The sequence below is a fragment of the Halomonas eurihalina genome, assembly GCF_008274785.1.
Taxonomy (GTDB): domain Bacteria; phylum Pseudomonadota; class Gammaproteobacteria; order Pseudomonadales; family Halomonadaceae; genus Halomonas; species Halomonas eurihalina.
In genome coordinates, this window is sequence record NZ_VTPU01000001.1 from 111086 (window position 1) to 168756 (window position 57671).

The 57671-nt window shown below is 63.9% G+C and carries 52 protein-coding genes (1 of these 52 cut by a window edge); 12 read left to right on the forward strand and 40 right to left on the reverse strand.

The window, feature by feature from the left end:
* The 14 genes from FZZ93_RS00590 to leuC form a co-directional block, all read right to left on the reverse strand.
* Positions 1-500, reverse strand: the 5' portion of a protein-coding gene (locus FZZ93_RS00590; protein ID WP_149320391.1) for an O-succinylhomoserine sulfhydrylase. It extends 697 nt beyond the left edge of the window; only the first 500 of its 1197 coding nucleotides appear in the window; its start codon is at positions 498-500; the stop codon falls past the left edge of the window.
* Between the two features lie 10 nt (positions 501-510).
* Positions 511-2028: an amidophosphoribosyltransferase gene (purF, locus tag FZZ93_RS00595; protein ID WP_149320392.1), complete on the reverse strand. Its 1518-nt coding sequence runs from the start codon at positions 2026-2028 to the stop codon at positions 511-513.
* A gap of 61 nt (positions 2029-2089) precedes the next feature.
* Entirely contained in the window at positions 2090-2680 is a 591-nt protein-coding gene (locus FZZ93_RS00600; RefSeq protein ID WP_149320826.1) for a CvpA family protein, read from the reverse strand.
* A 5-nt stretch (positions 2681-2685) separates the two neighbouring features.
* A complete protein-coding gene (locus FZZ93_RS00605) occupies positions 2686-3396 on the reverse strand; it encodes an SPOR domain-containing protein (RefSeq protein ID WP_149320393.1) in 711 nt (236 codons plus the stop codon).
* Entirely contained in the window at positions 3393-4700 is a 1308-nt protein-coding gene (gene folC, locus FZZ93_RS00610; protein WP_149320394.1) for a bifunctional tetrahydrofolate synthase/dihydrofolate synthase, read from the reverse strand. Before folC ends, FZZ93_RS00605 begins: the two co-directional genes overlap by 4 nt.
* A 10-nt stretch (positions 4701-4710) precedes the next feature.
* Positions 4711-5751 (reverse strand): acetyl-CoA carboxylase, carboxyltransferase subunit beta, encoded by a 1041-nt coding sequence (accD, locus tag FZZ93_RS00615; protein ID WP_149320395.1) that lies wholly within the window; start codon positions 5749-5751, stop codon positions 4711-4713.
* Between the two features lie 205 nt (positions 5752-5956).
* Complete coding sequence (gene trpA / locus FZZ93_RS00620; protein WP_149320396.1) at positions 5957-6760, reverse strand: tryptophan synthase subunit alpha; 804 nt, start codon at positions 6758-6760, stop codon at positions 5957-5959.
* Between the two features lie 9 nt (positions 6761-6769).
* Entirely contained in the window at positions 6770-7984 is a 1215-nt protein-coding gene (gene trpB / locus FZZ93_RS00625) for a tryptophan synthase subunit beta (protein ID WP_149320397.1), read from the reverse strand.
* Positions 7985-8035: 51 nt separating this feature from the next.
* Entirely contained in the window at positions 8036-8677 is a 642-nt protein-coding gene (locus FZZ93_RS00630) for a phosphoribosylanthranilate isomerase (protein ID WP_149320398.1), read from the reverse strand.
* Positions 8670-9602: a tRNA pseudouridine(38-40) synthase TruA gene (truA, locus tag FZZ93_RS00635; protein WP_149320399.1), complete on the reverse strand. Its 933-nt coding sequence runs from the start codon at positions 9600-9602 to the stop codon at positions 8670-8672. The genes FZZ93_RS00630 and truA overlap by 8 nt, the downstream gene beginning before the upstream one ends.
* 202 nt (positions 9603-9804) lie before the next feature.
* Positions 9805-10917 carry an aspartate-semialdehyde dehydrogenase gene (asd, locus tag FZZ93_RS00640; protein ID WP_149320400.1) on the reverse strand — a complete coding sequence of 371 codons (1113 nt, stop codon included), beginning with the start codon at positions 10915-10917 and terminating at the stop codon, positions 9805-9807.
* 92 nt (positions 10918-11009) lie between these two features.
* A complete protein-coding gene (gene leuB, locus FZZ93_RS00645) occupies positions 11010-12089 on the reverse strand; it encodes a 3-isopropylmalate dehydrogenase (RefSeq protein ID WP_149320401.1) in 1080 nt (359 codons plus the stop codon).
* Positions 12090-12293: 204 nt separating this feature from the next.
* Positions 12294-12938 carry a 3-isopropylmalate dehydratase small subunit gene (leuD, locus tag FZZ93_RS00650; RefSeq protein WP_149320402.1) on the reverse strand — a complete coding sequence of 215 codons (645 nt, stop codon included), beginning with the start codon at positions 12936-12938 and terminating at the stop codon, positions 12294-12296.
* Between the two features lie 3 nt (positions 12939-12941).
* Positions 12942-14381, reverse strand: coding sequence for a 3-isopropylmalate dehydratase large subunit (gene leuC, locus FZZ93_RS00655; RefSeq protein ID WP_149320403.1), 1440 nt, complete (start codon positions 14379-14381; stop codon positions 12942-12944).
* 316 nt (positions 14382-14697) lie between these two features.
* Between leuC and FZZ93_RS00660 the strand changes: the two genes are divergently transcribed.
* Together FZZ93_RS00660 and FZZ93_RS00665 are read left to right on the forward strand one after the other, a co-directional pair.
* On the forward strand, positions 14698-15594 hold the full coding sequence (locus FZZ93_RS00660; protein ID WP_149320404.1) for a LysR family transcriptional regulator: 897 nt from the start codon (positions 14698-14700) through the stop codon (positions 15592-15594).
* Positions 15595-15675: 81 nt separating this feature from the next.
* Positions 15676-17016 (forward strand): hypothetical protein, encoded by a 1341-nt coding sequence (locus tag FZZ93_RS00665; RefSeq protein WP_149320405.1) that lies wholly within the window; start codon positions 15676-15678, stop codon positions 17014-17016.
* 5 nt (positions 17017-17021) lie between these two features.
* Here FZZ93_RS00665 and FZZ93_RS00670 read toward each other — a convergent pair whose 3' ends face one another.
* The gene (locus tag FZZ93_RS00670) at positions 17022-17543 is read right to left on the reverse strand and encodes a zinc ribbon-containing protein (RefSeq protein WP_149320827.1); all 522 of its coding nucleotides are present in this window, start codon (positions 17541-17543) and stop codon (positions 17022-17024) included.
* A gap of 218 nt (positions 17544-17761) precedes the next feature.
* Between FZZ93_RS00670 and leuS the strand changes: the two genes are divergently transcribed.
* From leuS to FZZ93_RS00700, 6 genes are all read left to right on the forward strand, one after another.
* On the forward strand, positions 17762-20344 hold the full coding sequence (gene leuS, locus FZZ93_RS00675; RefSeq protein ID WP_149320406.1) for a leucine--tRNA ligase: 2583 nt from the start codon (positions 17762-17764) through the stop codon (positions 20342-20344).
* Between the two features lie 21 nt (positions 20345-20365).
* Positions 20366-20857, forward strand: coding sequence for an LPS-assembly lipoprotein LptE (locus FZZ93_RS00680; protein WP_149320407.1), 492 nt, complete (start codon positions 20366-20368; stop codon positions 20855-20857).
* A gap of 10 nt (positions 20858-20867) precedes the next feature.
* The gene (gene holA / locus FZZ93_RS00685; protein ID WP_149320408.1) at positions 20868-21932 is read left to right on the forward strand and encodes a DNA polymerase III subunit delta; all 1065 of its coding nucleotides are present in this window, start codon (positions 20868-20870) and stop codon (positions 21930-21932) included.
* Between the two features lie 131 nt (positions 21933-22063).
* Complete coding sequence (locus FZZ93_RS00690) at positions 22064-22453, forward strand: PA2779 family protein (RefSeq protein ID WP_149320409.1); 390 nt, start codon at positions 22064-22066, stop codon at positions 22451-22453.
* Between the two features lie 67 nt (positions 22454-22520).
* On the forward strand, positions 22521-23441 hold the full coding sequence (locus tag FZZ93_RS00695; protein WP_246146051.1) for a PA2778 family cysteine peptidase: 921 nt from the start codon (positions 22521-22523) through the stop codon (positions 23439-23441).
* A gap of 61 nt (positions 23442-23502) precedes the next feature.
* The gene (locus FZZ93_RS00700; RefSeq protein WP_309675889.1) at positions 23503-23880 is read left to right on the forward strand and encodes a DUF488 domain-containing protein; all 378 of its coding nucleotides are present in this window, start codon (positions 23503-23505) and stop codon (positions 23878-23880) included.
* Between the two features lie 12 nt (positions 23881-23892).
* On the opposite strand, the gene nqrM is transcribed toward FZZ93_RS00700, so the two are convergent.
* From nqrM to FZZ93_RS00740, 8 genes are all read right to left on the reverse strand, one after another.
* Positions 23893-24147, reverse strand: a complete 255-nt coding sequence (nqrM, locus tag FZZ93_RS00705) for a (Na+)-NQR maturation NqrM (protein WP_149320411.1) — start codon at positions 24145-24147, stop codon at positions 23893-23895.
* 173 nt (positions 24148-24320) lie between these two features.
* Positions 24321-25553: an NADH:ubiquinone reductase (Na(+)-transporting) subunit F gene (gene nqrF, locus FZZ93_RS00710; RefSeq protein WP_149320412.1), complete on the reverse strand. Its 1233-nt coding sequence runs from the start codon at positions 25551-25553 to the stop codon at positions 24321-24323.
* Between the two features lie 69 nt (positions 25554-25622).
* Positions 25623-26240, reverse strand: coding sequence for an NADH:ubiquinone reductase (Na(+)-transporting) subunit E (nqrE, locus tag FZZ93_RS00715; protein ID WP_149320413.1), 618 nt, complete (start codon positions 26238-26240; stop codon positions 25623-25625).
* A 1-nt stretch (position 26241) separates the two neighbouring features.
* Positions 26242-26910 (reverse strand): NADH:ubiquinone reductase (Na(+)-transporting) subunit D, encoded by a 669-nt coding sequence (locus tag FZZ93_RS00720; protein WP_149320414.1) that lies wholly within the window; start codon positions 26908-26910, stop codon positions 26242-26244.
* A gap of 2 nt (positions 26911-26912) precedes the next feature.
* Positions 26913-27725, reverse strand: a complete 813-nt coding sequence (locus tag FZZ93_RS00725; RefSeq protein ID WP_149320415.1) for a Na(+)-translocating NADH-quinone reductase subunit C — start codon at positions 27723-27725, stop codon at positions 26913-26915.
* A complete protein-coding gene (locus FZZ93_RS00730; RefSeq protein WP_149320416.1) occupies positions 27725-28951 on the reverse strand; it encodes an NADH:ubiquinone reductase (Na(+)-transporting) subunit B in 1227 nt (408 codons plus the stop codon). Before FZZ93_RS00730 ends, FZZ93_RS00725 begins: the two co-directional genes overlap by 1 nt.
* A complete protein-coding gene (locus FZZ93_RS00735; RefSeq protein ID WP_149320417.1) occupies positions 28951-30300 on the reverse strand; it encodes a Na(+)-translocating NADH-quinone reductase subunit A in 1350 nt (449 codons plus the stop codon). Before FZZ93_RS00735 ends, FZZ93_RS00730 begins: the two co-directional genes overlap by 1 nt.
* Before the next feature lie 302 nt (positions 30301-30602).
* On the reverse strand, positions 30603-32060 hold the full coding sequence (locus FZZ93_RS00740) for a glyceraldehyde-3-phosphate dehydrogenase (RefSeq protein ID WP_149320418.1): 1458 nt from the start codon (positions 32058-32060) through the stop codon (positions 30603-30605).
* Positions 32061-32252: 192 nt separating this feature from the next.
* Here FZZ93_RS00740 and mfd point away from each other — a divergent pair, with 192 nt between their 5' ends.
* Entirely contained in the window at positions 32253-35699 is a 3447-nt protein-coding gene (mfd, locus tag FZZ93_RS00745; protein ID WP_149320419.1) for a transcription-repair coupling factor, read from the forward strand.
* A 125-nt stretch (positions 35700-35824) separates the two neighbouring features.
* Positions 35825-36883, forward strand: coding sequence for a L,D-transpeptidase family protein (locus FZZ93_RS00750; protein WP_246146052.1), 1059 nt, complete (start codon positions 35825-35827; stop codon positions 36881-36883).
* 96 nt (positions 36884-36979) lie between these two features.
* Here the strand turns inward: FZZ93_RS00750 and FZZ93_RS00755 are convergent, their stop codons facing one another.
* The 6 genes from FZZ93_RS00755 to FZZ93_RS00780 form a co-directional block, all read right to left on the reverse strand.
* Complete coding sequence (locus tag FZZ93_RS00755; protein WP_149320421.1) at positions 36980-37243, reverse strand: Lpp/OprI family alanine-zipper lipoprotein; 264 nt, start codon at positions 37241-37243, stop codon at positions 36980-36982.
* A 198-nt stretch (positions 37244-37441) separates the two neighbouring features.
* A complete protein-coding gene (locus FZZ93_RS00760) occupies positions 37442-38086 on the reverse strand; it encodes a L,D-transpeptidase family protein (protein ID WP_149320422.1) in 645 nt (214 codons plus the stop codon).
* A 171-nt stretch (positions 38087-38257) separates the two neighbouring features.
* The gene (locus tag FZZ93_RS00765) at positions 38258-38731 is read right to left on the reverse strand and encodes a DUF6586 family protein (RefSeq protein WP_149320423.1); all 474 of its coding nucleotides are present in this window, start codon (positions 38729-38731) and stop codon (positions 38258-38260) included.
* Positions 38728-41364 (reverse strand): type I DNA topoisomerase, encoded by a 2637-nt coding sequence (gene topA / locus FZZ93_RS00770; protein ID WP_149320424.1) that lies wholly within the window; start codon positions 41362-41364, stop codon positions 38728-38730. The genes FZZ93_RS00765 and topA overlap by 4 nt, the downstream gene beginning before the upstream one ends.
* Before the next feature lie 236 nt (positions 41365-41600).
* Entirely contained in the window at positions 41601-43847 is a 2247-nt protein-coding gene (locus tag FZZ93_RS00775; protein ID WP_149320425.1) for a DUF3141 domain-containing protein, read from the reverse strand.
* A 108-nt stretch (positions 43848-43955) separates the two neighbouring features.
* Positions 43956-44855, reverse strand: coding sequence for an ATP-binding protein (locus FZZ93_RS00780; protein ID WP_149320426.1), 900 nt, complete (start codon positions 44853-44855; stop codon positions 43956-43958).
* 94 nt (positions 44856-44949) lie between these two features.
* On the opposite strand from FZZ93_RS00780, the gene FZZ93_RS00785 reads away from it, so the two are divergent.
* Together FZZ93_RS00785 and lipA are read left to right on the forward strand one after the other, a co-directional pair.
* Complete coding sequence (locus FZZ93_RS00785; protein WP_149320427.1) at positions 44950-45939, forward strand: LysR family transcriptional regulator; 990 nt, start codon at positions 44950-44952, stop codon at positions 45937-45939.
* A 153-nt stretch (positions 45940-46092) separates the two neighbouring features.
* The gene (lipA, locus tag FZZ93_RS00790; protein ID WP_013331960.1) at positions 46093-47151 is read left to right on the forward strand and encodes a lipoyl synthase; all 1059 of its coding nucleotides are present in this window, start codon (positions 46093-46095) and stop codon (positions 47149-47151) included.
* A gap of 95 nt (positions 47152-47246) precedes the next feature.
* Here the strand turns inward: lipA and lipB are convergent, their stop codons facing one another.
* From lipB to FZZ93_RS00845, 11 genes are all read right to left on the reverse strand, one after another.
* Positions 47247-47885: a lipoyl(octanoyl) transferase LipB gene (gene lipB, locus FZZ93_RS00795; RefSeq protein ID WP_149320428.1), complete on the reverse strand. Its 639-nt coding sequence runs from the start codon at positions 47883-47885 to the stop codon at positions 47247-47249.
* A complete protein-coding gene (locus FZZ93_RS00800) occupies positions 47882-48196 on the reverse strand; it encodes an HP0495 family protein (RefSeq protein WP_149320429.1) in 315 nt (104 codons plus the stop codon). The genes lipB and FZZ93_RS00800 overlap by 4 nt, the downstream gene beginning before the upstream one ends.
* Positions 48197-48294: 98 nt before the next feature.
* Positions 48295-49518 carry a D-alanyl-D-alanine carboxypeptidase family protein gene (locus FZZ93_RS00805; RefSeq protein WP_407650223.1) on the reverse strand — a complete coding sequence of 408 codons (1224 nt, stop codon included), beginning with the start codon at positions 49516-49518 and terminating at the stop codon, positions 48295-48297.
* 53 nt (positions 49519-49571) lie between these two features.
* Entirely contained in the window at positions 49572-50480 is a 909-nt protein-coding gene (locus FZZ93_RS00810; protein WP_149320431.1) for a septal ring lytic transglycosylase RlpA family protein, read from the reverse strand.
* The gene (mltB, locus tag FZZ93_RS00815) at positions 50477-51532 is read right to left on the reverse strand and encodes a lytic murein transglycosylase B (RefSeq protein ID WP_149320432.1); all 1056 of its coding nucleotides are present in this window, start codon (positions 51530-51532) and stop codon (positions 50477-50479) included. The genes FZZ93_RS00810 and mltB overlap by 4 nt, the downstream gene beginning before the upstream one ends.
* Positions 51533-51575: 43 nt before the next feature.
* Positions 51576-52736, reverse strand: a complete 1161-nt coding sequence (rodA, locus tag FZZ93_RS00820) for a rod shape-determining protein RodA (protein ID WP_149320433.1) — start codon at positions 52734-52736, stop codon at positions 51576-51578.
* Position 52737: 1 nt separating this feature from the next.
* The gene (gene mrdA, locus FZZ93_RS00825) at positions 52738-54630 is read right to left on the reverse strand and encodes a penicillin-binding protein 2 (protein WP_149320434.1); all 1893 of its coding nucleotides are present in this window, start codon (positions 54628-54630) and stop codon (positions 52738-52740) included.
* A gap of 34 nt (positions 54631-54664) precedes the next feature.
* Positions 54665-55132 carry a 23S rRNA (pseudouridine(1915)-N(3))-methyltransferase RlmH gene (gene rlmH, locus FZZ93_RS00830; RefSeq protein ID WP_149320435.1) on the reverse strand — a complete coding sequence of 156 codons (468 nt, stop codon included), beginning with the start codon at positions 55130-55132 and terminating at the stop codon, positions 54665-54667.
* Positions 55129-55500 carry a ribosome silencing factor gene (rsfS, locus tag FZZ93_RS00835; RefSeq protein WP_149320436.1) on the reverse strand — a complete coding sequence of 124 codons (372 nt, stop codon included), beginning with the start codon at positions 55498-55500 and terminating at the stop codon, positions 55129-55131. Before rsfS ends, rlmH begins: the two co-directional genes overlap by 4 nt.
* A 128-nt stretch (positions 55501-55628) precedes the next feature.
* A complete protein-coding gene (nadD, locus tag FZZ93_RS00840; protein ID WP_149320437.1) occupies positions 55629-56309 on the reverse strand; it encodes a nicotinate-nucleotide adenylyltransferase in 681 nt (226 codons plus the stop codon).
* Positions 56290-57591, reverse strand: a complete 1302-nt coding sequence (locus FZZ93_RS00845; protein ID WP_149320438.1) for a glutamate-5-semialdehyde dehydrogenase — start codon at positions 57589-57591, stop codon at positions 56290-56292. Before FZZ93_RS00845 ends, nadD begins: the two co-directional genes overlap by 20 nt.
* Between the last annotated feature and the right edge of the window lie 80 nt (positions 57592-57671).

Here is a 57671-nt window from a genome sequence, read left to right on the forward strand (position 1 = left end):
TCGGACAAGGGGTTGGAGGGCGTCTCGGCGAACAACAGCTTGGTGGCCGGTGTCAGTGCCGCTTCCCACGCCTCGAGGTTCGACAGCTCGACATAGCGAGTGGTAATACCCAGCTTGCCCAGGTACTTGTCGAACAGGCTGACCGTGGAGCCGAACAGCGAACGCGAAGCCACGATCTCGTCACCGGCGGACAGCAGCGCCAGGGCCGTGGACAGAATCGCCGCCATGCCCGAGGCCGTGGCCACGCAGCGTTCGCCCCCTTCCAGCGCGGCCAGGCGCCGTTCGAAGGTGTGCACCGTGGGATTGGTGAAGCGGGAATAGATATTGCCCGGCTCCTCGCCGCCGAACTTGCGTGCCGCCTCGGCGGCACTGCCGTAGACGAAGCTGGACGTCGGAAAGATCGGCTCGCTGTGTTCCTGCTCGGCGGTGCGCCGGTGGCCAGCGCGTATCGCCAGAGTGGACAGCCCCCAGTCATCGCCGAACTGGTCGTCATCGTGCATGGCGCTTCCCTCAGTCGATGTCATCTTCCTGATTATGCATGCCGACCAACGCATGGTCACCGGCACTCGACAGCTTGGCCTCGTCGTTGCGCATCGCTTCGAGTTCGGCCAGGTAGGCGTCGTCGATATCGCCGGTGATGTAGCGACCGTCGAAGACCGAACAATCGAACTCGTCCAGGGCCGGGTTCACTTCACGACACGCTTCCTTCAGGTCCTCCAGATTCTGATAGACCATGCGGTCCGCACCGATCAACTCGCCGACCTCGGCCTCACTGCGGCCGTGGGCGATCAATTCGCTGGCCGCCGGCATGTCGATGCCATAGACATTGGGGTAACGAACCGGCGGTGCCGCCGAGGCGAAATAGACCTTGCGGGCGCCAGCCTCCCGAGCCATCTGAATGATTTGCCGGCACGTCGTGCCCCGCACGATGGAGTCATCCACCAGCAGCACGTTCTTGCCCTTGAATTCGATATCGATGGCGTTGAGTTTCTGGCGTACCGACTTCTTGCGCTGGGTCTGGCCAGGCATGATGAAGGTCCGGCCGATGTAGCGATTCTTCATGAAGCCTTCGCGGAAGGTCACGCCAAGGTGCTGAGCCAGCTCCAGCGCCGAGGTCCGCGAGGTATCCGGGATCGGGATCACCACATCGATGTCATGATCCGGCCATTCATTCTGGATGCGATCCCCCAGCTTGCGCCCCATCTGCATGCGCGTGCCGTAGACATAGGCGCCGTCGAGCAAGGTATCGGGACGCGCCAGATAAACATGCTCGAAGATGCATGGCGCCAGTCGCGGCTGATCCGCGCAACTCTGGGTGTGGATATTACCCTCCATATCGACGAACAACGCCTCGCCGGGCGCCAGATCGCGATGCAGGTCGAAGCCGCCGACATCCAGCGCTACCGATTCGGAAGCAATCATCACCTCCTGGCCTTCTCCCTCGTCACGGGTCCCGAAGACCACCGGACGGATACCGTTGGGGTCGCGGAAAGCCACCATGCCGACGCCATTGATGATCGCCACGGCGGCATAGCCTCCCCGACAGCGGCGATGCACCCGCCGCACGGCATCAAAGATATCGCCCGGGGCCAGATGCAACCCCTGCTTACCCAGCTCATGGGCGAAGACATTGAGCAATACCTCGGAATCGGAGCTGGTATTGATGTGGCGCAGATCGGAGGAAAACAGCTCCTGCTTGAGCTGGTCGGAATTGGTCAGATTGCCGTTGTGGGCCAGAGTGATGCCGAAGGGCGAATTGACATAGAACGGCTGGGATTCCGCCTCGCTGGAGGAACCGGCGGTAGGATAACGCACATGGCCAATTCCCAGGTTGCCCTTGAGACGCGCCATGTGGCGGGTATGGAAGACATCCCGGACCAGGCCGTTGCTCTTGCGCAGCAGGAAACGTCCCTCGTTCCAGGTCATCATGCCGGCGGCATCCTGGCCGCGGTGCTGCAGTACCGTCAGGGCATCATAGATCCCCTGGTTCACCGCCTGCTTGGCCATCAGGCCCACGATCCCGCACATTACTGCTTACCTCGCTTGCCGTAAGGGAAAGGGATGACGCAACGCCATCCCAGTATTCACACTATTCTGGATTCGTGTCTGGATTCGTGCTGCCGCGTAGCGTTTCCGGTGTCGTTTCTGCACTCTGGTCACTTGGGGCGAACGTCTCCAGGGACGATGCCGACGCCGGCAGACGGTCTTCCCAGGCCAGCAGCTGGCCCATCGACCAATCCCGAAGGCGCTCCAGCTCGGGACGCAACTCTGCCTGCTGCCAGGCTTGCAATTGCGACAGTGGGGTTAGTCCAATCAGGATAGTCGCCAGCACCAGTACCGCCGCTCCCTTGACCAGCCCGAAGGCCGCACCGGCAACCCGATTGAACAGCCCCATGCCGACCCACTCCACTACCGCATGCATCAGGCGAATAATCAGCCCACAGGCCAGGATGACGACGAACACCACCAGCACGAACGCCAGCACCAGGCGTCCATCGGGGCTCTCGATCAGGCCGGCGAACAAATCAGCCACCGGCTCGGAAAACCAGCGCGCTGCCAGCAGCGCGACAATCCAGGACGCCAGGCCCAGGGCTTCGCGGATCAGCCCCCGGAACAGTCCCGTCAGGGTGGTGACGGCCAGCACGGCGATACACAGCCAATCGAGCCAGGTCAGCGCCATTTCGTTCACTTGGTCCTCACCAACAGGCCTTGCAGGTTGAGCCCCGCCTTAAGCTTGCCCATGACGCCTTCCGCCACTTCCGAACTGGCATAGGGGCCGACATAAACCGTGGTCAGGTCATTCTCGCGCGAGCGGCGATAGGCGGGGTAGCCTTGCTCCTCCAGGCGTGCCTGCAAGCGTTCGGCATTGGCGGACTCGCCGAAGCTGCCGACCTGGATGGCCCAGTCACCGCCCTGCGTGGCCGCGGCCTGGCGCTCGTCGGCGGCCCGGGCCAGTTCGGCAATCGGATCGTCCCTCTGCTCCGTCGCCGAGTCCTGGTCACCGGTCGTCGCTGCATCGCTGTCCGACGTCTCCCGGGAGCTCGATGCGGCCTCATCCTCGCTCGACGTCTGGGGCTCTTCGTTCACTGCCGCTTGCTGATTCTCGGCGTCGCCGCCGGTCGTCACGCTTTCCACAGGCTCGCGGTTCACTTCGGTCTCGGTTTCAGCACCCGCAGACGTCGAGTCCTGCTCGGCGGCACGCTCATCGAGGCTTTCCGGCGGCGTCGGCTCCTCGAGGTCACGCCGCTCGACCTCGATCGGCTGCTCGATGGTCAGCGTCGGCTCGGGACGCTCCTCGCGCGGTGCCGGATCGTCGAACAGCAAAGGCACGAAGATCACCGCCAGGGCAATGAGAATCAAGGCTCCGCTGATCCGCTCGCGCATACCGTATTTCATGTCGTTCCCTCGATGGGCCAATCATCCGATTCAGTCTGTGCCCGTGACGCCCAGGACGCCAGCACATCACCGACAGTAAAGAAGGAGCCACAGACCAGCACACGATCTCCGGGGGCGAGATGCGCCTCGAGCCAGGCTGCACCGCGCGCCGGCGAGGCTTCTCGATGCACGACGTCCTGGCCGAGCGCTTCCAGACGCGCCGCCAGCTCATCGGCGCTGCGCGCCCGCTCGCCCTCCAGCGTCACCGGCAGCCAGGCATCGATGGACGGCGCCAGCGCATCGATCACCCCATCGGCATCCTTGTCGCCCAGCATGCCGAGCAATGCCAGAGTTCGCCCCTCGACGGGACGTTCGGCGAGCCGACCGGCCACATAGGCCGCCGCCTGGGGGTTGTGTCCCACATCCAGGCACCAGTTGCCGCGCCACTGCATGCGACCGGGCAGGACGACACTCGCCAGGGCTCGCCGGCAGGCCGCTTCGTCGAGCTCGACACCGGCCAGCTGCAACGCCACCAAGGCCGTCGCCGCATTGTCCAGCGGCAGCCCAGGGTCGGGTAGTCCGGCGAACACTTTGCCGGCTGCATCCCACCAGCGCCACGACGTCCCATCGCGCTCGCCCCCATAGGCCTCGCCCAGGGCATGCACCGGCGCCGACAGCGACTCGGCAGTGGCCCGCACGCTGGCCGGCAAGTCGCGCGAGCCGAGCACGGCGGGCCGGCCGGCACGCATGATGCCGGCCTTCTCGCGACCGATATTCTCGAGATCATCGCCCAGAAAAGCCGCGTGGTCCCGGGCAATGGTCGTCACCACCGCCACGTCGGCGTCGAGGATGTTGACCGCATCGAGACGGCCGCCAAGGCCAACCTCGAGAATCGCCACCTCGGGAGCAAAGGCCCGAATGGCATGCAGCGCCCCCAGGGTGCCAACCTCGAAGTAGGTCAGACTGATCGGCTCGCCATCGAGCCGCGCGGCTTCCACCGCCTCGAAACCAGCGATCAAGGTGACATCATCGGCTTTGCGCCCGTCCAGGCACAGCCGCTCGTTGTAACGCAATAAATGAGGAGAGGTATAAGTGGCCGCGGACAGACCGTGCTGCCGAGCCAGGGCGTCGAGCATGGCCACGCTGGAGCCCTTGCCATTGGTGCCGGCCACGGTGATCACACGCCCCGCCAGCGGGCCATCGAGCAGCCCCATACGACGGGCAACCTCGGCCACCCGTTCGAGGCCGAGGTCGATACCCACCGGGTGAGCCGCCTCCAGTCGCCTCAACCAGGCATCGAGCGGGGTGAGGGAAGCATCGTGCATGGCTCCAAACTCAACGCTGGTCGCCGGGACGTGGCGACTCGTCGGTATTCTCGCTATCCGTCCGGACGCCGTTCTCGGTGGACGCTTCGGACTCCGCCGTCTCCGCTGCCGCGGGTTCTTCGGGCTGCGGTTCGGCCTGCTCCGCTGCATCGACAAGATCCGGCTCGTCGTTTTCGACCACCGCGGGGCCGCTGGCCGGCTGGTGGGTCAGCTTGCGCAGCACGCCACCCAGCCGCTCGCGGATCTGCTGACGATGGACGATCATGTCCACCGCACCGTGCTCGAGTAGAAACTCGCTGCGCTGGAAGCCCTCGGGCAATTGCTCGCGAACCGTCTGCTCGATGACCCGGGGGCCGGCGAAACCGATCAGGGCATTGGGCTCGGCGATATTGAGATCGCCGAGCATGGCCAGCGACGCCGAGACACCGCCGAATACCGGGTCGGTCAGCACCGAGATGTAGGGCACGCCGGCCTGCTTGAGCTTCTCCAGGGCGGCAGAGGTCTTGGCCATCTGCATCAGCGAGAACAGCGCCTCCTGCATGCGCGCCCCGCCCGAGGCGGAGAAACAGACCAGCGGAATGCCCTCGTCCAGCGCCTGGGTCGCGGCACGCACGAACTTCTCACCCACCACGGCACCCATCGAGCCGCCCATGAAGGTGAACTCGAAGGCCACGGCCACCACCGGCAACCCCTCCAGGGAGCCCCGCATGGCAACCAGGCCGTCCTTCTCGCCAGTGGCCTTCTGGGCCGCACTGAGGCGGTCCTTGTACTTCTTGGAGTCGCGGAACTTGAGACGATCGACAGGCTCGAGATCAGCAGCGATCTCCTCACGCCCTTCCTTGTCGAGGAACCAGTCCAGTCGCTTGCGTGCCGTCAGCCTCAGGTGGTGATCGCACTTGGGGCAGACGTTATGGTGCTTCTCGAGTTCCGGCAGGTAGAGTACCGACTCGCACTTCGGGCACTTTCGCCACAGGCCATCGGGGACGCTCGTACGCCGCTCCTTGCGCTGAATGCGCCCCACCGAAGGCACGATCTTGTCTAGCCAGCTCATGTCAGAATCGCTTCCCTTTGTGCTGTCGCCCCCATGTAACGAGGGCCAAAATCAAAACAGTCGGCTCAAGCCCGGCTGGTGCCTGCTCCGAGGCTCGCGAGCCCGGGCCGAAAAGGCGGAATCGAGTGAAAAAGCGCTGCCCAGGACGAAACGAGAGCATCTTGCACGCGATTTCAACGCCGAATGGCCGACCTCAAACTGGTGCTCAGGCGTCCAGGGCCCGGCGCATCTCGCCCAGGACCGCCTCAAGGGCGGCAGGAATCACCTCGGGCCGGTCAGCATTCTCGGCGATACGGCTGACCAGGGCACTGCCGACGATCACGCCATCGGCCACACGCCCGACGGCCGCCGCCGAGGCTCCATCACGAATACCGAAGCCCACGCACAAGGGCAAGTCGGTCATCTCGCGAAGCGGTGCCAGATGGGCCGCGATATCGTCGGCATCGGCGGCGGCACCACCGGTCACGCCCTTGAGCGAAACATAGTAGAGATATCCCTCGCCGTGGGCGCATATTGTAGCGGCCCTGGCACGGGAAGTGGTAGGGGCCACCAGGAAGATCGAGGCCAGCCCTCGCGACTCGAGCACGGGGCCCAGCAGGTCTGCCTCTTCCGGCGGCATGTCGACGAGCAGCACGCCGTCGACTCCGGCCGCGCTGGCCTGATCGGCGAACTCTTCGAAGCCGAGTCGCTCCAGGGGGTTGAGATAGCCCATCAGTACCACCGGCGTATCGGGGTCGTCACGGCGAAATTCGCTGACCATCTCGAACAGGTGCCCCAGGCGTACGCCGTGGCGCAATGCGCGCTCGCAGGCCTTCTGGATCACCGGGCCATCGGCCATCGGGTCGGAAAACGGCACCCCCAGCTCGATGACATCGGCCCCGGCGCGCACCAGGGCATGCATGAAGCCCACCGTGTACGCCGGCGCGGGGTCACCAGCGGTAATATAGGGGATCAGCGCGCGGCGGCCCTGAGCCTTGAGATCGGCGAAACGTTGATCGATACGGTTCATCAGGCTTCCTCAGAATTCGATGCCGTCGAGCTTGGCGACGGTCATGATGTCCTTGTCGCCACGTCCGGAAAGGTTGACCACGATGTGCTGGTCGGGCCGCATGGTCGGCGCCAGCCGCTTGGCATGAGCCAGGGCGTGGGAGGATTCCAGGGCCGGCATGATGCCCTCCACCAGGGTCAACTCGCGGAAGGCCTCGAGCACCGCCGCGTCATCGGCCGCGACATACTCGACCCGTCCCGCGTCCTTCCAGAGGGCATGCTCCGGCCCGACACCTGGATAATCGAGCCCCGCCGAGACCGAATGGGTATCGGACACCTGCCCGCCTTCATCCGACATCAGGTAGGTGCGATTACCGTGCAGCACACCACGCGGCGCACCGGAAGCCAGCGGCGCCGCGTGGCGCCCGGTCGCCAGGCCGTCTCCTCCGGCTTCCACGCCGATCATGGCGACGTCGTCATCCTCGGCGAAGGGATAGAACAGGCCCATGGCATTGGAGCCTCCGCCCACGCAGGCGATCAGCGCATCGGGCAGGCGACCGAACTCCTCCAGGGACTGACGACGCGCCTCGCGACCGACCACGGCATTGAAGTCGCGCACCAGCATCGGATAAGGATGCGGCCCCGCCACGGTGCCAATGATGTAGAAAGTGTCGTCGACGTTGGTGACCCAGTCGCGCAGCGCCTCGTTCATGGCATCCTTGAGCGTCCGGGTGCCGGACTCCACCGGGACGACCTTGGCCCCCAGCAGGTGCATGCGATAGACGTTGAGTTTCTGGCGCTCGACGTCCTCAGCGCCCATGTAGATCTCGCACGACAAGCCCAGGCGAGCGGCCACGGTGGCCGTGGCCACGCCGTGCTGCCCTGCACCGGTCTCGGCGATGACCCTTGGCTTGCCGCTCTTCTTGGCGAGCAGCGCCTGGCCGATGGTGTTGTTCACCTTGTGGGCGCCGGTGTGGTTGAGATCCTCGCGCTTGAGCCAGACCTGCGCTCCTCCGAGTTGCTTCGACCATCGCTCGGCATGATAGAGCGGTGACGGACGCCCCACGTAGTGGGCCAGGTCATGGTCGAATTCCGCCTGGAAATCCGGGTCATCGCGAAGACGCAGGTATGTCTTCTCCAGATCCTCCAGGGCGAAGCTCAGGGTCTCCGAAACGAACCGGCCACCATAGGGGCCGAAGTGGCCGCGCTCGTCCGGCAGTCGGGTCAGGTCACTGAACTTGCTCACGAAAGACACCTCACAGGATCGGTGTAGAATTGTAGAAAGCGCGAAAAGCGGTCAGGCGTCGGCGAGTCGCACCGCGTCCAGAAAGGCCGTCATGGCAGCGACGTCCTTGCGTCCGGGCGCGGCCTCGATACCACCGGAAACATCCACCGCGAAGGGCGCCACCGTCGCGATGGCCTCGGCCACATTGGCCGGCGTGAGGCCTCCGGCGAGGATAACAGGTTTTGCCAGGGTTGCGGGGATTCGCGACCAGTCGAACGTCTCGCCGGTGCCGCCGGGCACGCCGGGACGGTAGGCATCGAGCAGCAAGGCCCGAGCCCCCGCGTAGTCCTCGGCGGCGCCGTCCAGATCCAGCCCGTCACGCATGCGCAGCGCCTTGATCCAGGGCCGGCCGGAGGCCGCGCACCGGCTCGGCGACTCATCACCATGGAACTGCAACAGGTCGAGATGCTCGGCCGCCCTTTCCACCCACTCCGGCTCGGGATCGACGAACAGCCCCACGCGCGTCACGAAGGCCGGCACTCGAGCCACAAGCGCTGCCAAGCGGTCTAGCTCGATGGCCCGCTTGCTGCCGGGCCAGAGCACGAATCCCAGCGCATCGGCCCCCAAGGCCACGGCGGCATCCACATCCTCGGGCCGGGTCAGCCCACAGAACTTGACGCGGGTTCGCCCGGTAGACATGGCATGATCAAGCATCATCACCCTCCTCGACGCATACCTCGGCCCTGGATCGGCCACGTCGAAGCTCGGGCCGAGAACTCTCCGGCAAGGGCCGCTCGCCAGTCCACTCGCCCAGAAACGCCAACAGGTTTGGCCCCAGCGGCTCGCTGGGCAATCCCCAGGCGGGATCGTAAAGGGAGTCGACAAAATGCAGGCCACTGGCCGGCGCCGTCACGTCTCCCCGGGTGCGATCCTTGAGTGCCAACAGCCGGGCCAGGTAATCGGTGCCCTGCTCGCCTCGCCCTACCGTCATCAGGGCGCCGGCGATGTTGCGAATCATGTGGTGCAGAAAAGCATTGCCCTGCACATCCACCACCACCAACGGGCCGTGCCGATGCACTTCGATGAAATGCAGGTGCCGCCAGGGTGACGTCGACTGGCAGCCGGCGGCGCGAAAGCTCGAGAAATCATGCTCGCCCACCAGCACCTGTGCCGCCTCATGCATTGCCTCGGCATCCAGCGGGTCGCGACACCAGGTGACGTTGGCCCGCTCCAGCACGGGGCGGCTGGACTGGTTGAGCAGCACATAGCGATAGCGTCGTGCCAGCGCCTTGAACCGGGCGTGAAAGTCCTCGCCGACCGGCATGACCCAACGCACGGCAATATCGCGTGGCAGGTTGGCATTGGCACCGAACACCCAGGCCTTTTCGGAGCGCGGCGCGGGCGGATCGAAATGCACGATCTGGCGAGTCGCGTGGACCCCGGAATCGGTGCGTCCGCTGGCATGCACCCGGACCGGCGCGCCGGCCACCCGCGACAACGCCTTCTCCAGCGACGCCTGCACCGAGGCCGAGTGCTTGAGCCACTGCCAGCCACAATACTGGCTGCCGTCATACTCCACGGCCATGGCCAGGCGGCCGCTCAGTGGATGGTGTTCGTCGAGGCGTTGAAAGAGACTCATGGCGCTGTCAGGTTGGTGGCTAGCGAAGCGTACCGGCAAAGGCCGGCAGTGGCATGAATAATGCCGAAGCATTATCCCCGCCAAGCGGGAGGAACGCCACCCGCGCCGGAGAACGGATGACACAAAGCACAGGGGCGCCCCTTGCGAGGCGCCCCTGTGCTTGCATGACGATGTACGCCCCAAAGCGACACCGCCCGACGACTCACTGCTCGCGCAGGATCCTGAGCATCCGCTTGAGCGGCTCGGCGGCCCCCCACAGCAGCTGGTCGCCGACGCTGAAGGCGGACAGGTACTCGCCGCCCATGGCCAGCTTGCGCAGGCGGCCCACCGGCACGGTCAGAGTGCCAGTAACGGCGGCCGGCGTCAGGCTCTCGTTGGTAGCATCCTTGTCGTTGGGGACCAACTTGACCCAATCGTTATGGGTCGCGATGCGCTCCTCGATCTCGTCGAGCGGCACATTCTGCTTGAGCTTGATGGTGAAGGCCTGGCTATGGGAACGCATGGCACCGATGCGCACGCAGAGCCCGTCGATGGGCACCGGGTTCTCCTGCCGACCGAGGATCTTGTTGGTCTCCACCGAGCCCTTCCACTCTTCTCGACTCTGGCCATTGTCAAGCTTGGAGTCGATCCAGGGCAGCAGGCTGCCGGCCAGCGGGGCGCCGAAGTTATCGACCGGGAAGTCGCCGCCGCGCATGGCCGCGGTGACCTTGCGGTCGATATCGAGAATGGCGCTGCCGGGATCGGCCAGCTCATTGGACACGCTATCGCGTAGCGCCCCCATCTGGCTCAGCAGCTCACGCATGTGCTTGGCGCCGGAACCGGAAGCCGCCTGATAGGTCATGGAGGTCATCCACTCGACCATATCGGCCTCGAACAAGCCGCCCAGGCCCATCATCATCAGGCTGACGGTACAGTTGCCGCCGACGAAGGTCTTGGCGCCACGCGCCAACTGATCGTCGATGACCTTGCGGTTGACCGGATCCAGCACGATGGTGGCCTCATCGGCCATGCGCAGAGTGCTGGCGGCATCGATCCAGTAGCCCTTCCAGCCACCACCGCGCAGGTCATCAAAGACCTTCTTGGTGTAGTCACCGCCCTGGCAGGTAACGATCACATCCAGGGCCTTCAGCGCCTCCAGGTCAAAGGCATCCTTCAGCGGAGGCACGTCCACGCCGACGTCGGGACCAGGCTGACCAGCCTGAGAGGTAGTGAAGAAGATCGGCTCGATGCCATTGAAGTCTCCCTCTTCCACCATGCGTTGCATGAGCACGGAGCCCACCATGCCACGCCATCCGACGAAACCGACTTTCAACATGTGAAGTCCTCCAGAAAAAGTGAACTTATTAGTGTACAGCAAGCAACGCCAAGCATCGACGCGGTGCCCGCGTCATGCCCGACGCCGGGTATTTACAGCGCCTCGAAGGCCGCCAGCACGGCATCGCCCATCTCGCTGGTCGATACCGAACGCTCGCCTTCGGCGGCGATATCGGCGGTTCTCAGCCCGTCGTCCAGCACCTTGCCGACGGCGGCCTCGATGCGTTCGGCCAGGGCCGGCTCGCCCAGCGAGTAGCGCAGCATCATGGCCACCGAGAGGATGGTCGCCAGCGGATTGGCCAGCCCCTGGCCGGCGATGTCCGGCGCACTGCCATGGCAGGGCTCGTACATGCCCTGCCCGCTCTCGTTGAGCGACGCCGAGGGCAGCATGCCGATCGACCCTGTCAGCATGGCCGCGGCATCGGAGAGGATGTCGCCGAACATGTTGCCGGTGACCACCACGTCGAACTGCTTCGGCGCGCGGACCAGTTGCATGGCGGCGTTGTCGACGTACATGTGCGACAGCGCGACGTCCGGGTATTCCGGCGCCAGACGTTCCATGACCTCGCGCCACAACATGGTCACTTCAAGCACGTTGGCCTTGTCCACCGAGCAGAGCTTCTTGCCGCGCTTCTGCGCCATCTCGAAGGCCACGCGGCCGATGCGCTCGATCTCGGCCTCGGAGTAGACATAGGTGTTGTAGCCCACTCGCTGGCCATCGCGCTCTTCGATGCCGCGCGGCTGGCCGAAGTAGATACCACCGGTCAGCTCGCGCACGATCATGATGTCGAGGCCAGCGACCAGCTCGGGCTTGAGGCTCGAGGCCTCGGCCAGTTGCGGATAGAGCAGCGCCGGCCGCAGATTGCCGAACAGGCCGAGCTCCTTGCGCAGCCCCAGCAGCCCCTTCTCGGGACGCTTGCTGATGTCTTCCAGCTTGTCCCACTTGGGGCCACCCACAGCCCCGAGCAGCACGGCATCGGCGGCACGCGCCTTGGCCAGGGTGCCCTCCGGCAGCGGCGACCCCTCGGCATCATAGGCGGCACCGCCGACCGGCGCTTCCGCCACCTCGACATCCAATCCCTGCGCTTGGCAGGCGGCCAGCACCCGGCTGGCCTGGGCGGTGATCTCCGGGCCGATGCCATCGCCCGGGAGAACCAGAATCTTGCGTGTCATCGTGTTTTCCTTGTTGAGTGGGCGGAGCTGATTCGGCGACAGGCCGTCGAGGAGGCGCTGTAAACCCATCCGTGGGCGCTACCGACGCCATCCCTGGCGCCGGACCTCCTCTCCGGCCTGCTCCCGACGCTCCGCTGCCATATGCGTTGAGAAGCCGACCTTGATCGGCACCAGCCGTTAAGGCGAAGTGTCTCTCTCGCCGATTCAGGCTTCTCGGAACAACCAGGGACGCGCCGCCCGGTGCTTCTGCTCGAACGCATGGATGGCGTCTTCGTCCTGCAGGGTGATGCCGATGTCATCGAGCCCTTCGAGCAGGCAATGCTTGCGAAACTCATCCACTTCGAACTCGAGCAGCTCTCCCGACGGCGTGATCACACGCTGTGTCTCGAGGTCCACGTCGAGCCGATAGCCCTCGTTCGCCGCCACTTCCTCGAACAACCGGTCGACTTCGGCCTCGGAAAGCTTGACCAGCAGGATGCCGTTCTTGAAGGCGTTGTTGTAGAAGATATCGGCGAAGCTGGGCGCGATTACGACGCGAAAGCCATAGTCGGCCAGCGCCCAGGGCGCATGCTCGCGGGAGCTGCCGCAGCCGAAATTCTGGCGCGCCAGCAGGATGCTCGCCCCCTGGTAACGCGGCTGATTGAGCACGAAGTCTGGATTTATCGGACGCGCAGAGACATCCTGATCGGGCTGGCCCTCGTCGAGATAGCGCAGCTCGTCGAACAGGTTGACGCCGAAGCCGCTACGCTTGATCGACTTCAGAAACTGTTTGGGAATGATCAGGTCGGTGTCGACATTGGCGCGATCCATTGGCGCGACCAGGCCGTCGAGACGTTCGAATTTCTGCATGGCTCAAGCCTCCTGCGCAGCGGCGTCGAATTGGCGGACATCGACGAAGTGACCGGCGATGGCGGCGGCGGCGGCCATGGCCGGGCTCACCAGGTGCGTCCGGCCGCCATAGCCCTGGCGACCCTCGAAGTTGCGGTTCGACGTCGAGGCGCAATGCTCGCCGGCTCCCAGCTTGTCGGCATTCATGGCCAGGCACATGGAGCAGCCCGGCTCGCGCCACTCGAAGCCGGCATCGATGAAGATCTGATCGAGACCTTCCTCCTCGGCCTGGCGCTTCACCAAGCCGGAGCCGGGCACCACCATGGCCAGGGCGATCGAATCGGCGACCTTGCGGCCCTTGGCAACCTTGGCGGCCGCGCGCAGATCCTCGATTCGCGAATTAGTGCAGGAGCCGATGAAGACCTTGTCGAGCCGGATATCGGTGATCTTCTGCTTCGGCGCCAGCCCCATGTACTCCAGCGCCCGAGTGATGCCGGTACGCGCCGTGTCGTCGTCGGCCTCGGCCGGATCGGGCACCTCGCCGCCGATACCGGCGACCATCTCCGGGCTGGTGCCCCAGGACACCTGAGGCTCGATCTCGGCGGCGTCGAGGGTTACGACCTTGTCGAACACCGCGTCATCGTCGGAGACCAAGTTGCGCCAGTCGGCCACCGCCGCGTCCCACTGCTCGCCCCGGGGCGCATAGTGACGATCGCGGAGATAGTCGATGGTGGTGTCATCCACGGCGATGAGCCCGACCCGGGCACCGGCCTCGATGGCCATGTTGCAGACCGTCATGCGCCCTTCCATGGAAAGCCCACGAATGGCGCTGCCGGAGAATTCGATGGCACACCCCGTACCGCCGGCGGTGCCGATGCGGCCGATGATGGCCAGCACTACGTCCTTGGCGGTGACACCTTCGCCAAGCTCGCCTTCCACGCGAACCTGCATGTTTTTCATCTTCTGCGCCAGCAGGCACTGGGTGGCCAGTACGTGTTCCACCTCGGAGGTACCGATGCCGTGGGAAAGCGCGGCGAAGGCACCGTGCGTCGCCGTGTGGGAATCCCCGCAGACGACGGTCATGCCCGGCAGGGTCGCGCCCTGCTCGGGGCCCACCACGTGGACGATGCCCTGGCGCGGATCATTGATGCGAAATTCCTCGATGCCGAAGGACTCGCAGTTGTCATCCAGGGTTTGCACCTGGATCAGCGACACTGGATCCTTGATCCCAGCGTTGCCCTCGGCACGCTCCAGCAAAGTGGTCGGCACGTTGTGGTCCGGGGTCGCCAGGTTGGCATCCAGCCGCCACGGCCGACGCCCCGCCAACCGCAGCCCTTCGAAGGCCTGGGGCGAAGTCACCTCGTGCAGCAGATGGCGGTCGATGTAGATCAGTGCGGTACCATCGTCGCGCTCCTTCACCAGGTGCTGCGACCACAGTTTGTCGTAGAGTGTCTGGCCTGCCATCTCGTTCTCCCGGGCCTGCGGCCCTGTGCGTGTCCGGTCGGTCTCGAAAAGTACGGCGCCAACATCGCAGCTTTTCCGATGACAGGCCTTTGAGGAGGCGCTGTGAATACGTCCCTGTACGCTACCGACTCCTTCCTTGGAATCGGACCTCTTCATCGGCCTGTCCCCGGCGCTGTTCAGCTATGCAGCGCACCTTTGGGGTCTAGTCTGGCCCTTCGCCCCTTTTCCCGCAGTCTCCCGCGGCGCGCACATAAAAGCAATTCATGTTATTTATTTATTGAATTCCTTTCTGGAATACAAATCCAGGAGAGACATCATGGACACCCAAAGCTTGCAGGCCTTCCTGGCCGTGGCCGACAACGGCAGCTTCTCCAGGGCCGCCGAGCAGTTGCATCTGACACAACCGGCGGTCAGCAAGCGCATCGCCGTGCTCGAGGGGCAGATCGATGCTCGGCTGTTCGATCGCATCGGCCGGCGCGTCGCGCTGACCGAGGCCGGCCGCCTGTTGCTGCCCCGGGCGCGGCGCATCCTGGTGATGGTCGATGACAGCCGGCGGGCGCTCGGCAACCTCAGCGGCGATATCGCCGGCCGCCTGACGCTGGCCACCAGCCACCATCTCGGGTTGCACCGACTGCCGCCGCTACTCGAGCGCTACACCCGCTGCCATCCCGAGGTGCGCCTGGATCTGCACTTCCTGGATTCCGAACAAGCTTACCAGGGCGTTCTCGACGGCGAACTGGAGATCGCCGCAGCGACCCTGGCACCGCACCCGGATTCCCAACTGGAAACCGTACCGGTCTGGGTCGACCGGCTCTGCTTCGTCTGCGCCAAGGGCCACCCGCTGGCCAGGCGTCGATGCCTGGCCTTGCACGAACTGTGCGATCACGCCGCCGTGCTGCCTGGACCGCTGACCTTCACCCGCACGCTGATCGAGTCGCGCTTCGCCACTGCCGGCCTCGATCTGCCGGAGGCGATCTCCACCAACTATCTGGAGACCCTCAAGATGATGGCCAGCATCGGCCTGGGCTGGAGCCTGCTGCCCGAGAGCATGGTGGCCGGCGAACTGCACGAACTCGACGTGGACCATCCACCCATTCACCGCCCCCTGGGTTACCTGGTCCACCGCAGCCGCACGCTTTCCAATGCCGCCCGGGCGATGCTCGACATGCTCGATGCCGCACGCACCCCAGAAGCGCTCGCCTGGCGGGAATGATCAATGAGGCCTCGCCGTGTCTGACTTGTCGCCCTCGACGAGCTTGCTTAGGATGCTATGAATTTTCCTAGAATATTGCGCATGCAGCCTACGCGAGACGATGGACCCGATGAGGCCACCCGGCGCCGACGCGCCCTGGCCGGACTGACGATACTGGCCGGCGTGGCTATCCAGATCACCCAGTTCACCGGCTACTCACCGTTCAGCCCGCATCTAGTCGGTTATGCCCTCTGGCTGGGTACCGCCCTGCTGTGGCGCGACATCCCGACCCGCAATCGGCGCCAGGCCGGCTGGCTGGCCGCCATCGGGCTCAGCCTGTTGCTGGTGGCCCGCTTCGGCTTCGACGCGGATATCGATTGGTGGGCGATACTCGACGGCAACACCTATGTGGTGGCCATGCTGGTGGGGGTCAGCTTCATCGGCCTGATCGGCAATCTCCGCGGCCAGTCACAGCCACCCACCGGGCATGCCGTGACCGGCCGCCGCGGGCTTATCGGCACCTGGCTCGGCGTGCACCTGCTCGGGACGATCCTCAACCTGTCGACGGTATTCATGGTCGGCGACCGGCTGGAGCGACGCGGCCCGCTGAGCACGCCACAGTTTCTGGCCCTCAACCGAGGGTTGTCCAGTGCGGCGCTTTGGTCGCCCTTCTTCGCCTCGATGGGTGTGGTAATGACCCTGGCACCGGCGATGAATTACGCCACCGTCGTCGCCCACGGCCTGCCACTGGCGCTGTGTGCGGGATTGCTGACCCTGCTCGAACTGCCGCGCCGCTTCGACATGAGCGAGACCGCCGGCTTCTCGATGTCGCCGCGCAGCCTGCTGATGCCGGTGGCCATGGCCGGCCTGGTGATGATCTTTCACTATCTGCTGACACCGGAGCTGTCCATCGTCAGCATTATCACTTTCCTGATGCCGTCCGTGGCCCTGGCCACCAATCTCTCCCGAGGGCCACGCTGGACCCTGAGCCGAGTGCGTCAGCATACCGTGACCCGTCTGCCGGCCATGCGCGGCGAGATTTCGCTGTTCCTGTGCGCCGGCCTGCTGACTCAGGGGCTTTCGACCCTGGTCGACGCCGCCACCGGCAGCGAGTGGACGCTGTTCGCGCACTTCGGTGTGCCCCAGGCGGCACTGAGCTTCCTGGCCATCGTCGCCAGTTCCCTGATCGGCCTGCACCCGATCATTGGCGTCTCGGTGCTGGCCTCGGTGCTCGACCTGGCCGCCAGGGACCAGACGCTGTTCGCCCTGGTCGCCCTGAGCGCCTGGGCGGTGGGCACCAGTGTCGGCCCGTTGTCGGGCATCAACCTCTCGCTGCAAGGTCGTTACGGTGTCTCCGGCACCCACATGATGCGCCATAACCTGGGCTATGCCCTGGTCATGACCCTTCTTGTAGTGGGAACCCTGTGGCTGCTCGAAAGCTGAAAGGCTCAGGCCACCGGTGCCCGCACAAAGTAGCGATGCCCGCATTGATGGCAAGGCTCAATGCGCGCCACGCCGGCAAGCTCGACGATGGTGTCGCAGTGCGTGCAGGCCATGCGCCCGGGCGCGGCCATCTCACCGGCGGTGTAATCGGCCCGCGAGGCTTCCAGATCGTCTTCCAAGCGCTCGCGCTCGATGAGGCTGCGATCGGCGATGGAAAACAGCGACTCGGTCACCTTGCGCGACAACACAGACAGATCGATACCCAGCCAACTGGCCACGCCTTCGCCGCCGGCATTCAGGTAGCGACGCATTTCCTTGAGGTCACGCTCGACCCAGGCACGCAGCAACGACAGTTCATCGCGCGTGAACTCCTCGACCTCGGCCTCGAACTCGACGGCTTCGTCGAGCTCATGCTGCAGAGCATCGCGATTCAGTTCGCCGACACCTTCCTTGAGACGGTCGAGCATGCGCTCATAGGCCGCCTTCAGTCGATGATCCCGAGATTGCGGATCCTGTTGCTCGCTCATCAGCTTCTCCTCGTTCTGGCGCCTGACATTGGCCGGCCCGTAGCCGGAACCCGTCATGCTGGGGTATCCTTGCGAGCCTACGCTTTTTCCATTTAGACGGCACGCCGTCGGCGAATCAAGCACCTTTCGCCTCATCGGGGCGACACCTTGCGCCGACCCGCTGACACGCGCAGCACTATCCGCGTTGCCCTCGACCAGCAAGGTATCCGAATACAGCGATGGACGCACAATACAAGCCCTTTGATATCGAACGCGACGCCCAGCGGTTCTGGGACGAAAACCAGAGCTTCAAGGCGATAGAGGATGCCGATCGCGAGAAGTTCTACTGCCTGTCGATGTTCCCCTATCCCAGCGGCAAGCTACACATGGGGCATGTGCGCAATTACACCATCGGTGATGTGGTCTCCCGCTATCAGCGCATGCAGGGCAAGAATGTGATGCAGCCCATGGGCTGGGACGCCTTCGGCATGCCAGCGGAGAACGCGGCCATCCAGAACCAAGTCCCCCCGGCCAGTTGGACTCACCAGAACATCGAGACCATGCGCGCTCAGCTCAAGTCGCTGGGCTTCGCCTACGACTGGAGCCGTGAGTTCGCCACCTGCGACAGCGACTACTACCGCTGGGAGCAGTGGTTCTTCACCAAGCTGGTAGAAAAGGGTCTGGTCTACAAGAAAATGTCCACGGTCAACTGGGACCCGGTCGACCAGACCGTGCTGGCCAACGAGCAGGTCATCGAAGGACGCGGCTGGCGCAGCGGCGCACTGGTGGAGCGCAAGGAAATTCCCCTGTGGTTCCTCAAGATCACCGACTACGCCGAAGAGCTGCTGGCCGATCTCGATCGGATCGACTGGCCCGAGCAGGTCAAGACCATGCAGCGCAACTGGATCGGCAAGTCGCGCGGTGTCGAGCTGACCTTCGATACGCACGCCGCCGACGGCTCGCCGTTGGAACCGCTCTCGGTCTACACCACGCGCCCCGACACCCTGATGGGCGTGACCTACCTGGCCGTGGCCGCCGACCATCCGCTGGCCAGGTCCGCCGCCCGGAACGACGCCGCTCTGGCCGAGTTCCTCGAGGAGTGTGCCCACGGCGGTACCTCCGAGGCCGAGCTGGCCACCAAGGAAAAGAAGGGCATGCCCACCGGGTATTCGGCCCTCCACCCGCTCACCGGTCGCGAGCTGCCGGTCTATGTCGCCAACTTCGTGCTGATGGAGTTCGGTACCGGGGCGGTGATGGCAGTGCCGGCCCACGACCAGCGTGACTGGGAGTTCGCCACCAAGTACGGCGTGCCCATCGAACCGGTGATCGCCGACGCCAACGGCGAAACCCCGGATCTATCGGCCGGCGCCTATACCGAGCACGGCGCCCTGATCAACTCCGGTGAATTCGATGGCCTCGACTTCGAAGCAGCCTTCGATGCCATCGCCGCCAGGCTCGCCGAGCAAGGTCGCGGCGAGGTCAAGACCAACTACCGCCTGCGCGACTGGGGCGTGGCACGTCAGCGCTACTGGGGCGCACCGATCCCGGTCAAGTACGGCCCCGAAGGCCAGACCGTGCCGCTCTCCGACGACGAGCTGCCGGTGTCGCTGCCGCTCGAGGTCACCGTCGATGCTTCCGGCTCGCCACTGAAGAAGATGCCCGAATTCAGCGATCTGGGTGATGGCTGGACGCGCGAGACCGATACCTTCGACACCTTCATGGAGTCCTCCTGGTACTTCGCGCGCTTCTGCTGTGCCGACAACCACACGGCCATGCTCGACGACCGCGCCGACTACTGGCTGCCGGTGGATCTGTACATCGGCGGCATCGAGCACGCCATCCTGCATCTTCTCTACGCACGTTTCTTCACCAAGCTGATGCGCGACTTCGGCCTGGTGAAGGCCGACGAGCCCTTCCAGCGCCTGCTGACCCAGGGCATGGTGATCGCCGAGACCTATTACCGCCCCACCGCCAACGGCGGCAAGCAGTGGTTCAACCCCGCCGATGTCGAGGTCAGCCGCGACGACAAGGGGCGCCCGGTCAGCGCGACGCTGGTGGCAGACGGCCAACCGGTGGAGATGGGCGGCATCGAAAAGATGTCCAAGTCGAAGAACAACGGCGTTGATCCCCAGGCGATGATCGATCGTTTCGGCGCCGATACCGTGCGACTGTTCATGATGTTCGCCGCGCCGCCCGAACAGTCCCTGGAGTGGTCGGACTCCGGCGTCGAAGGTGCCCATCGCTTCCTCAAGCGCCTGTGGCGCCTGGTCGCCGAGCACCTCGAAGCCGGCACGCCCGCGGCACTCGATACCGAGTCGCTCGACGACGCCCAGCGCGAGCTGCGCCGCAAGACCCACGAGACCATTCAGAAGGCCAGCGACGACATCGGCCGGCGCACCACCTTCAACACCGCCATCGCCGCGGTGATGGAGCTGACCAACGCGCTCGGCAAGTTCAGTGACACAAGCCCGCTCGGCCTGGCCGTGGCCCGGGAGGCGATCGAAGCCTGCGTGTTGCTGCTGGCCCCCATCACGCCGCATGCCTGCCACACTCTCTGGGCCGAGCTCGGCCATGACGAGCCGGCCATCGTTGCCCACTGGCCGGTGCTGGACGAATCGGCGCTCGCCCGGGACACCATCGAGCTGGTAGCTCAGGTCAACGGCAAGTTGCGTGCTCGCCTCGAAGTGCCTACCGATGCCGACAAGGCCGCCATCGAGGCCCAGGCCATGGCCACCGAGAACGTCCAGCGCCATATCGAAGGCAAGACGATTCGCAAGGTCATCGTGGTGCCCGGCAAGCTGATCAACATCGTCGTCGGCTGATCCACTGCCCAAGGAGTTCCCATGCAGCGTCGAACCCTGCTCCGCCTGACCCTGGCCGCTGGTGCCTCCTTGGCACTGGCGGGGTGCGGCTTCCAACTGAAAGGGATGGATGCCGCCGCCCTTCCCTTCGCCTCGCTGGCCGTGGATGGCACGAATGACGACCTTTCCCGGCTTGCGGTCAAACGCCTGCGAGCAGCGAACGTCAGTGTCGACGAGTCGGCCCCCCAGGTATTGAACCTGGGACCGGAGTCCTTCGGCGAACAGCGCTTGAGCGTGCTGAAGTCCGGCCATCAGGCATACGACATGACGCTCGATGTGCCCTTTTCGGTCCAGCGGCGCGACGATGGCGCCTATCTGCTTGATCAGCAGCGCCTCGAGGTCCAGGAGCGCCTCACCTTGAGCAGCAACAACCTACTCGCCAGCGATGATCGGCGTACCGAGGTGCAGCGTCGTCTGCGTCGCAAGGCGGTCGACCAGTTGCTGGAGCGGCTGCGGGCTCTCGACGGCCAATGAGGAGACAAGCGTGAAGGTCTTCGCCGACAAGCTCGAGGACGCCCTGGCCAAGTCCCTGCCTCCGGTAGTGATCGTCGCCGGCGATGAACCGCTGCAGCACATGGAGGCATGCGATGCCGTGCGCCGTGCAGCGCGCAACGCCGGTATCGAAGAGCGCGAAGTGCTCCATGTGGAAGCCAACTTCCCCTGGGGGCGTCTGCTCGAGAGTGCCGCCAGCCTTTCCCTGTTCGCCTCCCGCAAGCTCATCGAGCTGCGCCTGAACGGCAAGCCTGGCCAGGAGGGCGCCAAAGCCCTCAAGGAATACGCCGAGAGCATGAGCGGCAGTGATAACATCCTGCTGATCGCCTCCGCCAAGCTGGACTATCGCGAACAGAAAAGCGCCTGGTTCAAGGCACTGGACAAGGCCGGGCTCTTCGTTCCGGTATGGCCCGTGGATGCCTCCCGACTGCACTTCTGGCTGCGCGACCGCGCCTCCCGCCATGGCCTGACGCTGGATCTCGATGCCGCCCGCCTGCTCGGCGAACGCACCGAGGGCAATCTGCTGGCCGCCGATCAGGAACTGCAGAAGCTGGCCCTGCTGCTGCCGCCCGGGGCGCGCATCTCTCCCCAACAGGTGGCCGGCGGCGTGGAGGACAGCGCCCGCTATGATGTCTTCACCCTGCTGGATGCCTGCCTCAAGGGCGAACGCGCCCGGGTGTCGCGCATCCTCGGCGGCCTGCGCGGCGAGGGCGTCGAACCGCCCATCGTGCTGTGGGCCCTGACTCGTGAGCTGCGGCTGCTGCTGTCGATCCACCAGCATCTGGATCAAGGCCAGAGCCTCGAGCATGCCTGCAAAGCCCAGAAACCGCCGATCTTCGACAAGCGCCGTCCCGCTTACCAACAAGCCATCCAGCGCCTGCCCATGAAACGGCTGCACAAGCTGCTGTTGTTTGCCCAGCGGCTAGACCTGACCATCAAGGGTGCCGGCACCATCCCCCTGTGGGACGGCCTGCACGACCTGGCGTTGACGCTGGCGGGCGGTCGCGGGCCGCTGGCTGAGCTACCCTCCTCCTATCGAATCGGTGGACGAGGATAGCGGCGATCCGTGAAATCTCAGACACTTATCCGCTATAATGAGGCATCATCGCTATCGTCGTGACGCAAGGACGCCACACGCGGAGCCGACACGAGCCGTCATACGCCAACTACCCATAAGGATACTTCTCCATGAAACGACTCAGCCGTCTCCTCAGCCCGCTTCTGATCGCTGCCCTGGTCATCGGCAGCCTGCCAGCCGTCGCCGCCGCGCCGAACAGCGAACTGGTCGGCACCGCCGCCGTGCTCGATGCCAGCACCATCCAGCAGGACCGCGAGCACATTCGCGATGTCCTCGCCCGTGAAGACGTACAGCGCCAACTGCAGCTGCAGGGCGTCGATGCCGATGAAGTGCAGGCCCGTGTGGCGGCGCTGTCCGACGCCGAGGTCAGCGAGATGGCCGACCGGCTCGACCAGATGCCCGCCGGGGCCAGCGTCGTCGGCGCCCTGTTCGCCGTCTTCGTGATCCTGCTGGTAACCGATATCCTCGGCCTCACCAGCGTCTACCCCTTCACCCGCTGATCGGGAGACGCTTCGAATGATTCGCCTGCTTCGGCAGCCAGGAAACGCCCGCCTTGCGGGCGTTTTCATGTTGGCACTCTTCATGCTGAGCCTCGCGGGCTGTGCCTCGACACCAAGCCTGTCGCCCGAGGCCGCCCGCACGCTCCCCCAGCAAACCCTGCTCGACGACGTGCCCTTCCACGGGCAGCGCGACTACCAGTGCGGCCCCGCCTCCCTGGCCATGGCACTTGGCGCCAGCGGTGTATCAATAGACGTGGACACCTTGATACCCCAGGTCTTCCTGCCCGATCGTGAAGGCAGCGTGCAGCCCGAGATGCTGGCTACGGTCCGCCGCCATGGGCGCATTGCCTTTCCGCTCGAAGGGAGCTTCGAGGCATTGCTGGCCGAGCTCGACGCCGGCCATCCGGTGGTGGTGATGCAGAATCTGTCGCTGCCCCTGTGGCCGGTCTGGCACTACGCCGTCGCCATTGGCTACGACCGACCAGCCGAGGAAATGATCCTGCATAGCGGGACAACCCCGAAGCAACGGGTAGCGTTCAATCGTTTCGACGCTACCTGGGCACGCAGTGACCGCTGGGCCTTCGTCGCCCTTCCCCCTGGCGATCTCCCGGCCGGCGGTGATGTCGACAGCGCCATTCAAGCCATCACCGACTTCGAGTCCGTGCAGGGCGCCGAGGCGGCGCTTCCCGCCTGGAATGCCCTGGCAGAACGCCATCCCCGCTCCGCCATGACACGCTTCGCCCAGGGCAATGCCCGGTATGCGACCGGCGACGAAGACGGTGCCATCATCGCCTTTCGCGCCGCAACCCACGCGGACACCGAGCTGGCACCCGCCTGGCTCAATCTCGGCCTGCTGTTCAAGGCCCAAGGCAACATCGAACGGGCGCGCCACGCCCTCGAGCAGGCGGCAACGCTCCCCGGGCCTTGGCAGTCACGTGCCCAGGAGGAGCTGGCATCACTCGAACAAGGAGAGGAGAGCCCAAGGTGAGCTATGAGATCGTGCTCAAGCGCGTCAGCCAATCGAACCCGACGATGGCACGCGCCTGCTGGTGGATCGGCTCTGGCCACGCGGCAAACGACGTGAATCGCTGGCCCTGACCGACTGGTACCGGGATGCCTCACCGTCCCTGACCCTGCGCCGTCAGTATCATGAAGGCGAGATCAGCAACGGCGTATTCGCCGCCCGTTATCGCGGCGAACTACGCAGCGCTCCCGAGAATCTCCTGCCGCTGATGCGCTATGCCCGAGCCGGACGATTGACACTGCTTTCGGCGTCCCGCGACCTGGACGCCTCTCATCTACCGGTACTCAAGGAGGCCCTGCTGGCGGCCCTGCACGAAGAGGATATGGCGGACAGCGAGCCCGCCTCGTCGCCATGCTTTGCGCGTGAGCGACCGTCCGACGACCCGCCAGGCTCCTCCGACTAGGATGAGGCGCGATCAGCGCCGCGTGGCGTCGTAGCCAAGATCGGCGCCACTATTCTCGTCACTGCTGCGGCGAGCACGGCCACGCTTGCGGTTCTCTTCCTCGCAGACCTCATCCTTGCCGCCGCAGACCTCGCAGCCTTCCTTGAGGCCAAGGTTGTTGAGCCCGCCACAAGATCCCTGGATGGGACGACGCCCCAGGATAACGCCCACGGCCATCGCCGCCATGATGACCAGCATCAAGGCTAGTACGACCAGAAAGGTACTCATATGAACTCTCCACAATAAAAGGAATGGGGCCCGCATTCTTTATGACCATGACATCCGGTCATGAGATCCCCATCGGACTCCTTGTCGGGTATGCCGACAGCGGCACTATCGGCATACCCGACGAGAAGACCCAACAGGGCCGGCCCGAAGGCCGGCCCTGAGCGTCTTCGGTGTCAGCCACCGAAGTCATCCAGCATGATGTTTTCCGGTTCGACACCAAGATCCACCAGCATCTTGATGACCGAAGCGTTCATCATGGGCGGTCCACACATGTAGTACTCGCAGTCCTCAGGTGCCGGGTGGTTCTTGAGGTACTCTTCGTAGAGCACATTGTGGATGAAGCCGGTCGCACCTTCCCAGTTATCCTCGGGCAGGGGATCGGACAGCGCCAGGTGCCACTCGAAGTTGTCATGCTCCTCGGCCAGCTTGTCATACTCTTCGTTATAGAAGGTCTCCCGCCAGGAACGAGCACCATACCAGAAGGTAATCTTGCGCTTGGAATCCAGGCGCTTGAGCTGGTCGAAGATATGACTGCGCATCGGTGCCATGCCAGCACCACCGCCGACGAACACCATCTCCGCGTCAGTGTCCTTGGCGAAGAACTCGCCGAAGGGCCCCATCACGGTCACCTTGTCACCCGGCTTCAGGCTGAAGACGTAGGTCGACATCAACCCCGGCGGATGACCGGTGTTGGGCGGCGGCGTGGCGATACGCACGTTGAACTTGAGGATCCCCTTCTCTTCCGGGTAGTTGGCCATGGAGTAGGCACGGATGATCTCTTCGGTGTTCTTGTGGGAAATGTCGAAGAGGCCGAACTTCTCCCAATCGCCCTTGTACTCTTCTTCGATATCGAAGTCGGAGAACTTGATGTCATAGGGCGGCGCCACCAGCTGCACGTAACCACCGGCGCGGAAGGCGACATCCTCGCCTTCAGGCAAGCGCAGGTTGAGTTCCTTGATGAAGGTAGCGACGTTGGGATTCTCGATGACCTCGCATTCCCACTTCTTGACACCGAAGACCTCCTCGGGCACCTCGATCTTCATGTCCTGCTTCACTGGCACCTGGCAGGACAGGCGCCAGCCATCCTTCTTCTCGCGCAGAGTGAAGTGAGACTCCTCGGTGGGCAGGATCGAGCCGCCGCCCTCTTCCACGCGGCACCGGCACTGAGCGCAGGAGCCGCCACCGCCACAGGCGGATGACAGGAAGATGCCATTGGCGGCCAGGGTGTTGAGCAGCTTGCCGCCCGCCTGAGTGGTAAGAGTATGCTCGGGGTCGCCGTTGATTTCGATGGCGACATCCCCGGTGCTCACGAGCTTGCTCCGAGCGGCCAGGATCACCGCCGTCAGACCGATGATGATCACGGTGAACATGACCACACCGAGCAAGATGACTGTTGTATCAACCATGTCGGTTTCCTATTGCTTGCGTTGCCTGGTTACCGGTGGCACGCGGCCACCGGCAGAACACGACCCACCTCAAAGCTGAATGCCGGAGAAGGACATGAAGCCCAACGACATCAGGCCGACGGTGATGAAGGTGATGCCCAGGCCCTGCAGGGAGGCGGGCACGTCGCTGTACTTGAGCTTTTCGCGAATACCGGCCAGGGCGGTGATCGCCAGCGCCCAGCCAAAGCCGGCCCCCAGACCGTAGACCACGGATTCACCGAGATTGTAATTACGCTCGGACATGAACAGGGTCGCGCCGAGGATCGCGCAGTTCACGGTGATCAGCGGCAGGAAGACGCCCAGGGCGTTGTAGAGCGCCGGCACGTACTTATCGAGGAACATCTCCAGGATCTGCACGATGGCGGCGATGACACCGATATAGCTCAGATAACCAAGGAACGTCAGATCGATGTTCTCGGCACCGGGGATGCCGGTCCAGACCAGCGCTCCCTCGCCGAGCAGATAGGTCAGGATCAGGTTGTTCACCGGCACGGTGATGGTCAACACCACGATGACGGCGATGCCCAGGCCGAATGCCGAGGATACCTTCTTGGATACGGCCAGGAAGGTACACATGCCCAGGAAGAACGCCAGGGCCATGTTCTCGACGAAGACCGAGGCAACGAACAGGCTCAGATAATGTTCCATGTTACACGGCCTCCTTCGGCTGGGTGTTGGACTTCATCTCGAACTCGTTCTCCTCGACCTGCTCGGGGTTGATGGCGCGCAGCACCCAGATGAGCAGGCCGATGATGAAGAACGCCGACGGCGGCAGCAGCAGCAGCCCGTTTGGCACGTACCAGCCACCGTCCTGCACGGTCTGCAGCACGGTGAAGCCGAACACGCTGCCGGAACCCAGCAGTTCGCGGAAGAAGCCGACGGTCATCAGGATGAAGCCGTAGCCGAGACCGTTACCGACACCGTCCAGGAAGGACAGCCCCGGCGTGTTGGTCATGGCGAAGCCCTCGGCACGCCCCATCACGATGCAGTTGGTGATGATCAGGCCAACGAAAACCGACAGCTGCTTGGACATCTCGTAGGCATAGGCCTTGAGAATCTGGTCCACCACAATTACCAGCGAGGCAATGATCGTCATCTGCACGATGATGCGGATGGAAGATGGGATATGGTTGCGGATCAACGAGACGAACAGGTTGGAGAACGCCGTCACGAAGATCACCGCCAGCGACATGACCAGAGAAACGCTCATGCTGCTGGTTACCGCCAGCGCACTACAAATACCCAGGATCTGCAATGCGATGGGGTTGTTCTTGAAGATCGGCGTCGTCAGGACGCCCTTGGCAGTCGGTGTAGACATCTTCAGGCTCCTTCAGTCTCGTCGGCGGAAGCCGTATCGACGGCTCCCTGATCGGTGCCGCTGCGGAACTTGGCCAGATACTCGCCGAAACCCTCGGGCCCGAGCCAGAACTGCAGCATGTTGGTCACCCCCTTGCTGGTCAGCGAGGCCCCGGAAAGCGCGTCGACCTCGGTATCGGCACTGGCACCACCCTTGACCAAGGCGATGGCCGGATTCATGTTGCCGTCCTCGGCGTAGATTTCCTTGCCTTCCCACTGAGCCTTCCACTTGGGATTATCGACTTCACCGCCGAGCCCCGGAGTTTCGGAATGCGAGTAGTAAGTAATGCCGACGATGGTATTGCCATCGCCTTCCACGGCCAGGTAACCGCGCATCAAGCCCCACAGGCCCTGCCCGCGAATCGGCAGAATCACCTGCTCAGGGTCGTCCTGATCGCCCACCAGGTAGACGGTAGTATAATTTTCCTGGCGCGACAGACCCGCAATGTCCTTCTCGCCGGACAGGGTCCGCGACTGGGCAGGATCCTTGGCCGCCTGGAAGCTGTCGTACGTCTCTGGGTCGAACTCGTCGGTATACTCACCACTGCGCAGGTCGATCACCTTGGGCGTGATCTTCTTGAACTCTTCCGCCACATCGTCGCCCGGCTCATAGAGATCAGCCACGTTGAGGATGTTGGTCTTGCGGTCCAGTTCCTGGTTGAGCTGCTGCTTCGCACGCAGCGCCACCGCAGCAGTGGAAACGATGATCGAACACACGATGCAGAGTGCGAACGCCACCGTCAGGATCTTCTTGATGGAGTTGTTGCTCTGTGCCATCAGGCATTCTCCTCGGCCGATTCACCGGTGCGCCGCTGGCGACGCTTGATGTTGGCCTGAACAAAGAAGTGGTCGATCAGCGGGGCGAACAGGTTGGCGAACAGGATCGCCAGCATGATGCCTTCCGGGAAGGCCGGGTTCACCACGCGGATCAGCACGGTCATGACACCGATCAAAGCCCCGAAGATCAGGCGACCCGGGTTGGTCATGGAGGCGGACACCGGATCGGTGGCCATGAATACCATGCCGAAGGCGAAGCCGCCGATGACCAGGTGCCAGTACCAGGGCATGGCGAACATCGGATTGGTATTGGAGCCGATCAGGTTGAACAGGGCGCTGGTCACGACCATACCGAGGAAGACGCCAAGCATGATTCGCCAGGAGGCGATCTTGGTCCACAACAGCACCGCCGCACCGATCAGGATCGCCAGTGTGGAGGTCTCGCCTACCGAGCCCGGCATGAAGCCGAGAAAGGCATCCCACCAGCTGAACTGGTCGCTCAGGGCGCTCATGCCGTTCTGGTAGGCGGTGGACAGCGCAGTAGCGCCGGTAAAGCCATCGGCCGCCACCCAAACGGAGTCACCGGAAATCTGTGCTGGATAGGCAAAGTACAGGAAGGCACGCCCCGTCAGCGCCGGGTTGAGGAAGTTCTTGCCGGTACCACCGAAGATTTCCTTGCCGATCACCACACCGAAGGTGATGCCGAGCGCCACCTGCCACAGCGGAATGGTCGCCGGCAGGATTAGGGCAAACAGCACCGAGGTAACGAAGAAGCCCTCATTGACCTCGTGGCCACGCTTGATGGCGAACAGCACTTCCCAGAAGCCCCCGACCACGAAGGTCACCAGATAGATGGGCAGGAAGTAGGTGGCGCCGAGTACGAAGTTGCCCCACAGGCTGGAGGGGTCATGGCCGCCAGCAAGCGTCATGACGATGGCCTCGCGCCAGCCAGTCGCCGCGCCGAAGCCATCGGCGATGGCCAGGTTGGCCTGCCAGCCGGCATTCCACATGCCGAAGAGCATGGCCGGGAAGGTGCACAGCCAGACCGTGATCATGATGCGCTTGAGGTCGATGCCGTCGCGCACATGAGCGGTGGTCTTGGCCACACTCGGGGGCGTGTAGAAGATGGTGTCCACCGCTTCATAGAGCGGGTAGAACTGCTCATACTTCCCGCCCTTGTGGAAGTGCGGCTCGAGATTATCGAGTGTCTGTCGGATACCCATCATCAGGCCTCTTTCTCAATCATGGTGAGGTTATCGCGCAGGATGGGACCGTATTCGTACTTGCCGGGACACACGTAGGTGCACAGCGCCAGGTCCTCCTCATCCAGCTCCAGGCAGCCGAGCTGCATCGCCGTCTCGATGTCGCCGACAATCAGCGAGCGCAGCAGCTGGGTGGGCAGGATGTCCAGCGGCATCACTTCCTCGTAGACTCCCACCGGCACCATGGCCCGCTCCGAGCCGTTGGTGGACGTGGTCGGCGCGTAGTTGCGCAGGCCCTTTAACCTGGAAAGATAAATCCCCATCACGGAATGACGGTTGCCGCCCGGCGAAAGCCAGCCCATGAAGCTGCGCTTGTTGCCCTCTTCGATCAGGCTGAGCTGGTTATAAAAGCGGCCGAGGTAGCGCAGACTGCCTTCGCAGGCCATACCGGAGAACACCGACCCGGAGATCACTCGGGTATCCTCGGGCTCCACGACCTCGCCATTCAGCAGCTCTTCGGTACTGGCGCCCAGACGAGTGCGCAACAGGCGCGGCTGCTTGGCACGCGGTCCGCCCACGGCGATGACCCGATTGACGTCGAGCTTGCCCTCGGCGAACAGCTTGCCGAAGGCGATGACATCCTGATAGCCGAGGTGCCAGACCGACTTGTGAAGCGCCACGGGCGAGAGATGATGAATATGGGTACCGACCAGGCCGGCCGGATGGGGGCCAGAGAAGGTCTCCATGGACACGCCGTCGACATCGCCGCCGGGCACCTTGGACTGCGGAGCGGTGCACAGGAACACCTTGCCCTCGGTCAGGCGCGTCAGCACCTTGAGACCATCCTCGAAGGCCTCGGCCTGCTCGTTGATAATGTCGGCGGGATCGGCGCTGAGCGGGTGAGTGTCGATGGCGGTGACGAAGATGTTCTCAGGCTTGGCGTCCAGTGCCGGCGTCCGCGAATACGGGCGCGTGCGCAACGCTGTCCACAGGCCCGACTCGACCAGTTGGTCGACCACTGCCTGACGGTCGAGAGATACCAGCTTGTCACGGCCATGGGCGGTGAAGCTGACCGCCTCTTCAGTATCGTCGACCTTGATCACCACCGACAACAGCTTGCGCTTCTCGCCACGGTTGATGGCCACGATCTCGCCGGCCGCCGGCGCGGTGAAGCGAACACCTTCGATCTTCTTGTCGGTAAAGAGCAGTTGGCCCAGTTTGACCTTGTCCCCTTCCCGGACCTCCATGGTCGGCTTCATGCCGATATAGTCGGTTCCTAGGACGGCCACGTGACGCACCGGACGCGCATCTTCAATGCGCTGCTCCGGGGCACCCGTGATGGGGAGATCCAGGCCTTTCTTGACTTCGATCATAGTCTCGCCCAGTTGATGGATCGGATATACGAAGGAAAGGGGTACGAATGGGTTCAGATTCTTGTGGTTGTCAGAATGTTACCAGTCGGGCCCGAGACGGAACTCGAACCACCCCGAAAATCCCGGATATTATAAAGAGAAGCCGATGCGATGACTACCGACCGAAGGTCGCAAAACGAGGCAGAAAGCCTATCGCCGGGCTGACCGAGGAGTGGAAAAAACGTTGGTCGGCGAAAGACACGGCCTATAGCAGGTCTTGCCGCCCCCGCCGGATGACGGGGACGTGGAAGGAGGACTTACCCTTATGCGCGGGGCAGCTTGAGGAAGTTCACGTTGGAGACGTGCTGCAGGATACGAATAACCTGGCAGCTGTAACCGAACTCATTGTCGTACCAGACGTAGAGCACCGCGTTCTTGCCATTGGCGATGGTCGCCTGGGCATCGACGATCCCGGCATGACGGTTGCCGACGAAATCGGTGGACACCACCTCGGGCGAATCCACGAAGTCGATCTGTTTCTGGTAGTCGGAACCGATGGACATGCGGCGCAGGTAATCGTTGAGCGCCTCAGCGTCGGTCTCCCTGTTCAGGCGCAGATTGAGGATCGCCATGGAAACATTGGGTGTCGGCACCCGAATGGCGTTGCCAGTGAGCTTACCGGCGAACTCGGGCAACGCCTTGGCCACGGCCTTGGCAGCACCGGTTTCGGTCAACACCATGTTGAGCGGTGCGCTACGGCCACGACGATCGCCCTTGTGGTAGTTGTCGATCAGGTTCTGATCGTTGGTATAGGAGTGCACCGTCTCGACGTGACCATGCTCGACGCCGAACTCGTCGTTCATCGCCTTGAGCACCGGCACGATGGCGTTGGTGGTACAGGACGCCGCCGAGATGATGCGGTCATCGCTGGTGATGTCCTGGTGGTTGATGCCATAGACGATGTTCTTGACGTCGCCCTTGCCCGGCGCCGTGAGCAGCGCCTTGGCAACCCCCTTGCAGGCCAGGTGCTGGCTCAACCCTTCTTCGTCACGCCAGATACCGGTGTTATCGACCACCACGGCATGGTCGATGCCATAGGTCGTGTAATCGATCTCGGCGGGCGAGTCGGCATAGATCACCTTGATGACATTGCCGTTGGCGGTCAGGGTACGGGCCTCGACATCGACACTGATGGTGCCGTCGAAAGGACCATGCACGCTGTCGCGACGCAGCAGGCTCGCCCGCTTCTCGAGGTCCTTGGCGATATCGCCTCGGCCGCGAACCACAATCGCCCTGAGTCGCAGCAGGTTGCCGCCACCGGCCTTCTCGACCAGCACGCGGGCCAGGATGCGGCCGATACGACCGAAGCCATACAGCACCACATCCTTGGGCTCACCGGTGCCCGCATCCGGGTCATGGGCATCGACGATCTCGGCCAGCTCCTCACGCAGGAAAGCCTCGGCATCGCCACCGCCACGTTTCTTGAAGGCCACGCCCAGCTTGCCGAGATCGACATGCGCCGGCCCCAGGTTGAGCAACTGCATGGCCTGCACCAGCGGGAAAGTATCCTGGACGGAGAGTTCGGTCCCCTCGATCTTGCGGACGAAGCGATGATCCTTGAGGATCCGGATGACACTGCGGTTGAACAGCGAACGCCCGAACATCGTGGTCACGACATTGTTGCCGCGATAGAGACTGCCGATCAGCGGGATCATCTGCTCAGCGATCGCCTGGTTGTCGTGCCATTCCTGGAAAACGGTATCGAGGGATTCCTGACTCACGTGAGGCCTCTCTGTACGGGTTGCTGTGCGGGTTGAGATTCGCCGGTATTATCCGAAGCCGGCCACCAGAGAGCAATCACGGGATGGTCGCAACCGGTGTAGACGGATTACAACAACCGGCTTCTCACTACATGACACACGGGGCTGGTATGATGCCCACAGTCATCCCATTCGACACGACGCGAAGACGCCATGCCGACTTTCTCGCCACTCGACCCCCAGCGCCCTCAGGGAGCGCGTGACACGCTCTACTGGCAGACGCCGCCCGGCAGTGCCACGGCACTGGCATTGGCGCATCTGGCCGAGGATGCCCCGCTACTGGTCATCACCGCCGACACCGCCGCCGCCCAGCGCCTGGAAGGCGACCTGGCCTTCTACTCACGCCTGCCGGTGCTGCCCTTTCCTGACTGGGAAACGCTGCCCTACGACAGCTTCTCGCCCCATCAGGACATTGTCTCGGCCCGCCTGCGCACCCTGCGTCGCCTTCAGGAAGGCGAGCACGGCATCGTGCTGGTGCCGATCAACACCCTGATGCAGCGCCTGCCTCCCGTGGACTACATCGCCGGGCGCGTGATGACCCTCGAGGTCGGCATGAAACTCGACCGCGAAAGCTTCCGTGAACGCCTGTCGCGAGCCGGTTACCGGGCCGTCGAGACCGTCTACGAACCCGGTGAATATGCGCTGCGCGGTGCACTTATCGATCTCTACCCCATGGGCAGCGAGACGCCCCTGCGCATCGACCTGTTCGACGACGAGATCGACACCCTGCGCCGTTTCGACCCGGACACTCAGCGTAGCCAGGACAAGGTGGAACGCCTCGACCTGCTGCCGGCACACGAGTATTCCCTGTCGCGTGACGCCATCGCCTGCTTTCGTGAGGGCTTCGAGACCCTGTTCGACGTCGACCCACGCCAGTGTCCGCTGTATGTGGATGCGCTGAAGGGCATTCCCTCGCCGGGCCTGGAACAATACCTGCCGCTGTTCTTCGACGAGACGGCGACGCTGTTCGATCATCTCGTCGACACCACCAGAGTGGCCCTGACACCGGGCGTCTTCGAGGCCGCCGAGCATCATTGGGCGGCCATCGAAAGCCGCTATGAAAACCTCGGCGTCGACCCCACGCGCCCCTTGCTGCCACCCCACCGTGCCTTCGTACCGGTTCCCGAAGTCTTCGCCGCTATCAAGCGCTACCCTCGGGTCGAGCTCACCGACGACACGCACCATGCCCACGCCATCGCCCCGGCAGTGCGCAGCGTTCCGGAAGTGACGATCAACGCCCGTTCCAAGGAGCCGCTCGCCGCCCTCTCCCACTTTCTCGAGGAGCACGCCACCCGAGTACTGTTCGTCGCCGAATCGCGAGGACGCCGCGAGGCCCTGGAAGAGACCCTGGCACCTCTCAAGCTCAACCTGCCCCATGTCGATGACTTCTCTGCCTTTCTCGATGGCGAGCCGCGCCTTGCCATCACCGAGGGCACCATCGACGCCGGCCTGTGGCTCGAGTCGCCGAACCTGGCGGTGATCAGCGAGACCGAACTGTTCGGCGAGGTCGTCCGCCAGAGCCGCCGCCGGGAAAAAGCCACCGACGACGACGAACTGGCCATTCGCCACCTTTCCGAACTGCGCCCGGGCGCCCCCGTGGTGCACCAGGCACACGGCGTGGGCCGGTATCTGGGGCTGGAAACGCTGGAGGCGAACGGCCAGGCCGCCGAGTTCGTCGCCCTGGAATACGCCGACGGCGCCAAGCTCTATGTGCCGGTGGACAGCCTGCACCTGATTTCCCGCTATGCCGGGGCCGACGATGAGCTGGCCCCGCTGCATCGCCTGGGTTCCGAACAATGGGACAAGGCCAAGAAAAAGGCGGCCGAGAAGATCCGCGACACCGCCGCCGAGCTGCTCGACATCTATGCACGACGCGAGGCCCGCGAGGGTTTCGCTTGTCAGATGCCGGACGCCGAATACGCCCGCTTCGCCGGCAGCTTTCCCTTCGAGGAAACCCCCGACCAGCGCGCCGCCATTCAGTCGGTACTGGGCGACATGACGGCACCACGCCCCATGGACCGCGTGGTGTGTGGCGATGTAGGCTTCGGCAAGACCGAGGTGGCCATGCGCGCCGCCTTCCTGGCCGTGCACTCCGGGCGCCAGGTCGTGGTGCTGGTGCCCACCACTCTGCTGGCCCGCCAACATTACGAAAACTTCCGCGACCGCTTTGCCGACACCGCCGTCAATATCGAGCTTGTCTCGCGATTCACCGGCGGCCAGGGGCAGAGCGCCGCCAAACAGCGTATCGAAGACGGTCGCGCCGACATCGTCATCGGCACCCATAAGCTGCTCTCCAAGTCGATGCGCTTCGCCAACATGGGCCTGCTGGTCATCGATGAGGAGCACCGCTTTGGCGTCTCCCAGAAGGAGCGTCTCAAGCAACTACGCTCCGAGGTGGATATTCTGACGCTAACCGCCACGCCCATTCCGCGCACGCTCAACATGGCCATGAGCGGCATTCGCGATCTCTCCATCATCGCCACCCCGCCGGCGCGTCGCCTGTCGGTGAAAACCTTCGTCCAGCAGCGCGACGAATCGGTGATCAAGGAAGCGATCCTGCGCGAGATCCTGCGCGGCGGGCAGGTCTACTTCCTGCACAACGAGGTCAAGACCATCGAGACGGCCGCCGAAAGCGTGCGCGAACTGGTTCCCGACGCCCGGGTCGGTGTGGCCCACGGCCAGTTGCCGGAGCGCGCCCTGGAGCGGGTGATGTCCGACTTCTACCACAAGCGCTTCAACGTGCTGGTCTGCTCGACCATCATCGAGACCGGCATCGACGTGCCCAGCGCCAACACCATCGTCATTCAGCGTGCCGACAAGTTCGGCCTGGCCCAGCTTCACCAGTTGCGTGGCCGCGTGGGACGCAGCCATCACCAGGCCTATGCCTACCTGCTCACACCGCCGCCGCGAGCGATGACCCGCGACGCCACCAAGCGTCTCGAAGCGATCGCCCAGTCCGACGACCTGGGCGCCGGCTTCACCCTGGCCAGCCACGACATGGAGATCCGTGGCGCCGGCGAACTGCTCGGCGACGAACAGAGCGGCCAGATGGAAGCCCTGGGCTATAGTCTCTACATGCAGATGCTGGATCGTGCCGTGAAGGCGATACGCGATGGCAAGACGCCCAATATCGAGGCGCCCCTGGACGAGGGCGTCGAGGTCAGCCTCAACCTGCCGGCGCTGATTCCCGATGACTATCTCCATGACATCCAGCAACGCTTGGTCATGTACAAGCGCATCAGCAATGCCGAGACCGAAGCCGAGCTCAAGGAGCTCCAGGTCGAGATGATCGACCGCTTCGGCCTGCTGCCGGCACCGGTCAAGACCCTGCTGCGCCAGACGCGGCTACGCCAGCGTGCCGAACGACTGGGCATCGCCCGGATCGAGGCTGGCACCGAGCGGGGCCGAGTGATCTTCTCCGGCCACACTCGGGTCGATCCCTTGACCCTGGTCGAACTGATCCAGCACGAACCGCAGACCTACCGACTCGAAGGCGCCGACACACTGCGTTTCTCGGCGAACCTGGAGGACGAGGCATCGCGCTTCGACTTCGTCGAACGACTCCTGGACTCACTCAATCGCAAGGCCGAAGCGGCATGAGACTCGCCGGCCACTCGATACCGGGCGGAGAACCTCCCACCGGTAAATCACTCCAACGCTTAGGTCATTGACTCAAGGATGTGGCCATGGCCCCGAATGAACGGCAATCAGAGACGATGACAGAGATGACACGCACTTCCTTTTTCGGGTACAGCGCCCGCCTCGCCATGGCCCTGGGCCTGGCCGGCGCGCTTGCCACCCCTCTCCAGGCCGCCGACGGTGACCTGCCCCCTGGCCATTATCGGCTACCCGACGATGGCGACCTGATTGGCGAGGTCACCACCGTCAAAGCCGACAAGGAAGACACCCTGATCGATATCGGCCACGAGCACCGCATCGGCTACAGGGCCATGGTACGTGCCAACCCCGACGTCAGCGTCTGGTATCCCGGCGAAGGAACAGAGGTCAAGATCCCCGGTGAGTTCATCCTCCCCGACGTGCCACGTGAAGGCATTGTGATCAATGTCGCCGAAATGCGCCTCTACTATTATCCGCCGGCCAAGGATGGTGAACCACGCACTGTCCAGACATACCCGCTCGGGGTGGGCCGTCAGGATTGGGAAACACCGCTGGGCACCACGACCATTACGCAAATGGTCAAGAACCCGGCCTGGTATCCGCCCGAATCCATTCGCCAGGAACACGCGGCAGCCGGCGACCCACTGCCAAGCGTGGTACCCGCCGGCCCCGACAACCCGTTGGGTACCCGCAAGATGCGCCTCGGCATCCCCGGCTACCTGATCCACGGCACCAACAAGCCGGAAGGCGTGGGCATGCGCGTGTCTCACGGCTGCGTAAGAATGCTGCCAGACGATGCAGAAACCCTGTTCGACCAGATCTCGGTGGGCACCCAGGTGCGCATCATCAACGACAGTTTCAAGCTCGGCTGGTCCGATGGCACACTCTACGTGCAGGCCTATCCCTATCTGGACGAGAAGCAGGGCACGACCATCCAGCGCGTCACCGAGGCGCTCTCTCAGGTCGAGGCCAGCATCGAATCCGGCGACTATCCCGTGGATTATGGGCGGCTGCGTGAAGTCGTGGAAGTGCCCAGCGGCATGCCGGTGGCCCTGAAGGCTCCCGAGGAGCCCGCCCCTGAGCCAGAGCCCAAGTCACTTTACGACCACCTCGAACTGGCCGCCGCCCAACCGGGGTTCATGGACCGCCTCTCCCGCGACGGCTAATGCCGACCAACGCCGGGACACATACGACAAGGGCCCCGCCGAATGGCGGGGCCCTTGTCTATCGTAACAACCGCTGCCCAAGGCAGCGGAGCACGATCACTTGCGCATGGAACGCTCGAACATGCGGTTCATCTCTTCACGGTTCTGCTGAGACACCTGCAGAGCCTGCTGAGCGTCACGCTGCGCCTGGTTGGCGGTGTTCTGAGCCTGGGTCGCGACGCTACGAGCTTCGGCAGCATCGGCCTGAGCGGACTCAGCAGTGGTGCGCACTTCTTCCAGGGCACCGGAAGAAGCACAGCCAGCCAGAACGGCCAGAGAAGCGGCAGCGGCGGTCAGCTTCAGAGTGGTCTTGAGGGTCATAATGTTCTCCTTGGATCTTCCTTGGAACTGCATTGGCAATGCCTGTCGAAACAGGCTCCCCGCAAAGCGGGACTTTAGTAAAGTACTGTCTTCAGTACTTCTTTAGCAACTTTACGTTGCGCATCGCAGAAGTCAAACGCTGTTCAAAAATCCCTAGCGCCCGCTTCCAGACGGGAACGTCCCTAGCGCATATAAAGCCTAGCGGATGACGACCCGCGTGCCAATGTCGATCATCGACGACAGGCTATCGATCTGACCATCCGTAACGGCGACACAGCCATCCGTCCAGTCAAAGCGGCGATGGATCTCCGGATCTGCCACCCCGACGCCATGAATGCCGATATATCCTCCCAGTACCGTGTCCTGGGGCGGGTTGCCGTGCCGCCGGTAATAAGCGAAGTAATCGTCATAGTCCCGCTGGCTGTAGACACCGGACTGCAGCGCCATACGCGCATGGGTGGGTGTTGGGTAGTCAAGGCCGATGAAGGTGTGGAACTTGCTGTCGAAATTGAAGCGTGTGACACGAAACTCGCCCAATGGCGTCACGCGGCCGCCTCGCAGGCGCTGGACCTCGGCCCCGCCTCGCCCCAGCGAGATCGGTGAGAAGCGCTCCAGCAGCGTATTGCCGCGATAGAGGCTCAAGCTGGCCGCATCGTCGTCGACCAGTATCCAGACTTCATTGCTGTAACGCGGCTGACCGGCATGCGCGAGGATCTCGTCCATCGTCTCATCACGCGTCTGGATGGCATCCATCAGACTGGCATGGGATAGGGAAGGCATCAGTAGAGCCAGGCATAGGCCCGCGCACAGCGAACCGAAGCGGCGGCGAGAAAGCAATGTCATGGTAGGCGGAACTCGTCGACGATGGGATAGGCAATGAAATCGACGACGTTTATACCGCACCTGGCCTCGGGTGTCAGTTCAACGTCGCCAGTGACATCACCACCGAGGCGGCACTGTTGCCATGAAGCGACAATCCTCCATGAAGCGACAGCCGGGTCATGCAACGACAAGCTACCACTCCTCACTGGTCTGTCGCAGCGCACCGATCTCGCGTTTGGCCTCGCTCAGGCAATCGAGCAATTCCATGCCCAGGTCATCGCCGCCACCGACGGCGATCATCCCCTGGGCCACCCCGCCCGAACGGCGCGCCACACCGTCGCTGGAATGCAACGCTTCGAGCCGGACCAACAGACGGGCCAACCAACTGTCGGGGCGCTCAGCAAGGCTGCGCAGCCGCTCGAGCTCGGCCAGCCGCGGCTCATTGGACAGCAGCAGCGTCCGCCAATCATCGCTCGTTGGCAAGGCATGCTCGGTCAGTTCGGTGAGCTCCCGCACCAGCGACGCCAACGCCAGCTCGAGCAACGCCATGGCACCCTCCTCGGCCGCCATGCGCCGCGCCTCGGCGTGTTCGTCATCCCCCGGCGCGACGGCAAGCAACAACTCGGCCTGATAGAGCAACTGATTGGTTCGCGCACGAGGGGTCACTTGCGCTTGTCCTCCACCTGCCAGCGACCATCGGCAAAGGTGGCCTTCCAGCCGGTCGCCTTGCCGTTGTCATCGGTCATCACGAACTGTTCCTTGGCCTTGCGCGAGAAACGAATCTGGGCCGGGCGCCCGTCGGGATCCGCACTCGGCGCATCGAGCAGGTAACGGTACTTGTCGGGCAGTTCCTCGCCATGGGCCTGGAGCTCGACGACCAGGGGCGGACGCGTCTCGCGATTCTTGGGGAACTTGCTGGCCGCCAGAAAGAGCCCGCTGGCGCCATCACGCAGCACGTAATGATCGTCGACCTTCTGGCACGCCAGTTCGGGCATGGGGATGGGGTCCATCTTGGGCGGCGCCACCTCCCCGTTGCGGAGCAGCTTGCGGGTGTTCTTGCAGGCATCGTTGGTGCAACCGAAGTACTTGCCGAAACGCCCGGACTTGAGCTGCATCTCGCTGCCGCACTTGTCGCATTCGATGGTCGGCCCATCATAGCCCTTGATGCGAAACCTGCCCTCTTCAACCTCGTAGCCATCGCAATCGGGGCTGTTGCCGCAGATGTGCAACTTGCGCTGCTCGTCGATCAGGTAACTATCCATGGCGGTGCCGCACTTCGAACAGCGATGCTTGGCACGCAGCGCGTCGGTCTCGGCTTCCTCGCCGGCATCGGCCGCCACGGCCTCATCGCCGGGCAACAGATCCATGGTGGTCTTGCAGCGCTCCTTGGGCGGCAGGTTGTAGCCGCTGCAACCAAGGAAGACTCCCGTCGAGGCGGTGCGAATCTGCATCTCGCGTCCACAGGTGGGGCACTCGATATTGGTGGGCACCGGCTGGTTGGGGCGCATGCCTTCATCGCTCTCGGCCACGCTGAGTTCCTCGCGGAACTCAGCGTAGAAGGCATCGAGCAGCTCGCGCCAACGGCGCTGGCCCTCGGCCACCTCGTCGAGACTGTCCTCCATGCGCGCCGTGAAGGAGTAGTCCATCAGGTCGGGGAAGGACTCCTTGAGCCGCTCGGTGACGATGTCGCCCAGCTTCTCGGCATAGAAACGCCGATTCTCGAGGCGCACATAGCCCCGGTCCTGGATGGTCGAGATGATGGACGCATAGGTGGAAGGCCGGCCGATGCCCTTCTTCTCGAGCTCCTTGACCAGGCTGGCTTCGGTGTAGCGCGCCGCCGGCTTGGTGAAATGCTGCTGCGGGTCCAGCGAGTCGAGCGTCAGGGCGGTGCCCTCGGCGATGTCCGGCAGCGACTGATCCTCGTCCTTGCGACCCATGGGCTTCATGACCCGGGTATAACCATCGAACTTCAGCACCCGCCCCTTGGCCCTGAGTTCATAGCCCGAGGCTTCGACCGTCAGGGTGGTGGACAGGTATTCGGCCGGCGTCATCTGACAGGCTACGAATTGACGCCAGATCAACTCATAGAGACGCTCGGCATCACGTTCCATGCCGGCGAGATCACCGGCCTGACGTGCCACATCGGAAGGCCGGATGGCTTCGTGAGCCTCCTGGGCGCCTTCCTTGCTGGTGTAACGATTGGGCGCTTCGGGCAGGTAACGCTGGCCGTACGCCTCACCGATATAGTCACGCGCACTGGTTACCGCTTCCTGCGAGAGGTTGGTGGAATCGGTACGCATGTAGGTGATGTAGCCGGCTTCGTAGAGGCGCTGGGCCAGCGTCATGGTCTTCTTCACCGAGAAGCCCAGGCGGCCACTGGCGGCCTGCTGCAGGGTCGAGGTGATGAAGGGCGCGTTCGGTCGGGAGCGGGTCGGCTTGTCCTCACGGCTGGTAACCGCCAGCTTCGCCTCGCGCAAAGCGGCGATGCGCTCCAGGGTTTCGGTCTCGCTGGTCGGCCGAAATGCCTTGCCATCCTGGCGCGCCAGCTCGAAGCGTACCGCTTCTCCATTGCCATCGCGCGGCGACAGGTCAGCGTGAACGTCCCAGAACTCTTCGGGCACGAAGGCTCGGATCTCGCGCTCACGCTCGACGATCAGACGCATGGCCACCGACTGTACGCGACCGGCGGACAACCCGCGGGCGATCTTGGCCCACAGCAGCGGCGAGAGCATGAAGCCGACCACCCGATCGAGAAAACGCCGCGCCTGCTGAGCCTCTACCCGCGGCATGTTCAACTGGCCCGGGTCCTCGAAGGCTTCGTGAATGGCGTTCTTGGTAATCTCGTTGAACACCACCCGACGATAGCGCGACTCGTCACCACCGATGGTCTCGCGAAGGTGCCAGGCAATGGCTTCCCCCTCGCGGTCCAGATCGGTGGCGAGATAGACGTTATCGGCCTTGTCGGCCAGCTTCTTCAGCTCGGCAACCACCTTTTCCTTGCCGGGCAGAATCACATAATCGGCCTCCCAACCATGGTCGGGATCGATGCCCATGCGACGAATGAGCTGGTCGTGAGCCTTGCGCTTGCGATACTCGGCCTTTTCCTCGGCGGACATCTTGCGTGTTGCCGCCGCCTGGCGGGCGCGCTCCTTGGGATCCGAGGCCGCCTTGCCCGAGCCGCTGGTCGGCAGGTCACGAATGTGTCCCACGCTCGACTTCACGATGTACTCGTTGCCGAGATATTTGTTGATCGTCTTGGCCTTGGCCGGCGACTCGACGATGACCAGTGACTTACCCATAGTGCTCCACAATGCTATTGACGCCAGCCTGGGCTTGCGCCGAACGGTTTCGGCCCGCCGCATCTTCGGCGGTGAAAAATGCGCTTACCCTACCCCAGCGTTCGCCTTCACGCCAGTCGCGACCTATGAACCTAGCCCGAGGACGATGAAGACCACAAGCGTCACCTGACATCGCCTTCAACGAAACGCCCCCGTCGGCGAGCCGGCGGGGGCGGACAGAAAAGCATTCAGAACCTTCAGGTATCGCGCTCCGAAGGCGAGCCAGAGCGTCGAGGCCGCGCACCGCCAGTGGCTCGCTTCGGCCTAGCCGCGTTGAAGAGACCACGCACCCGTTCAAGACGCGCCGCGGCACGCTCGGAAAGCTCTCCACTGGCGGCCAGCACATGAGCGATTTGCTCCAGGTGGGCATCAATCTGTCTGGCGCTCTGTCCCGCCAGCAACGTCGGAATCGCCTCCAGGGCAGCCTCGCGATCCTGCTTGAGGATAAAGAACTGCTCGCGCACCAGATGCTTGAAATCGGCGAGCTGAATACCCGGCTCCAGCTCGGCCCGTGATGCACGCAGCCGCTTGAAGTTGCGTTCGTCGCTGGCCGGCGCACCGCCAAGCACATAGATCACCGAACGCATCACCGCTTCGTGATCTCCGCCCTCGGCAATCTTGTCATGGGCGGTCTGGCGTCGCTGCTCGACGAAGCGACGGTGCTCGGGCTCGTCGCCCGGCCGGCGGCGCAGCGCTTGGGTGTCACCGCCCAGCCCCACCAGCGCCTGCAGAACGGGCTGTCCGTAGAATGTCAGAAACCCCTGTTCAATGAGGCCATTGCGATAAACCCGCCAGGCATCCAGGCTTTGGGAGATGCTGGTGGACATCACCTCTTCCAGGGCGCGAAAGACATTGTCGTCGTCGACCGGGTGACGCTCGCGCCGCACCCGCTCAGCCAACACCGGCACCGCCCCCATCAGTGGATTGCGATCCGACAACAGGCGATAGCCCAGGCGGTTCGGATGCATGCGCCGCATCCAGCGTGCCGACTCCGGGGTTGCCATGGCCTGGACCCAAGGCTGCCCGAAGAGCCGATAGAGCCCCAGGTTGATCTCGGACAAGCGCGCCACCGCGGCGAAGCGTCGCTCATCGTCCGGCCGATACTGAACCTCTCGATCGAGATCCTCGATCTCACGGCGCTGGAACTCGAGCAGATAGTCCCGCTCGATCAGTTCGGCATCCGAATGCGTCTCGGCCGGCGTCACCGTGGTTTCGTAGAGCCCCGGCGGCAACACATCGATATAGTCCATGTTGGCGGTGAATTCAGTGTGCTCGCGACGCGACACGCTGCCCGAGACGAAGATACCGAGATGGCCGGTGCTGTCGTGCACGCAATAGACGATGGTCTGCTCGTTGGCGACGATAGCTTCGGTGTCCTCGTAGAGGTCCCGCACCCAGCCCAACGCCTGGGGCGGCGGCGTAATGTCGTCGCCCCGGGAGCAGAACACCACCACCGGCGAGCGCAGGTTGCGCAGGTCGATGCGCCGGCCATCCGAGGTGACCAGTTGAGCGGTGGACAGCCGGTTGCCGACGAAGAGGTTGTCGACGATGTACTGGATCTCGTCAGCCCCCAGCACTACGTGCCCACCCCACCAGCGCTCGAAGTCCAGATAACGCCCGGCCTCGGTGTCGACATTGGCATAGAGCCGGTACTGCTTGTCCCACCAGGTGTTCGCCGGATTGAGGCGTTCGAAATTCTGCACCAGCCAGGCACCATCGAAGAGCCCGGCTCCCAGATCGCCGAGCAGCGCGGTTATCCAACTGCCGCCGACCAGCCCGCCGGTATAGCGCATCGGCGCGTGCCCTCGCTCACCAGCCCAATAGGACAAGGGCGCGCCGGCGATCAGGATGGGGCCGAAGATGTCAGGCTCCAGGGCCGCGGCCATCATAATCTGCCAACCAGCCTGGCAATTGCCCACCACCATGGGTTTCTCGGACGTCTCGGGATGACGCGCGACGACATGACGCAGAAAAGTGACTTCCGCCTCGATCACGTCCTCGACCTTCTGGCCCGGCACGGGAAACGGCAGAAACCCGATGAAGTAGCATGGATGCCCGGCGCGCAGCGCCACACCCACCTCGCTGTCCGACTTGAAGCCGCCGATACCGGGGCCGTGCCCGGCACGCGGGTCGACCACCACGAAGGGCCGACTGTTCGGGTCGGTCTCGACGCCCTCCGGCGGCAGGATACGCAGCAACTCATAATTGACGGGGCGCGGCAGATCACGTCCATCGAGCAGCACCTCGGACTCGAAGCCAAGCACATTGGGCTTGGTCTTCTCGATATGCTCGAGATATTGGTTGCCACGCTGGCGCATGACATCCAGGTAGAGCGTCCCGCGCTCCAGGGCATCACCCCAGTAATCGCAGGCGGCACGCCCGAAGCCGAAGGGATCCAACAGAGACATTGCCGTCGACGGCAAGAAAGGCATCATGGCATACATCGCGGTGCTCCATGGCATAAGCCGGACCGGGACCGGCGGGCAACCCGATTGCTGCAATGCAATATAGCGAATCCCGCGTCTCAAGGGAAATGGCGATACCTCATCGGCTCACAGGCAGCGGCTGGCCTCCTCGGGGCCCCACCACTCGGCAAAGATCCGCCAGGCACGCCGCTCGACCTCGCCGGGGCGGCGCCCCCAGACCAGCAGTCGCGACTCGCCACTCTGCTCGCAACGATCGAGCCGCACACCGGGGCCGCCGGTAAAGATGGCGTTCAACGGCGGCTCAAGCCGCCACAGACGCGCCTGTCCGCTGAGCGATACCCGCGACTGGCGTTCACGCAGCGGCTCCCCGGCCAACACGCGAAGCTGCTTGACCAGCGGGTCCAGCCCCACCAGGGCCTCATCGAGAGCTTCGTCGCCGGTCGGGCCGGGCCGCATGTCCATGAAACCGAGTCGATTTCCCGCCACGCGAAAGCGCATCTCGACGAGCCCGACCACCCCGAGGCTGGCCGCGCCACGCGCTGCCAACTCGCCGAGATAGCGGTAACGTTCCACCGTCAATCCACTCAGCGGAGCCACGGCGTCGTCGCTTCGACGCTGGCGAGGCGATAGGTACAGGACGCGACCAAAGCGATCGGCCAACAGAGACATTGCGACAATCTCGCCATCCGACTCCGGCGCCGCCAGGGGAAGACCGGCCTCGCGCATCGACTGGCGCACGGCTCGGCCATTCGCCATGCCCTCCAGCAACGCGGGCTCTGCACCCAGAAAGCGCAACCCCGAATGCCGGCATCGCTTGGCGAGCGCCACCTGTCGGACAACATCGCACTCACCGGGATGCAGGGCATCGCATCCCGCCGCTCGTGCCTCATCGATCAGCGTGGCCTCACCGCCAAGCGCCACCACGGGCCACATACCCAATTCGCTGCAGGCCTGACGTATTCGCAACGCGGCAACGCCGTACCCCGCCACCAAGGGGCGGGAAACCGGAGAGAGGCGCATGGGCATGGATGCTCCTGGATAGCCGTATATCGAGCCTCGATGCTAGCATGATGGGCCGACAGACAGGACGCCACCGCGTCCCGGCTCGATGGACGACCCCATGACCACCCCCAAGCTGCTCAACCGTCTCACCTTCCGCCAACTCCAGGTGTTTCGTGCCGTCTACGAGCGACAATCCTACTCCCGGGCAGCGGAAGCCCTGGGACTGACACAGCCGGCGGTCAGCGCCCAGATTCGCCAGCTCGAACAGGCCCTGGGCCAGCCGCTGTTCAAGTACGCCGGTCGCACCCTGCACATGCTGCCGGCCGCCGATGCCCTGGCCAGCTCGGCGCACAGCATCTTCGAGCAGGTCTCGCGGCTGCAGATGAGCCTCTCCGACCTGGCCGGCACCATCAGCGGGGAACTCAACCTGGCCGCCGTCTCGACGGCACAGTACGTGGTGCCGCACCTGCTGGCGCGCTTTCGGGCCCACTACCCCAATGTCCAGATCCGCCTGCGGGTCTGCAATCGCGCCCAGGCCTTGACGCGACTGGCCGAGCAGCGCGATGACCTGGTCATCATGGCGCGGGTCCCCGAGGATGACGATCTGGTGTTCATGCCGATCCTCGACAACGAGATGATCCCCGTGGTCTGGCCCGGCCATCCACTGCTGGAGATGGAACGACCGAGTCTCGAGGACCTGGCACGCCACTACCTATTGATGCGCGAATCCGGCTCCGGCGTCCGCGGTGCGCTGGAGGAACATGCCGACGCCGAGGACGTCGACCTGGCTCATATCATCGAGATGGGCACCAACGAAGCCGTCAAACAAGGCGTCATGGCGCAACTCGGCGTCGCCGTGCTGCCGCGCCTGGCGGTACGCCTGGAGCTCGAGGCCGGCCTGCTGGAACATCTTCCCCTGCCGGGCTTCCCGCTGCGCCACTCCTGGTGCACCGTCTACCATCGCGAGCGTTTCCCTACGCCGGTCACCGAACTCTTCCTGCGTTTCGTGCGCGATCACCTCGATGAGCTGCATGACCACTTCGCCGCCGATCCCTCGCCCTTGCCCAGCCACGGCGTGGCCTGCCTGCCCGACACCGCGCGACCGTGACCCACCTGTCCAGATGAGTGGCGAATATGGTAAGTTAGCGACCAGCATCCAGACACGCCATGCCCGACGCCGGCCGTCCCGCTTCGCTTGCGCGGACACCCCACGACCGCATGGGCGTGACGCACAGCCGCCGAATGGAGAGGCTTGCAGATCATGAGTAATAAGCAGGTGTCCAGCGGAGAGAAGTACCGCAACGAACACGGTGCGACCGCAATCAAGGACGGCATGAAACAGCGCAGCCAGCAGGAGGACAACCCCTCCCTTGGCCGCAAGCCGAAGTGGCTGCGCGCGCAGATTCCCGGTGGCGAACGCTTCGACGCCGTGAAGCGCAACGTCAACGAACACCGGCTCAGCACCGTCTGCGCCGAATCCCATTGCCCCAACATGGGCGAGTGCTGGAGCAACGGTACCGCCACCATCATGCTGATGGGCTCGGTATGCACCCGTGCCTGCCGTTTCTGCGCCGTGGATACCGGCAACCCCAAGGGTTGGCTGGATACCGAGGAACCCGCGAACACCGCCGAGTCCGTCGAGCTGATGGGCCTGCGCTACGTCGTGCTGACCTCGGTGGACCGGGACGACCTGCCGGATGGCGGCGCGACCCATTACGCCGACTGCATCCGCGCCATCAAGGCCCGCACCCCCGAGGTCGCCGTCGAGGCGCTGACGCCTGACTTCGACGCCGAGCCCAGCGCCATCGAGCGGGTCGTCGATTCTGGCCTCGAGGTCTTCGCCCAGAACGTCGAGACCGTGGAACGCCTGACGCAACGGGTCCGCGACCCCCGAGCCGGCTACCGCAAGACCCTGGACGTACTGGCCCACGCCAAGCGCCACCGCCCCGAAGTGATTACCAAGACCAGCCTGATGCTCGGCCTCGGCGAGACCGAGGAGGAAATCCTCCAGACCTTTGACGACCTGCGTGCCATCGGCGTCGACATCGTCACCCTGGGACAGTATCTGCGCCCCACCCGCAACCACCTGCCGGTGGAACGCTGGGTAACGCCCGAGGAGTTCGAACGCTATCGCCAGCTGGGACTCGAGAAGGGCTTCATGGAGGTTCCCTCGGGCCCGCTGGTACGCTCAAGCTATCGCGCCGACCGGGTCTTCGAGAACAACAACCTGGGGCTCGAGCTGGCCTCACCGGGCAAGGTACCCGGCCAAGCGGAGCAGGAGACGGATCCGAACCTGATTCCCGCCCTGAACGTCGGTTGAATCACGCCACATGACGAAAGACGCCGGCCCCTCATCGGGGCCGGCGTCGTATTAGGCCTACCTATTCCACCTTCTCGCTGCACTACCCTTCCGGCTCAGTCGACGAACAGCAATTCGCGGTCGAGCTCCCGGGCCAGGAAATGAGCCAACCGTGTCGCCACCGTCGGCACGTCCGGCGCCTCCGCCACCAGGTCCGACACGCGCGTCATCGCCATGCCGGCATAGCCACAGGGATTGATGCGCTCGAAGGGCGAGAGATCACCGTCGACGTTAAGGGCCACACCATGAAAACTGGCACCGCGCCGGATACGCAGCCCCAGTGAGGCGATCTTGGCCTCCCCCACGTAGACGCCGGGTGCATCGGGCCTTGCATGTGCCTCCACGCCCAATTCGGCAAGCAGCTCGACGACCGCCCGCTCAAGGCAATTAACCAGTTCGCGCACGCCGAGCCCGGCACGGCGCACATCCAGCAGCGGATAGGCCACGACCTGACCGGGGCCATGATAGGTCACCTGGCCGCCACGGTCGGTCTCGACCACCGGAATATCGCCGGGCATCAGCACGTGCTCCGGCTTGCCGGCCCGACCTTGGGTGAACACCGGGTCATGCTCGACCAGCCAGAGCTGATCCAACGTCGAGGCGTCGCGCTGGTCGGTAAGGTCTCGCATCGCCCGCCAGACCGGCTCATAGGGGCGACGCCCCAGGCGATGCACCTGAATGGCCGCCACGCTCATACCACCATGTGCACGAGCCCGCTGGCCTTGAGCTCAGTGAACAGTGCCTGGAGCTGCGTTTCACTGGTGGCCCGCATCGTCAGCCGCACCGACTGGAAGCGTCCATTGCGGCTATCCACCACCTGGATGCCCTTCGGGTCGAACGCCGGGTCGTGGCGCGTGACCGTCTGGCAGACCATGGCGACGAATTCCTCGTCGGCATCGCCCACCACCTTGATCGGGTAGTCGCAGGGAAAGCTGATCTTCGGCGGCTCGCCTCGCGGACTGGCGGCACTCGGTTGGCGCAAATCGCGCAGGGTCTTGTCGTTCATCCCGCACCTTGGTGAAAGTATCTACCGACATTCTACGCAACCCGCGCCCCACCACCAAGAGTGGGGCACGGCCTGGCCATCCCGAGTCCATGCCTTCCTCAGTCGAAGAAGCCGCCCATCAGATTGGCGAAGAAGCGATGGACCTTGTCGATCAGGCGCTTGAAGAAACCGCCCTCTTCGACGTCTTCCAGTGCCAGCAGATCACGCTGGCCGACGACTTCATCACCCAGGCGTACCTCCATGGTGCCCACGGTATCGCCGCCAGCGATCGGCGCAGTCAGGTCCTGGCGGATATCGAGCTTGGCGGTGAGTTCCTCGCCACGATCCCGAGGAACGGTCATGAAGACATTCTCGTCGACGCCGATCTTCAGCTCGTCCTTGTCGCCGCCCCACACCCGGGAAGTGTTGAGCACCGCGCCCTTGTCGTAGAGCTTCAATGTCTCGAAGTAGCGGAAGCCATAGCTCAGCAGCTTCTGGCTCTCCTGGACCCTCGCCTCCGCGGAGTCAGTGCCCATCACCACCGAGATCAGGCGCATGTCCTCGCGCTTGGCCGACGACACCAGGCAATAGCCCGCCGCCTCGGTCCAGCCGGTTTTCAGGCCGTCCACGCTGCTGTCGCGCCACAGCAGGCTATTGCGGTTGGGCTGGTCGATACCGCCATAGGAGAACTCCTTCTGGCGATACATGCTGTAGTGATTGGGGTAATCGTTGATGATATGACGCGACAGCAACGCTAGATCACGGGCAGACGAATAATGGTTGTCGTGCGGCAGGCCGGTCGGGTTGACGAAATGTGTATTTTCCATGCCCAGCCGCGCCGCATGCTGGTTCATGATATCGGCGAAAGGCTCGGTGCCGCCCGCCAGATACTCGGCCATGGCCACACTGGCATCGTTGCCGGAGACGATGACGATACCGTGCAACAGCTCGCTGACCGGCACTCGATCACCGACCTCGATAAACATCTTCGAGCCGCCGGTACGCCAAGCCTGCTCACTGACAGGCACCAGGTCGTCGGGAGCGATATTGCCCTTGTTGAGCTCACGCTCCACCAGGTAGGCGGTCATCAGCTTGGTCAGGCTCGCCGGCGGCAACCGCTCGTCCGGATTGTGCTGGGCAATCACGCGCCCGCTGCCGGCATCCATCAGGATCCAGGAGGTGGCAGCCAGGCGCGGTGGCGCCGGAATCATGGTCTGCGGCTGAGGCTGTGCCTGAGGCTGGGGCGACGGCTCCTGAGCCTGGGTCGGCGCAGCGACCAGGGAACAGCATGCCAGCAGGACCGGCATCAAGCGGCGGAAGGAAAACGAGCACGACACTTTCATGGATGGCATTCTCTTCGGGTGCATCACAGGATGATCATTGGCTATGGCGCCGATCAATCGGCGCCGTTGACGACAAAGGCCTTGTCGAAGCCCTCGCGGCTCAACTGGCCACGCACTGGGTCGACCTGGCCGGCATGTTTCAGAGGACCGACCTGAACGCGATAAAGCCCGGCGGTGCTGGCAATTCTGACCGGCTGGGACAAGGCCCCTTCCAGCCGATCCTTGAGTGCTTCGGCGTTGTCCGGCGAACCGAGCGCCGCCACCTGCAGGTAGATGGGAGCGCTGGTGTCCCGGCCGTCATCTTGCGCGGCCGGACGCGGCTCGACCGGACGCTGCCTGGCGACACTTGACGACGTGGACTCGCCGCCCTGGCGCGCCTGCCAGGCCTCGGGATCGATGGCCTCGACCCTGACACGACCGGTTCCGTGGTCAAGGATGTCCAGGCGTGCGGCAGCAGCATAGGAAAGATCAATCTCCCGTTCGCTGTGAAAGGGACCGCGATCATTGACCCTGACGATCGCCGAGCGCCCGTTGTCGAGGTTGGTGACCCGGGCATAGGTCGGCAATGGCAAGGTACGATGCGCGGCACTCATCTTGTACATATCATAGATTTCACCGTTGGACGTGGCATAGCCATGGAACTTCTTGCCGTACCAGGATGCCGTTCCCCGACGGTCGTAGCCGCTGGAATCGGACAGGACATGATACGTCTTGCCCCACACCTCGTAATTGGATTTGTTGCCGGCGCGAGAGCGTGGCTCCGAGCGTGGCTCGGCGTCGGCAACCTGGCTGACATCCGGTGGCTCCTGAGGATAGGCGTCACTGGACATCGCATAACGCTCCCCGGTACCGCTATCCGGCGCGGCCGTATCGGTCACCTCCTTCGTCACTCGATTGCCACCATCACTGGCACAGCCCGCCAGCAGAAGGCCCGCACACAAGACACTCCACCAGGCTTTCATGGACGCTCCTCGGACTCGGTCGCCATCGACTCGAACCAGTTCGTCGGCTCGCCGCGCGCCTCGGCGATCGCCTCGGCGAGTTCGGTGACGGCCATGGCATACAGGTAACTGTGGTTATAGCGCGTAATGACGTAGAAGTTGTCGAGACCGAGACGATAACGATAGTGACCGTCGGCAAGCTCCAGGGCCAAGGGAATCACTCGCGTTTCCGGCGACAAGGCATCCTCTGGTGTGATGCCGGCATCTCGCAGCTTACTCACTGAAACGTACGGTTTCTGGGCCTGGTTGAACTCGATACTGGCGGGCGGCTCCGCCGGCCCCTCGGCGTCCAGGTAGATCGGCGAATCGCCCTGCCAGCGGTGCTCGGCGAAATAGTTGCCGACACTGCCGATGGCATCCACCGGGTCGGTCCAAAGGTTGCGCGCACCATCGCCGTTGAAGTCCACGGCATAGGCGCGATAACTGGTGGGAATGAACTGCGGATAACCCATGGCACCGGCATAGGAGCCCTCAAGCTCACCCGGCTCGACGCCCTGCTCATAGGCGATTTCCAGAAAGGCAGCCAGTTCGCCGCGGAAGAAGCCACCCCGGGAGCCATGGTGAAACGCCAGGGTCGACAGGGAGTCCAGCACGCGATGGTCCCCCGTCACCTCGCCATAGCGCGTCTCGACGCCAAGAATGGCAGCAATGATCTCGGGCGGCACTTGATAGTCATGTTGGGCGCGCTCGAAGGCATCCTGGTGCTGATCGATGAAACGCACGCCCTTGGCGATACGCTCCTCGCCCAGGAAGATATCGCGGTACTCGTGCCATGTCAGATGATACTCCGCCGCGCCGGACATGGCGTCCAGCACCTGCTGGCTGAAAGTCGCCTCATCCATGGCCCGCTCCAGCCAGGCCCGATCGACCCCCTGGGCGCTGACTTCATTGACCAGTGCCTTGACATCACCGTGGCGCGGATCGAAGTCTTCGGCCGAAGCCGTAGCACTGGCCAGCGCCAGACACCCACCCGCTAACAGGATCCGTCGCGCTCTTCGCGATATCCTCGTCATCGTCTCTTCTCCCTGAATCCTGAATCCTGAATCACGCATGCTCCTAGCGCGACAGCAGGCGGCGATGCGAATGAATCGCCATGAGAATACCGAAACCGGCCAGCAAGGTCACGCTGGAGGTTCCACCGAAACTGACCAGTGGCAGGGGCACGCCAACCACCGGCAGGATACCGCTGACCATGCCGATATTGACGAAGACATAGATGAAGAAGGTCAGGATGATGCTTCCAGCCAGCAGGCGCCCGAAGGTTTCCTGCGCCGTACCCGCCAGCCACAGCCCCCGGCAGACGATCAGCAGATAGAGGAGGAGGAAGGCCAGCATACCTACCAGGCCGAACTCCTCGCCCAGTACTGCCACTATGAAGTCGGTATGGCGTTCGGGCAGGAATTCCAGCTGCGATTGGGTGCCGTGCAGCCAGCCTTTGCCCCAGAGCCCACCGCTGCCGAGTGCGGTGGTCGACTGGATGATGTTCCAGCCGGCGCCAAGCGGGTCACTCTCGGGGGACAGGAAGGTCAGTACCCGCTGACGCTGATAATCGTGCATGTTGATCCACAGCAACGGCAGTGCCGCGGCGACCAGCACGGCCAGGCCAAGGATAATGCGCCAGGAAAGCCCCGCCAGCAGGATCACGAAGATCGCCGCCGTGGCCACCAACAACGAAGTGCCGAGGTCGGGCTGCCGCGCGATCAGCACCACCGGCACTCCAATCAGCACGGCGCATACCGCCAGCTCCCGCCATCCCGGTGGCAAGGGACGTCGACTCAACCAGGCCGCCACCATCAACGGCATCGCCAGCTTCATCATCTCCGAAGGCTGGAAGCGAATCACGCCGGGAATCACCAACCAGCGCTGCGCCCCCATGCCCATGTCGCCCATGATTTCCACCGCCACCAGCATCAGCACGCCCACCAGATAGGCCGGCAGTGCCCAGCGATACAGGGTGGCCGGCGAGAACTGGGCAATCACCGCCATCCCCCCCAGGGCCACGCCGAAACGCATCCCCTGGGCGATCACCATGTCGAGACTCTGCCCGCTGGCGCTATAGAGTACCACCAGCCCGGAGAGCATCAACAACAGCAGCAACCCCAGCAGCCAGGGGTCCAGATGGATACGCTCCCACAGGCTGCGACGGCGCGACATGCCGCTGCGTGGCGGACGCACGGGATGGCCACGCATGCTCATGGGCAGATCGAACCTTGCCATCTCAGTCTCCTTGCGCCTCGTCACCCTCGGCCGAGTCGTTCGCCTTGCCGCCATGGCGTTCGAGCAGCCAGAAATCGGTCATGGCACGCGCCAGCCCGGCGGCGTGACTACTGCCGCCCCCGGCATTCTCGACAATCACCGACACCGCGATCTGCGGGTCTTCTACCGGCGCGAATGCCATGAACAGGGCATGATCGCGCAACCGCTCCTTGAGCTCATCGGCGTTGTATTTCTCGTCCTGGCCCAACGAGAACACTTGGGCGGTCCCCGACTTGCCTGCCATGCGATACTCGAGTCCGGCGCCGGCGCGACGTGCCGTCCCCTCATTGCCGGACAACACTTTCTCCATGCCCGAGAACACGCGATCCCACCAGTTTTCATTATCAACCTGGATGTCCGGCGGCGTATCCGGCAACTCGGTCGGCAGCGACTCGCCACCGACCTCGAGCGCCAGTCGCGGACGAACCCACTCCCCGCGATTGGCCAGCACCGCCGTAGCGGTCGCCAGCTGCAGGGGCGTGATCTGCAAGTAGCCCTGACCGATGCCCACTGACAGGGTTTCTCCTGGATACCACGACTGATTGAAACGCGTCTTTTTCCATTCACGAGACGGCAACAGCGCCGCCCCCTGCCCATGCACGTCATAAGCGCTACGCTGGCCGAAACCGAAACGCGCCAAGTTGTCGTGGATGCGATCAATGCCCAGCTCATGGGCCAGGGAATAGAAATAGGTGTTGTTGGAAACCGCCAGCGCACGCTCCAGATCGACCCGGCCATGCCCCCAGCGCAACCAGTTGCGATAGCGCCGGTCATCGTTGGGCAACTCATAGTAGCCAGGGTCGTAGATGGTCTCTTCCGGGGTGATCACGCCTTCGCGCAAACCGGCCATGGCCATGAACGGCTTGATTGTCGAGCCGGCCGGATAACTGCCACGGCTAGCGCGATTGAACAGCGGCAAATCGAGATCCTGCTGCAAGGCCCGATAGGAGGCCACATCGATGCCAGTGACAAACTGGTTGCTATCGAATCCAGGCACCGACGCCATGGCCAGAATTCCGCCGGTTTGCGGATTAATGGCGACAATGGCACCACGCCGGCCATCGAGCAACTCGATCGCCCGCTTTTGCAGCGGCTTGTCCAGGGTCAGCCTCAGATCCTTGCCGGGCACTGGATCGGTATGATCTAGCTCCCTCAGAACGCGACCGCGGGCATTGGTCTCCACCTTGCGCAGGCCGGCCTGGCCATGGAGCTGCTTTTCGTAGAAGCGCTCGACGCCGGTCTTGCCGATAAAGTGGGTCCCGGCGTAATTACCACTATCCAGCGTCTTGAGTTCCTCGGCATTGATACGACCGACATAACCCAAGGCGTGGGACATCAATTCGGCATCCGGGTAATAGCGCAGCAATTGCGCTTCCACTTCGACCCCGGGCAGCCGATAGCGATTCACCGCCAGACGGGCGATCTGCTCCTCGTTGAGATCGCTCATCAGCAGTGCCGGCTGGAAAGGCCGCTGGCGCTGGCGCGAACGCTCGCGGAAGGCTTCGACCTCTTCGGCGGGCAGATCGAGCAGGTCGACCAGCAGCGACAATGTCTCGTCCAGGTCATCGACCCGCTCACGCACCAGGGTGAGATTGTAGGTAGGACGATTCTCGGCCAGCAGCTGACCGTTACGGTCATAGATGAGGCCGCGGGTCGGCGGCAGCGGCTCGACACGCACCCGATTCTTCTCGGAACGGGTGCTGAAAACTTCGTGCTGCACCACCTGCAGGTAGAATAGGCGCCCCGCCAGCCCCCCACTCAGCAGAATCACCACGACGGTGGCCAGCAGTGCCCGCATGCGGAAGACGCGCAGCTCCTGTTCGGGATTCTTCAGGGTGTCGCGTTGCTGACGCATGCTAGGTGCTGCCCTCGGGACGCTTGGGGATCGCTCAACGATGGTAAGGGTGGCCGACCATCAGGGTCCAGGCACGATATAGCTGCTCGGCAAGCAGAATGCGTACCAGGGGATGCGGCAGGGTCAAGGGCGAAAGCGACCAACGCTGGTCGGCCTGGGCGGACAGCGAGGGCTCCAGGCCTTCCGGTCCACCGACCAGCAGGGCCACATCGCGACCCTCGAGCCGCCATCGTTCGGTCTGTTCGGCGAGCTGTTCGGTGCTCCAGGCCTTGCCGCCGACCTCCAGGGCCACCCGATATTCATCGCCCTTGAGGCGAGCGCGAATACGCTCGGCCTCGAGGGACATGGCCCGCCGGGTGTCGGCATTCTTGCCCCGGGCACCGGGCGATATCTCCTCGATCTCGAGGGCGAAATCCCGCGGCAGGCGCTTGCGATATTCCTCAACGCCTCGCGTCACCCAGTCGGGCATGCGGGTTCCCACCGCCAACAGACGCACCTTCATGAGGTGCCGTTCGCCTCTTCCTCCAGAGGCTCGCGGCCCTCACTGGGCAGATCCGCCCACAGCCGCTCCAGATCATAGAGATCCCGGGTCTCGGGCATCATCAGATGCACCACCACATCGCCCAGGTCCACCAGCACCCATTCGGCGCCGCTTTCTCCCTCGACGCCCAACGGTGGCATGCCATTATCCTTGGCGGTTCGGATCAGGTTCTCGGCGAGCGCCGCAAGATGGCGATTGGAGGTGCCGCTTGCCACGACCATCAGTTCCGTCACGCTGGTCAATCGGGATACATCGAGTTGCACGATGTCCCGGGCCTTGAGTTCCTCCAGTGCGTCCATCACCAGAGTCTTGAGTGCGTCGATGTGCATACCCTTCGTATCAGCCCTCGTCAGCGGGGAAATCATATTTCTTCATTGTACCGGCTCACGGCCGGCATCGCAGTGCCTGGCAAGAGAAACGCATGAAATTCGCGCACATCGCCACTCGCTCGTGCGCCTCAACGGCCTGTCTCGCGATACAGGCCATGCGCCAGCACATGCGACTCCACCGCCTCGGGCAACAGATAGCGGACACTGTCGCCGCGCGCCAGCCGCCGCCTCACCTCGGTGGCGGAAATGGCCATGCGCGACGGCAACGCCAGCCGCAACAACCGGCCATGCGGCTCGGCCATCAGCTCGGCGACTCTCTCGACCTCTCGACCGGCCAGCAGTTCCCCGAGCGCTTCGGGGCGTGGTGCCTCGTGGTCGGGCCGGTCGATCACCACCACATGCGCCAATTCGAAGAGCCGATGCGGCTCGCGCCATTCAGCCAGGCGCATGAAAGCATCATGCCCCAACGCCATGACCAACCGAGCCTCGGGGCCATAGGCCTCGCGCAGTTCAGCCAGGGTGTCGGCGCTGTAGGAAGGACCACGGCGGGAGAATTCTCGGGCATCGGCAATCAGTCCTGGCGTATCACCGATCCCCAGGCGCAGCAGCGCCAGGCGATCCTCGGGCGCCACCTGGGGCGCATCGCGCAATGGCGAACGAGCCGCGGGTACCATGTGCACGCAATCCAGTGCCAGCGCCTCGCGCAACTCGACCGCACTGCGCAAATGACCGAGGTGTACCGGATCGAAGGTGCCGCCCAGCATGGCGATACGCGGCGGCCGCTGCGCCTCAGCTACGGATCTGGCCATCACCGAACACCACGTACTTGCGTGTGGTCAGGCCCTCGAGCCCCACGGGCCCTCGAGCATGCAGGCGATCGGTAGAAATGCCGATCTCGGCACCCAGCCCATACTCGAAACCGTCGGCGAAGCGCGTGGAGGCATTGACGATCACCGAACTGGAATCGACCTCGGCCATGAAGCGACGTGCCAGACCATAATTCTCGGTAACGATGGCATCGGTATGGCGCGAGCCGTAACGCTCGATATGCGCCATGGCTTCCTCGATGCCGTCGACCACGCGAATGGCCAGCACCGGCGCCAGATATTCGGCCTCCCAGTCGGCCTCGCTGGCCGGCGAGACATCGCCCAGGATCTCGCGGGTCCGCTCGCATCCTCTCAATTCGACCCCATGCTCGGCATAGGCCGACGACAGCCGCGGCAGCAGCGAAGCGGCGAGCGGCGCATCGACCAACAGGGTCTCCATGGTATTGCAGGTTCCATAGCGCTGGGTCTTGGCATTGACGGCGATGGCCAGGGCCTTTTCGGGATCGGCGCTGGCATCGAGATAGACGTGACAGACGCCGTCCAAGTGCTTGATCACCGGAACGCTGGCCTCACGCGAGATACGCTCGATCAATGACTTGCCGCCGCGCGGGATGATCACATCGACATACTCGGGCATGCTGATCAAGCGCCCCACGGCGGCACGATCCGTGGTCGCCACCACCTGCACCGCAGCCGCCGGCAGCCTCGCCTCCTCGAGCCCACGGCGAATGCACTCGGCAATGGCCGCATTGGACTCGCTGGCCTCGGAGCCCCCACGCAGAATGCAGGCATTACCGGACTTGAGGCACAAACTGGCCGCTTCCAGGGTGACGTTGGGGCGCGATTCGTAGATGATACCGATCACGCCGAGCGGCACGCGCATCTGACCGACCTGAATGCCACTGGGCCGCGCACGCAGGCCGTCGATCTCGCCGACCGGGTCCGGCAGTGCCGCGACCTGAGCGAGACCTTCGATCATGCCATTCAGGCGAGCCTCGTCGAGGGCCAACCGGTCGAGCAGAGCGGCATCCAGGCCATTGGCCCGCCCCCGCTCCAGATCCCTGGCGTTGGCGGCCAGCACCTCGGCGCGTGCCGCTTCCAGGTGGCGGGCCATGGCGGTCAGGGCCGCGTTCTTGGCGGCGGTATCGACGCGCCGCATGGCAGTGGCAGCGTCGCGGGCACCTTGCCCGAGGCGCTGCATGTAGGCGTCGACATCGTTGATGTCGGCGGCGCCGATGACGGAGTGTGTGGCGTGCGCAGTCATGCCGTAAAGTATCTCCTGATGGTGGACCGCCGAGCCGGCGGCCGCGCCCTGGCCAAGTCGAATCGGGAAGGAGCCCATAC

What these genes read in the sequence shown, in the direction of transcription:
- purF (WP_149320392.1), bottom strand. Translation starts at nt 2,028, where the DNA reads ATGTGCGGGATCGTGGGCCTGATGGCCAAGCAGGCGGTGAACCAGGGG.
- FZZ93_RS00600 (WP_149320826.1), bottom strand. Translation starts at nt 2,680, where the DNA reads ATGGCGCTGACCTGGCTCGATTGGCTGTGTATCGCCGTGCTGGCCGTC.
- FZZ93_RS00605 (WP_149320393.1), bottom strand. Translation starts at nt 3,396, where the DNA reads ATGAAATACGGTATGCGCGAGCGGATCAGCGGAGCCTTGATTCTCATT.
- folC (WP_149320394.1), bottom strand. Translation starts at nt 4,700, where the DNA reads ATGCACGATGCTTCCCTCACCCCGCTCGATGCCTGGTTGAGGCGACTG.
- accD (WP_149320395.1), bottom strand. Translation starts at nt 5,751, where the DNA reads ATGAGCTGGCTAGACAAGATCGTGCCTTCGGTGGGGCGCATTCAGCGC.
- trpA (WP_149320396.1), bottom strand. Translation starts at nt 6,760, where the DNA reads ATGAACCGTATCGATCAACGTTTCGCCGATCTCAAGGCTCAGGGCCGC.
- FZZ93_RS00630 (WP_149320398.1), bottom strand. Translation starts at nt 8,677, where the DNA reads ATGCTTGATCATGCCATGTCTACCGGGCGAACCCGCGTCAAGTTCTGT.
- truA (WP_149320399.1), bottom strand. Translation starts at nt 9,602, where the DNA reads ATGAGTCTCTTTCAACGCCTCGACGAACACCATCCACTGAGCGGCCGC.
- asd (WP_149320400.1), bottom strand. Translation starts at nt 10,917, where the DNA reads ATGTTGAAAGTCGGTTTCGTCGGATGGCGTGGCATGGTGGGCTCCGTG.
- leuB (WP_149320401.1), bottom strand. Translation starts at nt 12,089, where the DNA reads ATGACACGCAAGATTCTGGTTCTCCCGGGCGATGGCATCGGCCCGGAG.
- leuD (WP_149320402.1), bottom strand. Translation starts at nt 12,938, where the DNA reads ATGCAGAAATTCGAACGTCTCGACGGCCTGGTCGCGCCAATGGATCGC.
- leuC (WP_149320403.1), bottom strand. Translation starts at nt 14,381, where the DNA reads ATGGCAGGCCAGACACTCTACGACAAACTGTGGTCGCAGCACCTGGTG.
- FZZ93_RS00660 (WP_149320404.1), top strand. Translation starts at nt 14,698, where the DNA reads ATGGACACCCAAAGCTTGCAGGCCTTCCTGGCCGTGGCCGACAACGGC.
- FZZ93_RS00665 (WP_149320405.1), top strand. Translation starts at nt 15,676, where the DNA reads ATGCAGCCTACGCGAGACGATGGACCCGATGAGGCCACCCGGCGCCGA.
- FZZ93_RS00670 (WP_149320827.1), bottom strand. Translation starts at nt 17,543, where the DNA reads ATGAGCGAGCAACAGGATCCGCAATCTCGGGATCATCGACTGAAGGCG.
- leuS (WP_149320406.1), top strand. Translation starts at nt 17,762, where the DNA reads ATGGACGCACAATACAAGCCCTTTGATATCGAACGCGACGCCCAGCGG.
- FZZ93_RS00680 (WP_149320407.1), top strand. Translation starts at nt 20,366, where the DNA reads ATGCAGCGTCGAACCCTGCTCCGCCTGACCCTGGCCGCTGGTGCCTCC.
- FZZ93_RS00690 (WP_149320409.1), top strand. Translation starts at nt 22,064, where the DNA reads ATGAAACGACTCAGCCGTCTCCTCAGCCCGCTTCTGATCGCTGCCCTG.
- FZZ93_RS00695 (WP_246146051.1), top strand. Translation starts at nt 22,521, where the DNA reads ATGTTGGCACTCTTCATGCTGAGCCTCGCGGGCTGTGCCTCGACACCA.
- nqrM (WP_149320411.1), bottom strand. Translation starts at nt 24,147, where the DNA reads ATGAGTACCTTTCTGGTCGTACTAGCCTTGATGCTGGTCATCATGGCG.
- nqrF (WP_149320412.1), bottom strand. Translation starts at nt 25,553, where the DNA reads ATGGTTGATACAACAGTCATCTTGCTCGGTGTGGTCATGTTCACCGTG.
- nqrE (WP_149320413.1), bottom strand. Translation starts at nt 26,240, where the DNA reads ATGGAACATTATCTGAGCCTGTTCGTTGCCTCGGTCTTCGTCGAGAAC.
- FZZ93_RS00720 (WP_149320414.1), bottom strand. Translation starts at nt 26,910, where the DNA reads ATGTCTACACCGACTGCCAAGGGCGTCCTGACGACGCCGATCTTCAAG.
- FZZ93_RS00725 (WP_149320415.1), bottom strand. Translation starts at nt 27,725, where the DNA reads ATGGCACAGAGCAACAACTCCATCAAGAAGATCCTGACGGTGGCGTTC.
- FZZ93_RS00730 (WP_149320416.1), bottom strand. Translation starts at nt 28,951, where the DNA reads ATGATGGGTATCCGACAGACACTCGATAATCTCGAGCCGCACTTCCAC.
- FZZ93_RS00735 (WP_149320417.1), bottom strand. Translation starts at nt 30,300, where the DNA reads ATGATCGAAGTCAAGAAAGGCCTGGATCTCCCCATCACGGGTGCCCCG.
- mfd (WP_149320419.1), top strand. Translation starts at nt 32,253, where the DNA reads ATGCCGACTTTCTCGCCACTCGACCCCCAGCGCCCTCAGGGAGCGCGT.
- FZZ93_RS00750 (WP_246146052.1), top strand. Translation starts at nt 35,825, where the DNA reads ATGACACGCACTTCCTTTTTCGGGTACAGCGCCCGCCTCGCCATGGCC.
- FZZ93_RS00755 (WP_149320421.1), bottom strand. Translation starts at nt 37,243, where the DNA reads ATGACCCTCAAGACCACTCTGAAGCTGACCGCCGCTGCCGCTTCTCTG.
- FZZ93_RS00760 (WP_149320422.1), bottom strand. Translation starts at nt 38,086, where the DNA reads ATGACATTGCTTTCTCGCCGCCGCTTCGGTTCGCTGTGCGCGGGCCTA.
- topA (WP_149320424.1), bottom strand. Translation starts at nt 41,364, where the DNA reads ATGGGTAAGTCACTGGTCATCGTCGAGTCGCCGGCCAAGGCCAAGACG.
- FZZ93_RS00775 (WP_149320425.1), bottom strand. Translation starts at nt 43,847, where the DNA reads ATGTATGCCATGATGCCTTTCTTGCCGTCGACGGCAATGTCTCTGTTG.
- FZZ93_RS00780 (WP_149320426.1), bottom strand. Translation starts at nt 44,855, where the DNA reads ATGCCCATGCGCCTCTCTCCGGTTTCCCGCCCCTTGGTGGCGGGGTAC.
- FZZ93_RS00785 (WP_149320427.1), top strand. Translation starts at nt 44,950, where the DNA reads ATGACCACCCCCAAGCTGCTCAACCGTCTCACCTTCCGCCAACTCCAG.
- lipA (WP_013331960.1), top strand. Translation starts at nt 46,093, where the DNA reads ATGAGTAATAAGCAGGTGTCCAGCGGAGAGAAGTACCGCAACGAACAC.
- lipB (WP_149320428.1), bottom strand. Translation starts at nt 47,885, where the DNA reads ATGAGCGTGGCGGCCATTCAGGTGCATCGCCTGGGGCGTCGCCCCTAT.
- FZZ93_RS00800 (WP_149320429.1), bottom strand. Translation starts at nt 48,196, where the DNA reads ATGAACGACAAGACCCTGCGCGATTTGCGCCAACCGAGTGCCGCCAGT.
- FZZ93_RS00805 (WP_407650223.1), bottom strand. Translation starts at nt 49,518, where the DNA reads ATGAAAGTGTCGTGCTCGTTTTCCTTCCGCCGCTTGATGCCGGTCCTG.
- FZZ93_RS00810 (WP_149320431.1), bottom strand. Translation starts at nt 50,480, where the DNA reads ATGAAAGCCTGGTGGAGTGTCTTGTGTGCGGGCCTTCTGCTGGCGGGC.
- mltB (WP_149320432.1), bottom strand. Translation starts at nt 51,532, where the DNA reads ATGACGAGGATATCGCGAAGAGCGCGACGGATCCTGTTAGCGGGTGGG.
- rodA (WP_149320433.1), bottom strand. Translation starts at nt 52,736, where the DNA reads ATGGCAAGGTTCGATCTGCCCATGAGCATGCGTGGCCATCCCGTGCGT.
- mrdA (WP_149320434.1), bottom strand. Translation starts at nt 54,630, where the DNA reads ATGCGTCAGCAACGCGACACCCTGAAGAATCCCGAACAGGAGCTGCGC.
- rlmH (WP_149320435.1), bottom strand. Translation starts at nt 55,132, where the DNA reads ATGAAGGTGCGTCTGTTGGCGGTGGGAACCCGCATGCCCGACTGGGTG.
- rsfS (WP_149320436.1), bottom strand. Translation starts at nt 55,500, where the DNA reads ATGCACATCGACGCACTCAAGACTCTGGTGATGGACGCACTGGAGGAA.
- nadD (WP_149320437.1), bottom strand. Translation starts at nt 56,309, where the DNA reads ATGGCCAGATCCGTAGCTGAGGCGCAGCGGCCGCCGCGTATCGCCATG.
- FZZ93_RS00845 (WP_149320438.1), bottom strand. Translation starts at nt 57,591, where the DNA reads ATGACTGCGCACGCCACACACTCCGTCATCGGCGCCGCCGACATCAAC.